We start from the raw sequence: 57671 nt of genomic DNA, 5'->3' as shown, positions 1-57671 counted from the left end.
ATAGATAGTCGCCCGCGATAAACCAGACCCATCCTGCCATAGCGATGAAGGGGCCAAACGGCATCGGCACTTCGCGCGCATGTTTTCTAAGCGCGATCATCGCACCGCCGATCAACGCGCCGATAAACGAAGACAGCAGGATGACCGGCAGCAACGCGACCGGCCCCATCCATGCGCCAAGTGCGGCGAGCAATTTGAAATCGCCGAAACCCATGCCTTCTTTACCCGTTAACAGCTTGAACAGCCAGTACACGCTCCACAGGCTGAGATAGCCGATCGCCGCGCCGAGAATCGCTGATTTGGGTTCGACGAAAAGATGGCCCAAGCTAAGCAGCAGGCCAGCCCATAGCAGTGGCAAGGTGATCTGGTCGGGCAGCAGCTGGGTGCGCAGATCGATACCCGATAGCGCAACTAGCGACCAGGTAAAGAACAGTCCTGCCAATGCTACCCACGTCGGGCCCAATTTCCAGACGACGATCGCGCTCAAAATCGCGGTCAGCAGTTCGACCAATGGATACTGAATCGATATGGGCGCCTGACAATACCGACAGCGGCCCTTGAGCCAGAGCCAGCTGAAGAGCGGGATATTGTCGTAGGCCGCCAGCGGATGCTTGCAATGCGGGCAGTGCGAAGACTCGCGCACGATGCCCGGTGGAAGCGTTTGCTGTGCGTGCTCCAGACCCAGCACATCGTGTGCTTCCTGGCGCCAGAGAGCGTCCAGGCGTTCGGGCAAGCGCAGGATCACGACGTTGAGAAAGCTGCCCACCAGCAAGCCGAGTACGCCGGCGATAACGATCCAAGCTGTCAACGGCAAATCGGGCATGCCCGGATCCTAGTTATGAAAACGCGCCACATTATCGTCGCAGGGCGACAAGAATGTGGCGCGCAGGTATTAGCGGGATTAGAACGTGCCGGCGAGCTTGAAGATAGGCAGATAGAGCGCAACCACGATACCGCCGACCAAGGTACCCAGGATCACCATCATCAAGGGTTCGAGCAATGACGCCAGCGAATCGACGGCGTTGCTGACTTCCTCTTCATAGAATTCAGCGCACTTGAACAGCATGTGGTCCAACGCGCCGGATTCTTCGCCGATCGCCACCATCTGGGTGACCATGTTCGGGAATAGGCCGGTCTGTCGCATGGCTAGCTGCAGTTGGTGCCCCACGGCGATGTCGTCGCGCATCTGGCGCACGGCATCGCCGTACACCACGCTACCGGTCGCGCCGGCGACGGCGTCCATCGCCTCAACCAGGGGTACGCCGGCGCGGAAGGTAACACCCAGTGTGCGTGCAAACCGCGCAATGGCCGACTGACGCATGATATTGCCCATCACGGGTAATTTGAGCGTTAGACGATCGAGGAAATGAGCGAATTTGACCGAGCGTTTCTTGGCCATGATGAGTGCCACGACACCGCCGACAATGCTGCCGAGAACGACCCACCAGTACTGCTGCATGAACCCCGACAAGCTTACAAGCAACTGAGTGGGGGCCGGCAGTTCAGCGCCAGCGTCTTTAAAGGTCTTGGCAAAAACGGGCACTACGAACAGCAACATGATCATGATGACGCCGATAGCAACCACCATCACCATGATGGGATAGAAAAGCGCCTTCTTGATCTTGCCCTTGATGCTTTCGGTTTTTTCTTTGTAGGTGGCAACCGTATCGAGAATCGTGTCCAGCACGCCCGCCGATTCGCCTGCACGCACCAGATTGCGGTACAGCTCATCAAACTGGACGGGGTACTGACCAAGGGCCTCATGCAGCGTGGAGCCACCCTCGATGCCCTGCTTCACATCGACCAGCATGTTCTTGAAGCGCGGGTTCTTCTGTCCATCGGCAATGATGTCGAAGGCCTGCACCATGGGCACGCCCGACGCCATCATCGTGGCGATCTGACGGCTGAAGATCGCCACGTCGCGCGGCTTGACCGTACTGCCAGATCCGCCAAACAGCGGCTTGCTGCGTTCGCGCACCGTCTGCGGATTCATGCCCTGGCGGCGTAATTCGGCTTTCACCAGCGATGCGTTCTTCGCCGGCATGACGCCCTTCATGCGCTTGCCACGCTTATCCAGTGCCACCCATTCATAGGTGGGCATCTGAGTGATCTGGGCGCGCTGGGCAGCCTGTTGTCGGGTGTTCTTGGTTGCGGCGGTAACCGTGGCCATACGTATCTTCCCCCCAATGATCCGATCCGGCGCCGTTGCGGGAGCTACGGGCAGGACAATCTGCAGCTTACGTTACTTTGAAGGGTCATTTTCGTGGTCCCGGACGCAAGTCCGGCAGGAAAACGACCCGAATGGGCCAGGCCCGATGGTCAGTCTTTGGTCACGCGGTCAATTTCCGCGAGGCTCGTCACACCTGCCTTGACCTTAAGCAAGGCCGACGCACGCAGGTCGTTGATACCCAAGCTGCGGGCTACCTCAGCGATCTGCAGCGCGTTACCGCCTTGCAGCACGATCTTCTGGATGGCCTCGACCATCGGCATCACTTGGTAGATGCCCACGCGCCCTTTGTACCCTTCATTGCACTCGGAGCAACCGCCGGCTTCGTAAATCGTCATTCCTTCATCGATATCTTTCTGCGTGAAACCTGCGTCCAGCAACGTCTTGGGCGGCAGGTTCATCTGCTTCTTGCAGCTATGCAGGCGGCGTGCCAAGCGCTGGGCGATGACCAGAGTCACCGACGACGTAATGTTATAAGGCGCAATGCCCATATTCATCAGGCGTGAAATGGTCTGTGGGGCATCGTTCGTATGCAGGGTAGAAAGCACCATATGACCGGTCTGGGCCGCCTTGATGGCGATTTCGGCCGTTTCCAGGTCGCGGATTTCGCCCACCATGATCACGTCCGGATCCTGGCGCAGGAAGGAGCGCAAGGCGGCAGCGAAGGTCATGCCGCGCTTTACGTTCTGCTGTACCTGGTTGATACCCTCGACGCGAATTTCCACCGGGTCTTCTACCGTGGAGATGTTGCGTTCGGCGGTATTGAGAATATTGAGCGCGGTATACAGGGATACGGTTTTACCGGAGCCGGTCGGTCCGGTGACCAACACCATGCCGTAGGGCTTGTGGATCGCATCCATGTAAAGCTGTTTCTGTGACTCTTCATAGCCTAGCTTGTCGATGCCTAGCTTGGCCGACGAGCTATCCAGGATACGAAGTACGATCTTTTCGCCGAACAGAGTGGGTAGCGAGCTAACGCGGAAGTCCATCGCGTGAGTCTTGGACAGGTTCAATTTGATGCGCCCGTCCTGGGGCACGCGTCGTTCGGCGATGTCCAGCCCAGCCATCACCTTCAGGCGCGAGGAAATGCGAGCCGACAGTTTCATGGGAGGGCTGGCGACGGCGCGCAGCATGCCATCCATGCGTAAACGCACCCGGTACTGGGTCTCGAAGGGCTCAAAGTGGATGTCCGATGCGCCGCGCCGGATGGCATCCACCAGGATCTTGTTGACGAACTTCACCACAGGGGCGTCGTCGCCGCCAGTAGCATCGATACCAGAACTTTCAGCCTCGTCGTCGCCAGATTCCAGCGCCAATTCGTCCAGATCGCCGCCGCCCAGATCGGGGGTGGCGTTGCTGAGCGTGTTCATCGCATTGTCGATGGCCCGACTCAGCTGAGCACGCTCAACCAGAATCGGCTCCACCATGCAGTTGGAGTGGAACTTGATCTCGTCCAGCGCTTGCAGCTGCATGGGGTCGGCGATACCGACGAACAGCCGTTTGCCGCGTTTTAGCAACGGCAGCACCTGATGCTTGGTGATCAGGTCCTGACTGATCAGGCTCATTGGCATGCTTGCGGGAGCTACGGCAGTGATGTCCATCATCGGCATGCCGAACTCGGCCGACGCAATCTGTGTAAGGCGGCTGTTATCGATCAAGCCTTGATCCAGCAGCCAGGCCGTCAGTGTTTTTTTCTGCTGAGCCGACTCAGTGACCGCCTTGCGGACATCCGCTTCGGGCAGCAGACCTTCGGAAACAAGACGGCGGGCCATGCCCGACAGGCCAAGCGCGGTGGGCTGCGGTTGCGATGACATGATAAAACCTGCCTAAGACCCCTGATTGATCTCGAATTTAGCGCACATTGAGTCGGTAGGCTATCGGTCAAATGTGACCGGATGAGCATGGGAGGATGGCCGCGGGCATCGGGGGGGGCGCTAGATCCCGCCAGCAGGGGACACGATCGTTCAGGCGCCCCGGGAGCGTTGCGCGGGTGACCTGGCCCGCAGTTCCGCTCCGACGGGCGTTGGCGGCGGCCTGGTGCCGTTCGTCACGCGGCTTCCACGCGTTATGATCGGCTTTCTCACGGGGAAGCCATCTGTTTGAACAGCCTCAGCATCATTCTGCCTGCCAAAAACGAAGCACCCGCGCTAGCCGGTTTGTTGCCGCGTTTGCGTGCCGCTCAGCCGACCGCCGAGATTATCGTCGTAGACGACGGTTCCACGGACGATACTCGAGCCGTTTGTGCTCAACACGGTATCCAATGCTTGAGTTCACCTTACTCGATGGGCAACGGTGCGGCGATCAAGCGGGGAGCCCGCGTCGCGACAGGGAGCATCCTGGTTTTCATGGACGGCGATGGCCAGCATGATCCCGCGGATATTGCGCGCATGCTGGAAAAGTTGGATCAGGGCTACGACATGATAGTCGGCGCGCGCGACTGGGGTAGCCAAGCTGGTGTTGGGCGGGGGGTGGCCAATACGTTCTACAACTGGCTTGCATCGCGCATGACTGGGCATTTTGTGGCTGATTTGACATCGGGATTTCGTGTTGCCCGAGCTGACAAATTCTGCGAATTCCTTCACCTGCTGCCTAACGGATTCTCGTACCCAACCACCAGTACGATGGCTTTTTTCCGCAGTGCTTACCCTGTGACCTATGTGCCCATCAAAGCTGCGGAGCGAATTGGCAAGAGTCATATCAAGCCCTTGCGTGACGGGCTGCGTTTCCTGCTGATTATCTTCAAGATTGCAACGCTGTATTCACCACTGAAGCTCTTTGTGCCGGCAAGTGCGGTATTTCTATTGCTAGGCTGTATCAACTATACGTGGACCTTCATTCACGAAGGTAGGCTCACCAATATGAGTACGTTGATGTGGAGTGCCGCGGTTATCGTGTTCTTGATTGGGTTGGTATCGGAACAGATTACGGCGCTGACATATATGAAAGGCCGTGAGTCTTGAACCGAGGTGGTTGTGCTACATCAAATAGGTTGCGTGTAGATCGACTGCGGATGTTCTGACTAGTCGCCTAAGGTTGGGCATATCCATCGGTCATGGTTGTCGAGCAGCGCTAGCTGCAGCCGGTTATGCATTACACGATCATGAGTTGATGAATATCCAGATATTTATCCCAACATTCAATCGCGCCGAAAAACTAAAAAAAGCGATTCTGAGTGTATTAGGTCAAACCTGGCATTCGCTGGGAGTGGTGGTGCTTGATAACCACTCGACTGACAACACCGAACAAGTTGTTGCGTCGTTGATGGCGATCGATAAGCGGATCTCCTACGTAAGGAGAGAAAGCAACATAGGCATGATCCCCAATTTTAATTCGATTGCCGAGCACGTTTCCGGTGATTACTTTGCCGTGCTGGCTGACGATGATGAATACGAGCCTTGCTTTGTTGAGACTGCAATGGACCTGTTTGCTGAGTACAAGGACATTGGATTTGTCGCATGCAACGCTTTGACAAAAGTTAATGGGGTTTTTGTGAAAAGTCAGCTTGATTATTGGCATGAGGGATACTACAGAGCCAATACTGCTGTCATAAAATGCCTGCTGGGGCACTATCCGCTGATCACGAATTGTTTGTTCAGGGCGGATCTGCGACATGACTTTTTCTTTCAGCCGGAGTTAGGTAATACCGGTGATGGCTTTCTACTCACATGTCTATTCGCAAAATTCAACGCCTATGTTACGAAACGGGTGACTGGCCACTGGAATAACGATGGTGAAAATGCGTCTTCATTGCAGAGATTTGATCCCATCCTGGTCGTGAATACAGCAATCAGCGAATATTCGCTCTATAGCGAGGCGGCTCGCCGAGGTGAATTCTCGCCATACTGGCTTCCCTTGGTAATGCTCAAAAGAAATTTGACGATCATGCTGGCGTCAGACAAGGTCGGCTTTGACTATGTATGTATTCACAGTCAAGTGAGAACGGCGCTTGGTCGTACTTCCTTGAGTTTCCTGCGTGTGCTGGATGCGATCAAAGTGGTGCGAATCTTCCTGTGGACTCTCAAGATAATTCGCCAACGCTACACTCGGTACATTTCATGGCGCGAGAAACGCCGCGCGAGAAGTCGCTGAATCTGTCCGACTTAACGGGATACCTTTATGAAAGCTGTGATTTTGGCAGGGGGTCTGGGAACTCGAATTTCTGAGGAGACGCACCTTAAACCAAAGCCAATGATAGAGGTCGGTGGTAAACCGATCCTATGGCACATCATGAAACTTTATTCAGCCTATGGAGTGAATGAATTCGTTATCTGCTGCGGGTACAAAGGCTATGTCATCAAAGAGTACTTCGCGAACTATTTTCTCCACATGTCGGACGTAACTTTCGATATGGCTAGCAACCAGATGCAGGTACATGAAAAGCATGCTGAGCCATGGCGGGTAACCCTTGTGGACACCGGCGAGGAGACAATGACGGGAGGGCGGTTGAAGCGTGTTGCATCCCACATCAGCGAAGAAGAGGCCTTTTGCTTCACTTATGGCGATGGTGTTGCTGACATTGATGTGGCTGCGCAAATTGAGTTCCATCGGAAGCATGGAAAATGGGCGACGATCACCGCGGTGCAGCCCCCTGGACGTTATGGTGCTTTGCAAATGAATGGGGCGAAAGTCTCAGGATTTACGGAAAAGCCTCGCGGAGATGGGGGATTAATAAACGGTGGTTTTTTCGTCTTGTCGCCCAAATGCCTGGATCTAATCAAGGATGATCAAACCAGTTGGGAGATAGGGCCGCTTACCCAGCTAGCCAGCGAAGGGCAGCTGATGGCATTTGAGCATCGCGGCTACTGGCAAGCCATGGACACTCTTCGCGAGAAGAATGTACTCGAAGATCTATGGGCGTCCGGCAAGGCGCCTTGGAAGGTATGGTAACTATGGCCGGATATTGGGCTGGACGGTCCGTTTTTATTACTGGGCACACTGGGTTCAAGGGTAGTTGGCTTTCTCTTTGGCTAAACAAAGTTGGAGCTAAGGTGCATGGCTACGCTTTGGACCCGAATACGGATCCCTCTTTGTTTCGCATTGCGCAGGTGGGTTCGTCACTTGCTTCAGATACACGCGCAGATCTGGCGGATTTCGAGCGGCTTGCCTTATCAATAGCACGCGCGCAGCCCGAAGTGATTTTTCATTTGGCGGCTCAACCTTTAGTGAGAGAAAGCTATCGGAATCCGCTGGAAACATTCGCTACTAATATCATGGGAACTGCCAATCTGCTTGAAGCTTCGCGCGGCGTCGAGTCCATCCGGGCGATTGTTGTCGTGACCACAGACAAGGTATACGGGAACGACAAATCTGAAAATCCTCATCGTGAAGGCGATGCGCTCGGCGGGAGAGATCCTTATAGCGCTAGCAAGGCTGCAGCAGAGTTAGTGGTCTCTAGCTATCGCGCTAGTTTCTTTGCAACGCATAATTCACCACGAATCGCGACTGCACGTGCCGGTAATGTTATCGGAGGTGGTGATTGGGCTGTTGATCGACTAGTGCCCGATTGCCTGCGAGCTTTTGCGGAAAGAAAGCCAGTGCGTTTGCGTTATCCAACCGCAATTAGGCCATGGCAGCACGTGCTTGAGCCGCTGTCCGGATACATGTGTCTCGCAGAGCATCTGGCCAATTCGGAGGGGAGCCGCTATGCAGATGCATGGAACTTTGGGCCGGACTTGGTCGACGATGCATCTGTGGGGGACGTAGCTCAGGCCATGGCTGATATGTGGGGAATGAATGCCTCCGTGGAGCTCTGTTCATCCGAAGTCAATCCGCATGAAACGGCAACACTCAGTTTAGATAGCAGTCGAGCTCAAAAACTGCTTGGTTGGAGGCCTCGTTGGCCGCTGACGCGAGCATTGAAAGAAACGGTTGCGTGGCAGCGTCATTGGATCGAAGGAAATGATATGCGATCGATCAGTGAGTCGCAGATTGAGAGCTACTTGACTGGGCAGCCAGATGAGTGAGCGCTTCGATATAGATGAAACGCCGCTTTCGGGGTTAATGCTGATCCGGCGCAAGCAACGCCGAGACGAACGTGGTTACCTTGAGCGCATCTACGACGCGCACGACTTTCGCGAGCAAATTGGGCAGCGCACGATCGTGCAAATAAATCGAACCCTGACGCAAGAGCGTGGCACGGTCAGAGGGATGCATTTCCAGTTATCCCCGTATGCAGAGCTTAAACTCGTATCTTGCCTGCGTGGGAGTGTTTTTGACGTTGCGGTCGACGTGCGCCAAGGTTCTCCAACATTCCTCCATTGGTATGCGGCGACACTCAGTGCGGAGAATGGTCTGGCCCTGCTTATCCCTGAAGGGTTCGCTCATGGATTTCAGACTTTGGTCGAAAATTGCGAGATGCTCTATGTCCATACAGAAACCTATGAGCCATCACATGAGCGCGGGTTGCATCCGGAAGACCCCAGGATTGGCATCAATTGGCCGCAACCCGTAACGGGACTTTCACCTCGCGACCTGGCACATCCAAAGTTAACTGATGCTTTTGATGGAGTTAAAGCGTGAATTGTCGACATTGCGGCGCGCATCTGGACCTATCGTTAGTGGACCTCGGCAGCACGCCCCCGTCCAATGCGTATTTGTCCCTTGACTCGCTAAAGAGACCTGAGAAGTGGTTTCCACTTTCCGTGCTTGTTTGCCGCGAGTGCTGGTTGGCACAGACCGAAGATTTTTCTGAGGCGAGCGAACTTTTTGACCGCGAGTATGCTTATTTCAGCGGTTTTTCTATCAGTTGGCTCAATCATTGCGAGCAATATGTCACAACGATGATCGCGAGATTTGACTTGGGGCCAGACAGCCACGTCGTCGAAGTCGCTGCGAATGATGGCTCGTTGTTGCAGTATTTCAAACAACACAAGATTCCCTGTCTGGGCATTGAACCAACGGCCAGTACAGCGCAAAGTGCTCGTGCCAAAGGATTGCCTGTAGTTGAGGACTTTTTTAGCGTTCGATTGGCCAAAGCGCTCCTGGAAGAGGGTAGGCAGGCTGATTTGATGGTGGCTAACAATGTGTTAGCGCATGTACCCGATATCAATGATTTTGTGGCGGGCTTCGCCGTACTACTAAAGCCGCATGGTGTTGTGACTTTCGAATTTCCACACCTGCTTGAGCTGATGGCGGAAAATCAGTTTGACACGGTATATCACGAGCACTTTTCATATCTTTCGATGACCGCCGTCAATAAGATCTTTGCCGACAATGGCTTGGTTGCGTATGAAGTGCAGCAGTTGCCGACGCATGGAGGTAGCTTGCGAGTGTTTTGTCAACGTAGCGATACGGGGAGGCGCACAATACGTGACAGCGTTGAACGTCTCCTACAGCAGGAGGCAAGCGCTGGTGTCCGGAATCCTGCCTTCTACGCGGATTTTCAAGCTAGAGCGGAGGTCGTCAAAAATGAGTTCCTTGGCTTCTTGCTTAAGGCTAGGCGAGAGGGTAAGGAGGTGGTGGCTTATGGTGCCGCCGCAAAGGGAAATACGCTGCTGAATTTTGCCGGCGTCCGGGGTGATTTGTTGGCTTTCGTAGTCGACAAAAACCCAGCAAAGCAGGGTAAATATTTACCAGGTAGCCGGATTCCGATCGTATCGGAAGAACATCTGTTGCAGCATAAGCCGAGTTATGTGGTTATTTTTCCTTGGAATCTAAAAAGTGAGATCATGCAGCAACTGGCTTATATCAGGAACTGGGGAGGTTCCTTCGTTACGGCTGTGCCGCAGCTGAGCGTTATACCCGCATGTTAATCATCGACCCATCCGCCAAGATTTCTCCGCTAGCAGATATCGAAGACTCGATTCGAGGCACGCGCATCAAAATATGTGAGCGTGTTGCGATTGATGCATTCGTCAAAATTAAGCCTGCTGGCGGTAGCGGTGATCTTGAGATCGGTGCCGGCACGGTCGTCAATTCAGGCTGCGTGTTCTACACCGGCAACGGCATCCGCATCGGCAAGGACGTGGCGATTGCAGCAAATTGCACATTTGCGCCGGTCAATCATGAATACCTGAAGCGCGATGTTCTAATTGTCGCTCAAGGCTTTCGGCCCAGTAAGGGGGGCATCGAAATCGGTGACGATGTATGGATCGGAGCTAATTGCGTAGCCCTCGATGGAGCGAGGGTCGGGAATGGATGTGTGATCGGAGCCGGCTCTGTAATAAGAGGCGTGCTCGAAAGCTATGGAGTGTATGGAGGCAATCCGCTGCGTATGCTGGGTACGAGGGTATGAGGTTTACAGTGATTGGGGCCACGGGCTTCATTGGCGGTGCTTTAGTCAAAAAAATGCGCGCTATGGGTTTCGAAGTTCTAACGACATCGCGTGACACCATCGAGCTACCTAGCAAGCCGGGGCACATCATTTACGCGGCGGGTGTGACGGCAGATTTTCGTGAACGTCCATTCGACACTCTGGACGCGAATACCACGGTTGCAGCACGCGTCCTTAAGGAAGCCGACTTCGACTCGTTTTTGTACCTTTCATCGACGCGACTATATCGACACGCCGGTCATGGGCAAGAGTCAGCTGCTATTTCATTGCGTTCGGACGAACCAGATCAACTCTATGATCTTACAAAACTCACAGGTGAAGCGATTTGTTATGCCAGCGGCCGTCAAGGAGTGCGCATAGCCCGGCTTGCCAATGTGCTCGGGAGTGACTTTCGCTCAAAGAATTTTGTGTTCGAGATTATCCGGGACGCATGCGAAAAAGGCATTATCGAACTGCGGACTTCGCTGGATTCTAGTAAAGACTACATATACCTTGATGACGTAGTCGATATCCTTCCAAAGATCGCTCTTAGCGGTAAATACAACTGCTATAACGTAGCATCAGGTAGAAGTATCTCGCACAGAGACCTATTGAAACCAATACAGTCTGCCTCAGGCGCAAGTCTAACCGTACGAGTGGGTGCGCCTGTCGATACTTCGCCGTCGATTAATATCGATCGGTTGAAAACCGAATTTTCGTTTGAGCCAACTTCGGTGCTGCCTATCTTGGCGGCCTTGGTAACCGAGTACAGGAAACAAATAAGATGCTGAAGATTGATTTGGAGCAAGGTGTTGTTCACATAGACTCATTAGAGGGGGTTAGAACCGTTGCCATCGGTTCTCCCGAGGCATTCCATTTGATTTCGCGCGCATGGCTTAGAAGTGGATGGGATGCCAAATACGTGTACGGGTTCAGTTGGATGGGGCGTCCGATCATTCAATTGCCCGAAGATATGCTTCGTATACAAGAGCTAATCTATGCTGTGAAGCCGGATGTCGTAATCGAGACAGGAATCGCCCATGGCGGTAGCCTTATCTTCTATGCGAGCTTGATGAAAGCTATGGGCCACGGTCGTGTTATCGGCGTTGACATTGAAATCCGTCCCCACAATCGGAAGGCTATCGAGTCGCACGAGATGTTCGAGCGAATCACGATGCTGGAAGGATCATCGATTGACGCAGGGATCATCGACAAGGTCCATGATCTAGTAAGACCTGAAGATCGATGCATGGTTATTCTCGATTCCAATCATTCGAGAGAGCACGTGCTAGCTGAACTACATGCTTACGCAGATATGGTGGCACCGGGTTCGTATATCGTCGCCTGCGACGGGATAATGCAAGAAATAGTAGGTGCGGAGCGTACCAAACCAGAATGGATATCAGACAATCCACAATCTGCAGTCAAGGACTTTCTTGAAGCACGTAGCGATTTCATTCTCGAAGAGCCTGTCTTCCTGTTCAATGAGGGAAACATTACCGAGCGTGTCACTTACTGGCCGAACGCATTTTTGCGTCGAATCAAGTGAGCGAAGGGGAGGCTCCATACAGGTCTGTATGATCTCTTCCAAGCCAAACTCGTATTTGCCGTGCCGGTATGGGTCTTCATGCGAGAGCGGGTGTTTGAAGTGGGCTTGAAGCAAAATATTGTTGCTAACTATCTGGGCACTGGTTGGACGGCGCTGATGAATTTGGCGTTTGTGCCGCTCTATATTCGATATCTCGGGATAGAGGCGTATGGCCTGATCGGCGTTTTTGCCATGCTTCAAGGATTGCTGTCGTTACTAGATCTAGGCATGGCGCCAACTATCAGCCGAGAGATGGCTCGTTTAAATAGTAGTGCGGATAGCACTTCCTCGGCTCGCACTCTGCTGCGCAGTGTTGAAGTTGTCTCGACTTGCATTGCGCTAGCGATGATGACGGGTCTCTGGTTAGCATCTTCATGGTTGGCAAATGATTGGTTTGTGACGAAAAATCTCTCTATAGATGCGGTTGCGCACGCACTAGTAATCATGGGTTGCCTGGTGGGTTTGCGCATTATTGAGAATGTATATCGCAGCGCCATGATCGGTTTGCAAAAGCAGGTTCTCATGAACTTGGTTATTGGTGTAATGGCGACGCTGCGTGGTCTCGGCGCAGTTGTAGTTCTCGCGTTGGTCGCAAACTCAATTCAGGCATTCTTTTTGTGGCAGCTTACTGTTTCTGCGATAGGCATCGGCGCACTTGCTGCGGCGACCTATTCGCTTTTGCCACATGAGGCGGTGCCGGCATCATTTTCATTCAATGCGCTGCAGGGTGTTCGACGTTTCGCGGCGGGCACGATGGCGATTACCTGCATTTCGCTACTACTCAGCAATATGGATAAAATTTTACTTTCTCGTTTGTTATCGCTGGAAACATTTGGCTACTACGCTTTTGCGGTTGTCGTGGCGCAGACACCGCTGGGCCTAGTTAACCCAATCGCACAGGCTTTCTATCCTCGCTTCACACAATTGCATAGCAATGGCCAGCAGCCTGCCTTGGCTAACGCCTATCACTCGGCAGCACAATTGATCACTGTGCTATTAGGAACCGCAACGGTCTTTATCGTCATGTTTGGCCATGAGCTTTTAGAGGTTTGGACAAAGAGTGCAGTGTTATCTGATCGAATATATGTAATTGCTGCAATTTTATCTTGTGGCAGCCTGTTTAACGGACTAATGACGATTCCCTACTATCTTCAGCTTTCATATGGCTGGACGGGTTTGACTGTTCGCATTAACGCAGTGGCATTAGTCGTAGTGGTGCCGGCATTATTGATGCTCGTTCCTAGGTATGGGGTAACGGCGGCTGCATGGGTATGGTTGGTTTTGAATATTTCTTACATCGTAGTAGTGATACCACTCATGCACCGTAGACTTCTGCCTCGCGAAAAATGGCATTGGTACGTAAGGGATGTGGGAGTGCCGCTTGCGGCAGCCGTCCTAGCAGGGTTGTTGCTACGCTTACTTTCCCCAGCGCATTTAGGGCAACGACTAGAAGTTGCGGCACTTCTTTCCTATGCCTTATTACTTTTGACGGTGGCTGCACTCGCGGCGCCAATAATTCGAGCACGCGCACTCAAAATGCTCAGCTGGATAGACTGAGAACTCAGCGGAGTTTGCGCTTGACGCGTCAACGAATCGTGGGAAAGCCGTGGCGCAACAAGAGCCGGAGCTTTTGAGGCGCTGAAGCAAAGGCGGATAAGTAGTCTGTTAGCGTTGCTTGTCTTTTCGATTGTACTTGACGCCGCCGTGCTTTTAGCGCGGGCATCGCAGCATGCACGTGCTTGAGGGTCGGCCAGTAGATTTCTAGCCATATGCGCCGATCGTGTTTAAGAAAAGTCAAAATGCCACCTTCCAGCAACAAGAGAAGTTGGTGCAGCAGCCACAGTGGCCACACGATGGCGGTGGGTGTGCAAATTAATAATGTAGAGCACTTGTTTCGTTCGCTTAGTTGACGTCTACGAAAGCTGGTTTGGAGCGTTCCTGAAGAGACGCGGTTTCCACCAAAGCTGATTCCTTGACGATGTCGATATCCGCTGCTGGAAGTAACTTGCACGGGTAATCCTTGTAGGCGCGCAAGGCAGCACAAATACATGTCCTCACCGATGGATTGGAACCAATCAGGGAATCCTTCTAGGTCAATCCAAAGTTTGCGCGATAGGAATAGACATGCGCCTATCGCCATCGCGACATCGTGCCGCTCAGGGTCGAGATTTGGCACGGGATTGTAAAAAGGGTCAAGCAGGCAGCCTCGATCAACTAGTGCGCCGGTGATCCAGTCATACTGCGGAAGTGTCAAAATGCCGGGGGCATGTTGCTTGCGTGCATTTTCCAGCAGTGTTGAAAGTGCGTCATTGTAGAGGGCCGCGTCATTGTTCAGCAGCAATATGTATTCACCGCGAGCATGGTTTGCCATGCGATTGTTGCTGACACAAAATCCGACATTCTCTGCACTTACGAGTAATTCAACCTGAGGATATTTTTCGCGCAGTAATCGAACTGAGCCGTCAGTCGAAGCATCATCATGCACAATGATCTCAATGCAGTCGCTCCCTTGTTGGGCTAGAACGGAGTCCAAGCAATCGACCAACAAAGCATCGCCATTGTAGTTGGCTATACAAACCGAGCATGTAGGGGTCTGCAGGCGTTTCAGCGCTGGGTAGTGGTGAACCAGTCCCATGTCTGTCTCAATCCCTCATGTAATGAAGTCAACGGCTCCCAGCCATAATATTCATGGGCCAAGGCGACATCCATAACCACTCGAAGTGCGTCAACTTTACGACCCGCATCATAAATACGTGGCAGTTGTCGTCCGGTAACATTCTCCAAGACCTTGAACAGGTCATTAAGACTGATCCCGATGCCGCTAGCCGCGTTGAGTACACGCATACCAGGTGGCATTGGTGAGGTGAGAATGGCCATGCAGAGCGATAGGAAGTCATCAATGTAAAGATAGTCGCGTATCGCTGTGCCGTCGCCCCAGACGGTAAGATGTTCTCCGCGAACAATCTTTCCGAAGCTGGTTGGGACGATGCCAAATCCGGCGCGCTCGGTTTGGCCGGGGCCGTAAATGTTGGATGGTCGCAATACAGTAGCAGCACCGCCGAACTGACTACACCAAGCAAATATGAAATGCTCGGCGGCGGCTTTGCCTGCGCCATGGTAGGAGCGCGGATGCGTGGTTGCAGATTCCGTCGTAAGCTCGGTTGGTGCCGTTGTGTACAGACTTCCACCTGAAGATAGGTAAAGTAGCTCTGTCTTGGGCTTATCCTGCAGAGCTTCTAGCAACGCGAATGTAGGTTGAAGGTTGTTTTGTAACTCTGCCATTACGCGACCCGCGGAGTTGCCGGGAGTGGACCGAGATGCGAGATGTACAACTACGCGGCTTCGGTCAATCAATGGCGCGAACTGCTCAGGTTTGTTCAGTTCGCCAATTACGGTCTCGACACCTGCTTCGCCAAAGGTTATTGGGTGGTGACTGATGGCGATCACCTTGTGCCCTTGTTCCACCAGTGCGCGCACCAAATGGCGGCCCACGAAACCGCCGGCACCAAAAACAAGAATATGTTCACTCACTGGTGTCATTCCGAAGCAGCGATCGGTATATTCGAATATAGCGTTGGGCACAATCATCCCATGTGCCCATCTCACGGCTTACCCAAGCGCGTGCGGCCGAGCCGAAACGGACGTTAGTAGTATTATCTTCCAGTGTCTTCAGAGCGAGTTGAAAGTCTTCGTATGACTCGCAAAGGATGCCCGTATTTCCATCGTCAACAATCGTCGCATGCGCCGGCATATGCGATGCAATGATGGGTAGCCCTGCTGCCATTGCCTCAAGCATCACTTGCGGTCTCCCCTCTGCATGGCGACTCAGCGTGATTAGGCCCTGTGCACTGGGAAACCACTTTGTCGCCAACTGTTCTGGTGACACGGCGCCGTGATAGTGCACCCATGGGGGAACAGCAATCATCTCTTGCATCGGGCCGAACAGGTGTAGCTCGCGGCCGCTTTCGCTGAACAGGTCGCGTGACCAATCGAACAAAGGCCCGAGCTTGTCAGCGGTCAAGCGTGTGACGGCAAGCCAGTGCTTGGGTTTCTCTAATGACAAGTGGCGCTGTATAGCGTACCAGCATGGGTCGATTCCAAATGATACGGGGATTACTTTAGCTACGTCTCCGAATGCGGCGTGAAGTGGTGCGTGCATCCACTCGGCATTTGGGCATATCGCTGCTTTGTGTTTCTTAGCCACTCGCCTGAGCAAGCTTTTCATGAATGGAAGGCGCAAAAGCTTAAGATCGTTTCCTAAGACAGTAATTAGCGCAGGCTTGTTGTTGCTTGGCAAAGGTAGAGCACATTGCAGCCAATTGATGTGATAAATGTCTGTATCAACATGGCGGCGATAAACCGCGCGAATCATTAGAATTAACTTAAGTGGGGCCGATATTGCGTGCTTGCCGCGACTACGCATCAAGTGTGAAACCCCTCCGGCCTCCATCAATTGGTGGAGCCAGGCATTCTCATGCGGCGTCATAATCGGTATCGCCGCGGCAGGTAGTTCGCCCGGTGGCGCCCAAACACTAAGCTTCAACTCACCTGCGCGGCCAAGTGCACCGACGAGATGTCGCATAAAGACCCCGCGCCAGTCTGAAGTGTCACGGGGATAGGACGTGCTCAGTAACAGAACGCGGATCGCTCCATTGTTTTCTTCGAGCGAACTTGTCGCGTCTGAAGTACCTGGCGATTGATCAATATTCATTGTCGGACTGTGTCCAATCGCGTTTGGCGATATATATCGCAGCCTGGCTTGATTCAGCCCCTGGGGATCTATTTGATAAGGTCATTGCAAGCCCTGCAGCGTATGAAGCTTGGCCAAATCACTATTGAGCCGGCCACCAATGTTGAGCGACTCTAGCTTTTGCAGGGCGTCGAGCGCATCGGCTTTGCGACCCTGAACGGCCAGCATGCGGATCAAAGTGATGCGATAAGCTGGCTCGCGTGGATCTGCTTTTACGGCTTCTTCGGCCATTCGTTCACCAAGTGGCCTGTCATCCAGTACGTTCCACGCGTAATCCGCATAATTGGCGAGTAGCCGCGCATCGGGATCTGGATGAGAGAGGGCGGCCATGAAAGCTGCCATCATGCGATCTTTGGGCAGGTTGCAGCTGTGCTCCCGAGCGCATTGAGTCAATGTGGCCAGCGAGCTTTCGTCCTGCACAGTGGTTTTATGCGCCTTGAGCTTTGCGATTAGGCTGTCCCACCAAGCGTCCTTGAGCGGCAAGTCCATGCGAGCGTTCATGAAGATAAGCGCTTGTTCGGCCAGAATCGATGCGCCTGGAAGCGCTGCTGCACGCTCCAATGGTGCATAGGCCAGCTTGGTGAATGGCGAAGCCGGATCGTAGTCTGAATAAATAATATAGGTGCGTCCCAGCTCATACTCTGCACGAGGTGAATCGGGAGCGCGGGCGGCCAGTTCTTCAGCAAGTCGCAATGGATTTCCCCAGGCGATCGAGGTAAGGGCGGTCTCGCTGCCCCACAGCAATAACAAGCCAACGAGTAGCACTCGGCGAGATAGCACAAATCGTGTTGATTTCTCCGAAGACATTGGAGCGATCGCCGATAGCATGGGTATCACGGCCAGCAACAATCCAAAGCTGGCAAAGTAGTTGCGATGCTCGTAGATCAGCTCAAGCGGAATAATGGTGCCTGTCAAAAGGTGGCAAGCCAGAAAAAGCCCAATACCAAGAGCTACAAGTGGGCGACGAGACCGCTGCGTTATCGCTATGGCGATTAAACCAATCAGCGCGAGCATGCTGGCGAGCGTTGTCCAAGGGGAAAGCAATCCAGTCGAAATACGGAAGTCGTCGTGGTAAAACGATAGATCTTGAGGTGTGGGTAGCAGGCTCCAAGCGATGTAGTTCGTTACGATACGCACTTCGCTGAGAAGCCGTGTGCTCAGCGTGAAATCACGCGCGGCCCAGGTTTGTGGGTTCAGTAGGCCTGGGACCAACCATGTAAGTCCGACAACCATGGGTAAAAAAAGAACGAGCAGAAAAAGCGCCGTAATACCTAAATCGTATTTCCCAGATAACGTTTTGAAGCGAAATAGTACCCATTCAATCAGAAGGGCATATAGCGGCAGCATCACCGCTGTTTCCTTCGCGAGAAGACCGATGGCGGTCGGGATAATGATGCTGACGGCACATCGCATGATGCTACTCATACGCATTTCATTTGCGCGGCCGAAAAGTGATTCGGAAAGCGTGGCATCGCTGCTGCAATTGAATTCCAACATTCGCTGTCGGCTAGCGACGTAACCCATTAACCCCAGCAGGACAAACAGATTGGCCATGCTCTCCATGCGCTGCACTATGTAAAGCACGGCCGTCAGGTTGATCGGCAACAGCATCCAGCCTGTGGCAATAAGTGCGGCATTCAGCTCTACTTGAGTCGTTCTATCTCTCGCATTTCGCGGCACATCAGAAGTGATCGTCCCCTTGGAATCACTCCGCCAGTTCAATGTCGTGGCAGCGAACAACAGCTGCCGTGAAAGCAGAAACACCAATAAACCGTTCAAAAGGTGGATGACCAGATTGGTCAGCTTCATCCAGTAAGGGGTGAGCCCGGTAAAGAGATAGTTTGCAGCAAAGCTCAGTGATGCGAGAGGGCGCTTGAATTCGCTGGAGGGAGAGGAGAGTGCCGCATTGATCAGCGATGGCACGCTTGCACTGGATGGTTGTACACCATGGTTATCGACGATGTTCGGATAGTCGTCGAAAAACCATGCTCCCGTCAGTCCGGGCCAATAGACGGCGACGGTCAGCGCAAGTGCGGCAAGCAACAGAGCCCATCCAGGCCGATTGAATTGCATCGCAGGCTTTATCGTATTGAGTAAATTCATTTGCCACCGAGCAGTGGGTTGCTAGCATCTTCACTCAGTGTAGTGCGCAAGTGTGCCATTTCTTTGGGCCAGTACTGTTGATGTTGCAGTATCCACGCGTGTACCTGCGGCATACCGATGTTCGGTGGAACGGTTCGATCCCGTACGGCTTCATAATGATCGAGATGCGCAAGCCCTTGGCGCTGATAACCCATAGAGCCCAGTAGTGCCGCCTGTTCAAGCGCTATTGGCGCACGTACATTCAGGTCTAACGCATAATTAAAGTCTGCGAGGGCGACGTTTGCATTGCTCTGCATCAACGCCAACCGACCTTGCAAGTAGTAGAGATCCTGCTGGCGTCCCGGAACATCTGCCAGATACCTATTGTCTTGAGCTGCATCCAGCAGGTCTGCAATGGTCTGAAAGGTCAACTGGGGGCAAGGCGGGTTAGTGGCTTGTTCCATGGTTCTCTCAAACCAATGCACCAGCAGACTGCCAGTATCGCGGGCCGTGCGTAACGCGGTTCGGGAGGCGGTTAGTGTGGCTTGATCGATGCTGCCGACTTGACACTCAGCATTGAACAGGTTCAAAGCCAGTTGCACTTGGTTAGGATCCTTGACGAGTAAATGCTGTAGGCGGACAACTGCATGCTCTGGGTGACCGGCGTTTCTTTCTGCCACCGCGGCATTGGCTTGCGCGCGTGGTGAGTCAGGGTTCAACTCGGCCCAGAGCAAAGCCTGATCGTGTGTATTGCCCCACAATTCGGCACTAGAATGTGTCATTAGGGCGAGGCCTAGCAACAGCACTACCGCAAGTGCCAGCTTCGCCCTGTGCCGTATCGAGGGGGCTATGCTGGCGAATACCGCTGCTGTATGAGCGGCAGTGAACCTCGACTGACGTACGCTGCACAACCACAACGCCAGCGGCCAAAACATAAGCATGGCCGGCAAGTAATTGCGGTGTTCGAAATAAAGCTCCAAAGGAATGGTGCTGGACTCGATGGATTGACCTACGAAATAGAACAATGTGGCTGCTGCCAGTACGGGTAACTGACGGCGAAATTTCAGGGCACATCCGATCAACCCTAGCACTACGAGTAACGCGGGTAGCGTCGTATAGGGAGACCAGAGCGAGGTGGAGACCTGGATATTGTCGTTGAACAGTCCCGGCGTGAACGGGCGCGGCAGCCAAAGTAAATCGAGATAATCCACCAATACGCGCGGTTCGGTTAGCAAGCGCTGCCCCAATGTCCACGGTCGTATCGATGGAATGCCATGGACAAGGCCATGCTCGCCTTGCTGCAGGAGATAACCCGCGACTATCGACGCGGGCAGCCATGCAAGCGCGAGCATCGCCCTGTGGTAAACGCCGGAATTCTTCCCTTTGCTAAGGGGGTCTTGGGGGACAGAGCGCAGTAAGGTGTATTCGATAACCAGTGCCAGGACGGGCAGCAGAATGCCATTGGCCTTGCTAAGCACCCCGAGCAAGGTGCAAACGCCCAATCCAACCGTAGTCCATGCTAAACCTGAGAGCGTGCGCCCATGTAAGAGCGCTGTACGTCCATGCAACCAAGATAAGAGACCAAGCAACGTAAACGTGGCTGGCAGTATGGCTTCGCGCTGCACGATGTAAAGCGTGGTCGAAACAAACAGCGGATGCACCAACCATAGCGAGGCTCCGAGCAACGCAGCCATGTCGATGCGACGACGGTCGGTATCCAGGAAGAGCATATGGCCCAGCCGCCGCAGTAGCCACGTCAGCAACGCACCATTTAGTAAATGCAAAATCAGGTTGGTGCGCTTGAAGGGGAGTGGATCCGCCGGCCAATTGTGCGCGTCGAGTAGGAAGCTCAGCAGTGTTAGTGGGCGTCCTATCGGGTCGGCTGTTCCCGCAGTGATATAGCGCCAGAATGCTGGCCAATTATCGATAGGGCCGGTATCGCCCAGTATCGGGAGGTTGGCGAAATCGTCGAACAGGAAGCCGCCATGTAGGCCAGGCCAATAGGCGGCAAAGACAAACGCAAGCAGCAAGAGCAGAAAAAGCGGCATCGCGGTGAAGCGGTTTTGCATCATGGCCTACCCGAAAGAAGAAGGGCCGCACGTGGCGGCCCTTCGCAGTACTGAGGAGTTTCTTGGTATCAGCCGCCGGTGCGGCAAGAGGTCGGCAGGTACTTGGCAGCGACAGTGGTATGCGCGTTGTTGCAGGACCAAGCAACGGTACCGCCGGAGGTGATCGCAGACAGGCCCAGCTGAGAACCATTGATAGCAGAGTTAGCCTGGTTGCCGAATACGGCGATGATTACGCCCGCGGTCGAGGTTCCATCAACGCTTGTCACGTACTTACCTTGAACGCTGGCAGGTGTGGCCAAGCCGGACGATGCGAGAACAGTGGGGAAGTGCCCCGTGTTCTGGTAGAACTCAGCAAGCGACGTCTCGGCGGCGCTACCAAGAACGGCGCCTTCAGAAACCTGTGCGCGGATCAGATAGTTCTGATAGGCCGGGATGGCAATGGCGGCCAGGATGGCGATGATCGCAACCACGATCATCAGTTCGATCAGGGTGAAGCCTTTCTGCATGCTCTTCATGGTGGTTCCTCTGTTTGGCTAGCTAACCGTAGTAGTACTTTCCCGAGCCCCAGTCCCGAATCCCCCTAGGCGGGACCGGTACCCCCTTATTTACCGTCAGGAACGACCAGGACGCTCGTGTCGAATCGAAGCAGCTTATGTGCCACTTCTGCCGTCGATGCATCGGCTGATGGATCGGGCAATGGCATTGTGGAGTGGGTCACGCATGTCGACAAGCCAAATACGTCAAGGATTTGAGTTCAGACGGGGCAAACCCAACGCGTAGGAATCGGGTCTGGTCAAGGATTGTCATCAAATGACACTTTTGGTCACTTCATGGCTTTACGGTTCAATGCCTGCAGAGGGTCGGCAGGTATTTGTCCGGAAGCGAGCTGTTGGTGCAGGACCAATTGATGCTCTCGGATGAAGTAATCGCCGAAAGCACCAATGTCTGGCCGTTAATGGCTGTGTTCGCTTGAGGGCCGTTAAAGGTCACTGTGATCTGTCCGTTGGGCGCAAGATCCACACTCGATACGTATTTGCCAGCGATGGAGGCGGGGCTCGACAGCCCGACCGACGCATTGTTCTTGGGTATGCGTCCGGTGTTGGAAACGAAATCCCACTCCGCCGTTTTAGCGGAATCGGCGAATATCACGCCCTCAGAAACTTGTGCCCGAATCAGGTAATTCTGATAGGCCGGAATGGCAATGGCGGCCAAGATGGCAATGATCGCCACCACAATCATCAGCTCAATCAAAGTAAAGCCGGTGGCCTTGCGCTGGCGCAACATGGTTGTATTCCCCCTTGGTTTCCCCAAAAAGTAGGCACGTTCCGTACCAAGCCTCAGGCCGCGGTGTGATGCTTTTCACTGTTTGTCGCCAAACTTGCTTCCTTCAAGACGCCCCCTTACCGTCACACCTTTGCACTTCACAAGGAGTTCACTATGAAGCCTCTGTTTGCCGCGCTATTGCTGGCGATGGCGGTGCCGGCCGTCGCGGATACGTTGGTGGGCGGCACGCCGGTCGAAAGCGGCATGCCGCACCCGTTCGGCGTGCGCGATCTGGTGATGATGGACCGGGTCAGTGACCCGCAGCTGTCGCCCGATGGGCGTTATGCAGCCTTCACTGTGCGCAGTACCGACTATGCCGCCAACAAGGGCGTCAATGCGCTCGAAGTGCTGGATCTGGCACGCGGCGGTAAACCCGTGAAGGTGGTGGAAAAGGGAGCTTCGTCGCCAAGGTGGTCGGCGGATGGCCGTAGCATCTACTACGTGGCACCAGTGGCCGGGGTGGCACAGCTATGGCGACTGGATTTCGGTACGGGCAAGCCTGATCTCGATCTGAGCGTGGCGTCGACTCCAGTGCAGATAAGTCACAGCCCGGTGGATATCGACAACTACAAGTTGTCGCCGGACGGCAAGAGTGTGCTGCTGTCCTACGCCGTGTTCACCGATTGCCATGGCTTGGCTTGCACCAAAGAGCGGCTCGACGGTCGCACCGCGAACAAAGCCACCGGCACGCTTTATGACAAACTCTTCGTGCGACATTGGGATACCTGGGCCGACGGTCGCCGCAACCAGCTCTATATCGCGCGCCTTGGCGCGGACGGACAGCTGCCGGCTGAGCCGACCCTGTTAACCGGCGGCATCGATGGCGATGTACCGAGCAAACCGTTCGGCGATGACAGTGAATTCGCGTTTTCACCAGATGGTAAGACGGTTTATTTCGACGTACGCATTGCTAGCACCAGTGAGCCTTGGTCGACCAACTTCGATGTCTACAAAGTACCGGCCGACGGTTCAGCGCCGCCGACCGATCTCACTTCCGGCAACGAAGCGTGGGACGCCTATCCCGTGCCATCGCCGGACGGTAAGACGCTGTACTACCTGGCGATGAAGACGCCTGCTTTCGAAGCCGACCGCTTTGCGATCATGGCGCTGGATCTCGCTACCGGAGCCAAGCACGAAGTCGATCCGGATTGGGACCGTTCGCCTGCAAATATGAGCATCTCTGCCAATGGCAAGACGCTCTATGTCACTGCGGACAACAACGGGCAACGTCCGCTGTTTGCGGTGGACGTCGCTAGCGGCAAGGTGAAGCAGGTGGTCGGCGACGGTTCCGTCAATGGCTACACGCTGGCGCGCCAGCGAATACTACTGGCACGCGACGATCTCAAGCGGCCGGCGGATTTGTATACCGTCGACGCCGATGGTCGTGACCTCAGTCAGGTCACTTATTTCAATGCCGAGCGTCTGAAAAACGTCAGGATGGGTGATTTTCAGTTCTTCACGTTCAAAGGCTGGAACAACGAAATCGTGCAGGGCTACGTTGTAAAGCCGGTGGGTTACAAAGCCGGTCATAAATATCCGGTCGCCTTCATCATTCACGGCGGTCCGCAGGGCGCGATGAATAACGATTGGAGTTATCGCTGGAATCCGCAAACGTACGCGGGCCAGGGCTTTGCAGTCGTCACCATCAACTTCCACGGTTCCACCGGCTATGGTCAGGCCTTTACCGATTCCATCTCCGGTGACTGGGGCGGCAAACCGCTGGAAGATCTCAAGCTAGGCTGGCAGGCAGCGCTGGATAAGTATTCGTTCCTTGACAGCGATCGAGCCTGCGCGCTCGGTGCCAGCTACGGTGGTTACATGACATATTGGATCGCCGGCGTGTGGAATAAACCGTGGAAGTGCCTGGTCGATCACGACGGTGTGTTCGATGCCCGCATGATGTATTACGCCACCGAAGAATTGTGGTTCGAAGAACATGAAAACGGTGGCCGGCAGTTCGATGTGCCGGAGAACTACGAGAAATTCAACCCGGTCAATCACGTCAAAGATTGGCGCGTGCCTATGCTGGTAGTGCATTCGGGCGACGATTTCCGCATACCGATTACACAGGGCTTGGGCGCATTCACGGCTTTGCAGCGTCAGGGTATTCCAAGTGAATTCCTTACCTTCCCCGATGAGAATCATTGGGTGCTGAAGCCGCAGAACAGTGTGCTATGGCATGAGACAGTGAACGCGTGGCTCAAGAAATGGACGGCTGAAGGTGCGCCGTCAAATACGCAATAACTCGAAGCTTTGTTGAAATTTCCGAGGCGATGATCGTGATAAACGCTCATCGCCTCTTTATTCACGTGGATCCGCGCGTGTAGTTCAAAACCATTTCGCCCGCTTGAGCATGACGTAGATGCCGGCTACCACGCATGCTACCAAGCCCATGATGGCCGGATACGCCCAGGGTTTTTCTAGCTCGGGCATGTGCGTGAAGTTCATGCCGTACCAGCTGGTAATCAAGGTGGGCGCCGCGAGCATGGCTGCCCAACCGGCAAGCTTTTTCATCACTTCGTTCTGGCCGAAGGTGACTAGCGACAGGTTCACGTTGATGGCGGCGGTGAGCATCTCGCGCATGGCGCCGATCGATTCGTTGACGCGGAATACATGGTCATATACATCGCGGAAGTATGCCCGCAGTTCCTTGGGTATCAACGTTGGATGCAGGCGCGCGAGCTGATTTATCACATCCTGCATCGGTGCTGTTGCAAGTCGAAGAGCCATGAGATCGTGTTGCATGTCGTAAAGACGGCGTATGGTGCCCCGATCGAACGTGTCAGCGAATATGTCTTTTTCCAGTTTATGAAGTTCTTCGCGGAAGTCGCGCACGATGGGCGACAGGTTGTCGACGATAAAGTCGAGTACACCATAAAGCCCATAGCTTGGGCCATACGCCAGCAACTCTGGTGACATTTCGCAGGAGCGTCGAGCTGGGGAGTACGACATCGATGCACCATGCCGCACGGTAATCAGGTAGCGCTTGCCCAGGAATATATGTGTTTCGCCAAAAGCGATATGCCCGCTCACCAATTGCGCGGTCTGCACCACAATGAACAGCGATTCGCCATAAGTTTCGATTTTTGTGCGCTGGTGTGCCTGTTGAGCGTCTTCAACAGCCAAGTCGTGCAGGTCGAATTCTTCCTGCAACTTCAGTAGCAGCGCTTGATCGGGTTCGTGCAAGCCGACCCAGACGAAAGTATCGGGTTCTTTCAGTGCGTCGCTGATCGCGTCAAGGTCGATGTCTCCAGCTCGACGGCCATCGTTATGGTAAGCCACACAACTTACGACCATCGTGGATGGCGTGGTTGCTGTCGCAATGGCCGAGGGCACGGGTATCGACATACGTCAAATAATGCCCTGTTTGCTTGATGTCGCGCAAATAGGGCCTCGACTAGTGTGACGGTTGATTGCCGATCCGGTCGGGCTATGGCTGAGATATCGAGTGTCTGAGAGTAATTGCCATTTTGTCGAACATGCGCGTGCTAACGGGTCGACCCTCGTCAGGCGGCGTTTAGGATGGTGCGTATTTTTTTTGGAGCTTTTTTGATTTCCATACTACTGATGCAAAAATATCCGTTCCCTCAATTCTCTGAATGATTGACTTGTTGAGATAACTTGATGTCTAAATCGATGGCTTTGTTAAGCGCCCTGCGTGCCGAGTCACGCATGTCTGGCGAAAGCAAAGCGATCCCGGATTCAGCCCTCGATCGCGCCTCACTTTCTTTGCCTTGCATCGCTAGTGCAGTGGCGAGCGAGAGTTGTGGTTGTGGATCCAGAGGATCCAGTTCTATTGCGGCACGAAAAATCTGGTCAGCGTCCTGTGGATGGCCCTGCAAAAGCAACATTTGGCCTGTGGTCAGGAGGTACATCCGGTACATTTGTTCGTCTGCAGCCACTTCCTTGGAGTTTCTCACTTCCTCCAGTGCAATCGCTGCGCGTGCGGGATCGTTTTTAGCGACCGCTAGAATGGCGATATTCAACATGCAATTGGCACATGAAGCATGTTCCGTCAGGAGCTGATCCGCCAGCGGTTGGGCATGGGCATAATCTTTAGTATCAATGTAAGCGCTGAGAAGGCTGTCTTTTGCGTCCAGGGAGTCTGGATTGCCGGCGAGAGCCCATTGCCAAAAGCTCACGTTGTTGGACCATAGTGGCAACGTCATCCTTATATCGACTACTGCAAGTACAAACCAAAGACAGCCGGCTATCACTGCGGATGACGGAATAAACTTCAACTGACGTTGCCTGATATAGATGGGGGCGCGGATGAGCGGGAGCATTGCGCATATGCCCGCAAGAGAAGTCATCACATATCGTTCGTGGTAAAGGCTGGCCGCGAAAGCTATTGAGCTGATGTGCAGTACGGGAATCAGCGCGACGGTCATCATCATGACGATGCAGCCCATCGGAGATGCGTGTTTAAGTGCTGAGTAAAGGCCGGCAGCAACGATGCAGATCGCTGTCGCGTCGATAAGGATGGACGATGCGGAAGTTGTCTGAAATCGCTGGGCGTCAATCTCATGGATGGGATTCATTCCATGCATGGGCCAGAACAGCGTCTGCCAGTAATGCAGGTAGATGAAGCAAACTTCCTGCAGCCGCGCAAATGCGGACGCTGAGCTGCCCCCGGTCGTGTTGAGGACTTGACCCAGGGCCCAGTGACGGAAAGCAAGGTAGATGATTCCGGCGAAAAACATGGCGGTATATGTTTGCCAATTTCGCCTGATGAATGTTCGGATAGGGTGGCGCCCATCCTCCGAATGCCTTGGAATAAGGGCCCAATCAAAAACTGCAATCATCAATGGAAACGAGACTGCCGATTCCTTGCAGCAGGCGGCAAGAAAAAAGAGGATTGCAACGACTGTTGCGCGCGTTAGGTGATTCTGGATAACAGTGTTTGCCAGCAACCCCAGCAACATAAGCATTGTTGCGGCGAGGTCGAACTGGCAGCCTATCCATGTCACCGGCTCGATCAATACTGGATGTAGTCCATAGAGCAACATTGAAATGGCGAGCAGACAAGTTCTTCGTTTGAGATCATCTCCTAACGCTGAGCTGCACTGCCATGACAAAAGGCCGACAAGGAGCGTGTCGATCAGGTGAATGGCGAGGGATACGCCATGCATGGCACCGGGGCTGCTATCGAACAGGCGGACCTCTAGCGTAAAGAGCCCAACGACCAGCGGTCTGAAGTAATTTGGCCAGTTGTTGAAGTCTTTGAAGATATAGTGCTTCCACTCATCTCCGTGCCTGAGCCACCCCATCTGGACGAAGTCGAGCACATCGTCCCAGACAAATCCGGCATGTATGACAGGCCAATAGACGACGCCAATTACGATAAGCACTATGACTGCAACGCCACAGGTCAACCGATTACGCATCCCGTATCCAGTAATTTCTGATTTTGGAGCGGATGCTGGCATAAGTGCGTTCCTAATTGATCTCGAAATTTGATGAGTCCCTAGCAAGTCTGATCTGCGCTTTGTCGCCTGACGGGATCATGTGATCACGCCTATTTGTTCGGACTAGTGTCGTGAACGCTGACGCATGCCCCAAGCAAGCGCTAGCCATATAGGTAGAGCGAACAGAATCCACGGTTGGTTCTGCTGCACGGTGCCGGGCAGCATGTGCATCAACATGGCCGCGATCAGCGCCAGCAGTTGCAGCAACAGGGTGCCGTCGGTGAAGTGCGAAGGAGTGATACCGCGGAGCTTCCGCCATACTGCGGGTAGTAGCAATAAAGCCAACGGGTTGAACAGCAGCAGGTTCGCGTTGGCCCAGGCCGAGTGATGTGCTGTGAGCGTCCAGAGAATCAGTAGTAGTAGGCCGACCAGCCCTGCGGCTAATAGATAGAGCGAGCCAAACAATGCGAAGCCGGGAAGCCACCAGCGTGCGGCAAGCGCGATCAATCCAGCGATTAGCAGGCCAGCTAAACCCATTGGTACACGCAGGTCCGGCGGCTGCGGCGGCGGCATACTGAGGTGGTTCGGCGAGAGCAGCTCTTCGCTCTGCACTAGCGCGGCAGGTGCACCATGCTCGTCCATCGCAGTGACGCTGCTCAGGTTGGCTTGTAACTTTTCGGGCAGAAAGCTCTCCTGCCACGCATTGAGTGGTTGATCTGCGTAGGGGCCCAGACCAAGGTCGAGTATCAGCATCAGCCACGGTTGCGCACTCATCAGGCGCACGGTTTGCTGGCGGTAGGTCATGCCGCCTGGCAGTTTAGTCAGGCGGGCTTTGATGGCACCGCCGAGTGCGCGGTCGAGTGCATCGCGTACTCGCGTAGTGCAGTTGTCGATGTAGTAGTCGTAATTGTAGCCGGCGTTTTCAGGACGCAAGTTCCAGAACAGAAAGTCGCGCAAGGCGGCAGCTTGTTGCGGTGTCAGTGCGAGTTGCTGCTTGGTGATGGAGCGTCCAGCTTGCTTATAGAAGTTTTCTTCATCGGTGGTGACCTCGGCGTCGATCAGGTAGTGCATGCGGCCGCGGGCGAAATTGAGGAAGAAATTTTTCTCGTCGAAGTTGAAGACGCCGTAGTTGAAGTCCACTTCCTCGCCGCTGACGGTGTCGCGTAGTTCGATCGCATCGTGGCCGAAACGCTCCCAATAGATGTCGCCTGGGCCGTAGGTGATCAGTGAGACTTCGAGGTTTGCCCCTGGCGCATTTTCCACTTCGGCCTGCGCAGGTAGGCACGCGCTGCAGAGGATCAATGCAAGGGTCAGCAGCAAGCGGCCGGCGAGCTTCATGGGCGGAACCGTTGAAAGGAAAGGGCGTAGCTTATCGGGAAGCGTGCACCTGCCGAAGGCGGACATGGCAGGCGCACGGTGGTTCGGTCAGCGCCGGATCACGCGGAACTGCTGCACGCGGCGATCGTCGGCCTGGGTGACTTGGAATTCGAAGTTGCCGATGGCGATTTGTTCGCCCACTTCGGGCAAGTGACCGAATTCAGAGGTGGCCATGCCGCCGATGGTGTCGTACTCCTCGTCGGAGAAGGCTGCGCCGATTTCCTCGTTGAAGTCGGCGATGGGCGTGAGCGCATCGACGATCCACTCGCCTTCGGCCTGGGCGTGCATCAGGTTGGGTTCTTCCTCGTCGTCGTGCTCGTCGTCGATCTCGCCGACGATTTCTTCCAGCACGTCTTCGATGGTGACCAAGCCAGCGACACCGCCGTATTCGTCCACCACCAGCGCCATGTGGTTGCGGCTACGGCGGAATTCGGCCAGCAGCACGTTCAGGCGCATCGATTCGGGGATCAGCACGGCCGGACGCAGAATTGTGCGCAGATCGAAATCCGTACCGTTGCCGAAGTACTTGAGCAGATCCTTGGCGAGCAGGATGCCGAGGATGTCGTCTTTGTCCTCGCCATGCACCGGGAAGCGGGAGTGCCCGGATTCGACCACGGCGGCGAGAATATCGGGAAGGGGTGCATCGACATCGATCATCACGATCTGCATGCGGGGCACCATCACGTCGTCGACGTTGAGTTCGGTGACTCGCAGCGCGCCTTCCAGCATGGGAAGGGTGTCGGCGCTAAGCAGGCCATTGGCCTGGGCGGTTCGCAACTCGTCGATCAGTTCCTCGCGGTTGCGTGGCTCGCCGGAAAACAGATGGCCCAGTCGATCCCACCATTTTCGGTGGACCGGGCCGCTGGTACTGCCAGGGTCCTCGTTCATTACTTTTGGGTAGACGGCCACTCGGGCGGAATAATCAGTCTAGCGGAAAAAGCGTGACAATTCAGTGCTTAAAGGAAAGTGGACTGCTGCGGGGCTGAGGTTCGCGGCCCTTGCTGCCAACCTGCGTTCGCCGGCATTTTCCTTTGCGGCTGGGCAGTTGCGATGGCTTACGCGTAGGGATCGGCAATCCCAAGACCAGCGAGAACGCGCGTTTCCAGTGCTTCCATCCGCACCGCATCTGCTTCGGCGATATGGTCATAACCGATGAGATGCAACACCCCGTGCACCGTGAGATGCGCCCAGTGATAGGCAACCGGCTTGCCCTGTTCGGCAGCTTCGCGTGCGACGACCGGAGCGCAGATAGCAATGTCGCCCAACAAGGGAAGGCTGACGCCAGGCGGCAGCTCGACCGGGAACGAGAGCACGTTAGTGGCGTAGTCCTTGCCGCGATAGTCGCGATTGAGGGTGCGGCCTTCCCGCGTGCCGACGATGCGAATCGCCAGTTCGGCGGCCTTGCGACGCCGTGCGCCGGCGAGGGCTGCATCCACCCAGCGACGGAAGCTAAGGGCAGAGGGCAAGCCGACACGCGCTACGCCGTAATTGACGTGGACGATGTGCGAAACGGGTGACGGATTACTTTGCGCCATCGCCGGGTTTCCCATCGTTGGCGTCTTCAAAGGCTTCATAGGCGCGCACGATCTTCGCCACTAGCGGATGACGCACCACATCGCGCGAGGTGAAAAAAGTGAAGCTGATACCGTCTACGCCGCGCAGTACTTCAACGGCATGGCGTAAACCGGAGCGCACATGGCGGGGCAGGTCGATCTGGCTGACGTCGCCGGTGATCACCGCGACCGAGCCGAAGCCGATACGGGTGAGGAACATCTTCATCTGTTCGACCGTGGTGTTCTGCGCTTCGTCGAGAATCACATAAGAATCGTTGAGCGTGCGACCGCGCATATAGGCCAGCGGTGCGATCTCGATCACGTTGCGTTCGATCAGCTTGGCGACTTTTTCGAAGCCGAGCATTTCGTAGAGTGCGTCGTACAGCGGGCGAAGATAGGGATCGACCTTTTGCGAAAGATCGCCAGGCAGGAAGCCGAGCTTCTCGCCTGCTTCGACAGCAGGGCGTACCAGCAACAAGCGCTGTACCCGGTTCGCTTCTAGTGCTTCGACCGCGGCGGCGACGGCAAGATAGGTCTTGCCGGTGCCGGCCGGGCCGACACCGAAACTGATGTCGTGCGTGGTGATGGCGTGTAAGTAGCGCGCCTGATTCGGGCCTCGGCCCTTGATCACACCGCGCTTTACTTTGATCGCGACGTCCTGCGCGGCTTCAGCCGCATCCGCGGTGATCGCATCGATGCCCGATTCGGCCAGATGCAGATTGATCTTCGCCCCAGTGAGCGATTCGTTTCCCGTAACGGCGTAAAGCGCCTTGAGCACCTTTTCGCCTGCGCGCGTGGCGCCCTCCTCGCCGATCACCTGGAACAGGTTGCCGCGATGGTCGATTTCCACGCCCAGGCGAAGTTCCACCTGACGTAGATGTTCGTCAAACGGGCCGCAGAGGTTGGCGAGCCGGGCGTTATCTTCCGGATCGAGGGCAAAGTCGCGTTGGTTGAGGCCGTTGGTCATGGATAGGTGTTGATTACTTCGGTTAACGGATTGGATCGGCGACCGGGTCGAGTCGATAGAAGCGAGTATCGACCGGCATGAACAGGAAACTCGCGGGCAGGGAGGCTTTGTCGATCAGGGTGAAACCGTGCTTTTCGTAGAAGCGATGCGCAGCGCGGAATTTTTCCGTCGTACCGAGAAAAATGCACTTTACCGCGTGTTGTTCTGCCCACCGTACTGCGGTCTTCAGGAGATTTGCGGCGATGTTCCATCCAGCACCACGGTAATCGGCCGCCACAAACATCTTGCGCAATGCCACGTTGTGTTCGCCGATATCTTTTAGCGCGATGGTGCCGACGACGGTGTCGCCATCCAATGCCACCCAGAAATTACCCGCACCGTGTTGATAAAACTCAGGGATGGCTGAGAGATCCGGTTGCCTTTCCAGATCGATGTCGAAACCGAATTCGTCGCGTTGAATCGAAACGATCAGCGTCGTCGTCGCCTCGAAATGCCGAGGTTGATACGGCATCAACCGGATACTGGTTTCTGAGCTTGCCGCATCCGGGCTCATGCGCAGGTCACGCAGCTTGGCTGTCCGTGCCGGCGATGCGGCCGCGCAGCGAATTGCTCATCGCTTCGGTAATCACCACATCCACGAACTGGCCGATCAGGCGGGCAGCGCCGGGGAAGTTCACGTAGCGCATGTTTTCGGTGCGGCCGGTGAGTTCGTTCGGATTCTTCTTGCTGGGTTTTTCCACCAGAACGCGCTGCACGGAACCGATCATCGCTTCGTTGATCTTCTTCGCGTTGGCGTTGAGTACAGCCTGCAAGCGCGTAAGGCGCTCGTGCTTCACCGCAGCCGGTGTGTCGTCGGCGAGATTCGCTGCCGGCGTGCCGGGACGCGAGGAGAAGATGAAGGAAAAGCTCTGGTCGAAGCCGACATCGTCGATCAGCTTCATGGTCTTTTCGAAATCCTCGTCGGTTTCACCGGGGAAACCCACGATGAAGTCGGAGGAAATACAGATGTCCGGACGTACCGCGCGCAGCTTGCGGATCTTCTGCTTGAACTCCAGCGCCGTGTAGCCGCGCTTCATCGCGGTGAGGATGCGATCGGAACCGGCCTGCACCGGCAGGTGCAGGAAGTTCGCGAGCTGCGGCACGTTGGCATACGCCTCGATCAGCGAGTCGGAGAACTCCAGCGGATGCGAGGTGGTGAAGCGGATGCGGCCGATGCCGTCGATCTGCGCGATGGCGTGGATCAGCACGGCGAGATCCGCCATGCCGCCGTCATGCGTGGGGCCGCGATAGGCGTTGACGTTCTGGCCGAGCAGGATCACTTCGCGCACGCCTTGTTCGGCGAGTTGCGCCACTTCCACGATCACGTCGTCGAACGGGCGGCTGATTTCCTCGCCGCGGGTGTAGGGCACCACGCAGTAGGAGCAGTACTTGGAGCAGCCTTCCATGATCGAGACGAAAGCGGTGGGGCCTTCGGCGCGCGGCTCCGGCAGGCGGTCGAATTTCTCGATCTCGGGGAAGCTGATGTCGACCTGAGGTTTGCCGGTGGCGCGCTTAGCCTCGATCAGCTCGGGCAGGCGGTGCAGGGTCTGCGGGCCGAATACCAGATCCACGTAGGGCGCGCGCTTGATGATCGCCTCGCCTTCCTGCGAGGCCACGCAGCCACCCACGCCGATCAGTACCGGCTTGTCGCCCTGTTTGTGTTCCTTCCAGCGGCCGAGCTGACTGAAGACCTTTTCCTGGGCCTTCTCGCGGATCGAGCAGGTGTTGATCAGGATGACGTCCGCCTCCGACTCGTCCTGGGTCAATTCCAGGCCGTGCGACGCCTTCAGCACGTCGGCCATCTTGGCCGAGTCGTACTCGTTCATTTGGCAGCCGTGGGTCTTGATGAAAAGCTTGCCGCTCATGGCGTTCGGTACCGTGGATTCGGAAGGTGCGCAGGCGGGTGCGCCGAACCGTGCAGTTTACTAGCCCTCCGGCCCACCCGCCACTGACAGCAATTGGCGGATCAAGCACTTGCGGGCATGTTCTGGTGCACGAAATCGGTATATCGGGCTTGGCGCGGGCTCGGTGTGGAGGCACACTGCCGCCATGCCCGTCGCCGTACGCCAAAGGGGAGGCGCCGGCTCCCAGGCAATCAGCCTCCCTGAGCTTTTAATGACCCTTGTGCAGGTCATGGCTGGCTGTGTCCTGTTGTTGGCCTTGCTCGTGGCGCCAGCGCGTGCAGGCACGCTTTATCGCTGTGCCGGTTCGCAGGGCGAGACCGTATTCACCAGCAGCACGGCAGGCTACAAAGATTGCAAACAGTTGGCCTCGTTCGCCAATGCCAAGCCGCGTTCGGAGCCGCGACGGGCGATGTCGAAGGAAGTCACCTCTCTGGCGTGGGTCACCGGTTGGGCGGACACCACCGCCCAGCCGATCGCGCCGCAGGTGGTGTCGCTAAGCCAGGTCGAAGGGGGTGTGGAGACCACGGCGCGCGCCGTGCCGACTCCACCCGCTTCAAATGGTAAGCCGGGGCAGTGGACCTATAGCGAATCGCACGATGCGCTCCCGGCGGCGCTAGCAACGAATGACGCGTCGGATTCTCCGGATAACCGGATATTGCGCGGCGCGGTCTATCGCGTGATACATCGCGACGGCAGCGTGGAGTACACCAATATTCCGCCAGGTGGCGCATCGGCGCGTAATGTCACGCGGCTCTTCACCTACATCGCGACCTGCATGGCGTGCAATCTGCACTCGCCGATCAACTGGGGCACCGTGCGGCTGGATCTGACCGACTACGCCGAGGTGATCCGCAATGCGAGCCTGGAATCGGGTGTCGACGAAGCCTTTATCCGCGCCATCATCCAGGCCGAAAGCGCCTTCAATCCTCGCGCCATGTCACTTAAAGGGGCGCAGGGGCTGATGCAGTTGATGCCGGGCACGGCCAACGACATGGGTGTGCTCGATGCCTTCGATCCCGCACAGAACATTCGCGGCGGTGCGCGTTACCTCGGTTTGCTGTCGAAAAATTTCAAGGGCGACGTGCGGCTTGTTGCCGCAGCCTACAACGCAGGCCCGGCGGCGGTGCAGCACTACAACGGCGTGCCGCCCTTCGCAGAGACGCAGGTGTATGTGCAACGGGTGGCTGAGTTGTTGCAGCGCTACAACAAGGCGTTGCACCCACCCTTGGCCGCAACGCTTTAGCCGACGCTGCTTGGTGCGGAAGGTGCCGTGGGTGTCTGTGGCGGACGTCGCGTCACGGTCAGCATCAGGTGAAACGGTACGCCGTTGCGCAGACCCGATACCTCGACGCGGCTGCCGGGCTTGAGCTCCGCTTCGCGCCGGCTCAGGTCGGCCGGATCGCGAATGTCGTCATCGCCAAGGCGCAGCACGATGTCGTGCAGCTGGATGCCGGCCGTTGCTGCGGGGCCACCGGGAATGACATCGGTGACTTGCGCGCCACGTGCTGCCGCGGGCAATCCGCTATCTGCCTCCACCGGCACGAAGCCATAATTCGCGCCGAGCCAGCCGCGGATCACACGACCGGTTGCGATTAATTGTCGCAGGACGCTGGTCGCGGTATCGACCGGAATGGCGAAACCGATGCCTTCGGCGTTGGCGGCTTTGCCGATCAGCAAGGTGTTGATGCCGACCAGATCACCGTTGCTATTGACCAGCGCGCCGCCGGAGTTGCCCAAGTTGATGGCCGCGTCAGTCTGGATGAAATCCTCCGGACTGCTGTTGCTTAGCTGCCGCCCGATCGCGCTGATGATGCCCATGGTAACGGTCTGGTTGAGGCCGAGCGGATTACCGATGGCTAGCACCACGTCGCCCACGCGCAGTTTTTTCGGGTCGGCCATCTGGATCACCGGCAGGCTGCCAGCGTCGATCTTCATCTTCAGCACCGCGAGGTCGGTTTCCTCATCGGAACCGACCAGCGTGGCCTTGGCGACGCGCCCGTCGTACAGCAGCACCTGGATGTCGTCGGCGTTGGCGATCACGTGATTGTTGGTCAGCACATAGCCTTCCGCACTGACGACCACACCGGAACCCAGGCTTTGCTCGCGCCGTTTGACCGTTCCCGCGGGCGTGCCGCCTAACAGTTGCTGCATGAGCGGATCAGTGAACATCCTCACCGCCTGCTCGGTGACGATCTTATTTGCGTAGATATTGACCACCGAAGGCGCCGCCTTGGCGACCGCATCGGCATAAGAAAAGGGCGCGCTGGGTGTGGACTGCGTCGAGAGCGAAGCAGCAGCGCTGCTGGCTTCTGCAGGGGCGTGTTGCAGCCCGAAGCGCGCGCGCAGACGATCGCCGACCCCGGGCCACATCAGGCTGATCACGAACGCAAGCGCCAGCCCCAGTATCACGAATCGGGCAATAAAAGCGACGATGCCGGCGGCATGCTTCATGTCGTAGTGCGATCCGTGGAACCGTTGCGAGGAGTGTGGCGGAGCGACGTGACCGCCTGTGCGGTTTTATTGTAGGGTGCAAGACCTGAGGCTACACTAACGCGATTTTTGCAGGGGCACGATCCTGGGGCGGTCGGCGAAGCGCAATCTTTTTCGTCCGCAATGGCAGAATCTGGTTTCTGCATTCTTTTTGGCATGCAATACCGGAGAGCCTGATGGCGAACGAAGTCGTCGATCCAGGCCGCCGCCGCTTTCTCACCGCGACTACGGCCGTGGTTGGGGGAGTGGGTGTAGTGGCGGCAGTTGTGCCTTTCATCAAGTCGTGGGAACCCAGTGCAAGAGCTAAGGCTGCCGGTGCTCCAGTTACCCAGTCGCTGAAAAAGATCGAGCCCGGCCAGCAGTTGATCGTGGCCTGGCGCAGTCTTCCGGTATTTATCGTCAATCGGTCGCCGTCGCAGCTTGCGGCGTTGCCGAAGCAGGATCCCCGTCTGGTCGATCCGGGCTCGAACGGTACGTCTTCCGACCAGCAGCCGAAGTACGCACAGAACGCGACCCGTTCCATCAAGCCCGAGTGGCTGGTGATGGTCGGCATCTGCACGCACCTGGGCTGCGTGCCCGACTATGTGGGCGAGATGAAGGCCGAGCCGTTCGATCCGAACTGGCAGGGCGGTTACTACTGTCCGTGCCATCACTCGCGTTACGACATGGCCGGGCGTGTCTATCAGGGGGTGCCGGCACCGAAGAACATGGTGATTCCGCCCTATCACTTTATCGATGACACGACGGTGCAGATCGGCGTGGATCCTCAGGGGGCTGCGTAATGGCGAACGTCTTCTCGAGCATTGGCGAGTGGGTCAGCGATCGTGCGCCGAATCTGGCACCCACGTATCGCAAGCACATGACCGAGTACTACGCGCCGAAGAATTTCAATCTTTGGTATTACTTTGGGTCGCTTGCCCTGTTGGTGCTGGTCAACCAGATCGTCACCGGCATCTTCCTCACCATGAACTACGATCCGAGCGCGGCAGGTGCCTTCGACTCGGTGCAGTACATCATGCGCGACGTGGAGTGGGGTTGGCTGATCCGCTACATGCACACCACGGGCGCGTCGCTGTTCTTCGTGGTGATTTACCTGCATATGTTCCGCGGCATCATGTACGGCTCGTACAAGAAACCGCGCGAGCTGGTGTGGCTGCTCGGCATGCTGATCTTCCTCGTGCTGATGGCCGAGGCCTTCATGGGCTACGTGTTGCCGTGGGGCAATATGTCGTTCTGGGGTGCCAAGGTGATCGTCTCGTTGTTTGGCACGATCCCGGTTATTGGCGGCACCTTGGTCGAGTGGATCATGGGCGACTTCCTGCCGGCCGACGCCACGCTCAACCGCTTCTTCGCATTGCACGTGATCGCACTGCCATTGGTGCTGTTGTTGCTGGTGGTGCTGCATCTGGCCGCGTTGCATGAAGTGGGTTCGAACAATCCCGACGGCGTGGAGATCAAGAAGGGTCCCAAGGGCAACCGCTGGGATGCGCTCAAGCCCGCCGATGGCATTCCGTTCCACCCGTATTACACGGTGAAAGATCTGGTGGGCGTCGGCCTTTTCCTGGCCATTGCCGCGTTCATCATCTTCTTCCAGCCGACGTTGGGTGGCTGGTTCCTTGAGCACGACAACTCGATCGCTGCGAACAACCTGGTGACGCCGACGCAGATCAAACCGGTGTGGTACTTCACCGCGTTCTACGCCATCGTGCGCATGATTCCTTCGGCTCTCGGTACAGCGGTGTGGGGCGTGCTGGGCATGTTCGGCTCGATCGCGCTGCTGTTCCTGCTGCCGTGGATCGACGCGGGCAAGGTCAAGTCGGTGCGTTACCGCGGCACGGGTTACAAGGTGGCGCTGACGATGTTTGTGCTGGCCTTCCTTGGGCTGGTCATGATCGGCACGGACTACACCGACGTACTTTTCCCGAAACTGTTCGGCAGCGATATCGACATCACCGCCTGGGACAACGCATTCGGTCGTGTGATGACGCTGATCTACTTCGGGTTCTTCGTGTTCCTGTGGCTGTATACGCATCTTGGCTGGGAAAAGACCAAGCCGGTTCCGGAGCGGGTGACGACGCATGATTAAGCGCTACATTTCCACCATTGCGCTGGCACTTGGCCTGTTGCTTGGCACGACTGCGGTGATGGCCGATGAAGGCCCGGAGCTACCGTCTGCCGGCACCAACTTGCGCGACCAGGCTTCACTGCAACGCGGCGCCCACCTGTTCTTCAACTACTGCGTGGGTTGCCACTCGCTGAAGTACGTGCGCTATGAGCGCATCGCGGACGATCTCGGCCTGTCCGAGCAGGACGTGATGCAGAACCTCAATTTCACCGACGCCAAGTTCGGCGACACGGTGATTTCGCACATGCCGCCCGACGACGCGCAGAAGTTCTTTGGCAAGGCGCCGCCGGATCTGTCCCTGGAAGTCAGTGCCAAGGGCCCGGATTGGGTGTTCGCTTACCTCAACGGCTTCTATCTGGATCCGAAGAGCCCGATCGGCTGGAACAACACCATCCTGCCCAACGCCGCCATGCCGTTCCCGTTGTGGGAGCTACAGGGCCAGCAGATTGCGGTGATGAAGCCGGCCAAATCGGGCGAAGACCCGCAGATCGACAAGCTGACGCTTTTGCACCCGGGCCGCCTCACGCCGGAGCAGTACCAGCAGGCCACCCGCGACCTGACCAACTTCCTCGAATACGTCTCCGAGCCGGCCGCCCTGCAACGGCGGCACTACGGCATTTGGGTCGTTCTGTTCCTGCTGGCTTTCACCTTCCTCGCATATTTGCTAAAGAAGGAATATTGGAAGGACGTCCACTGACCGGACTTGTGACCGCCAGAGGGTAGATGCCCCTGGCGGTCATCTCGATGGGGAGATCGTGCATGGTCCAGAACGCTCGTTCCCGGACGGTACTCGCCATGTATTCCGCTGCCGATGACATCCAATGTCATCGGGTACGGCTGGTGCTGGCGGCGAAGGGTGTGACCTACGATTTGATCCAGGTGGACCCGGCCAAGCCGCCGGAGGACCTGATCGATCTGAACCCCTACGGGACGCTACCCACCCTGGTCGATCGCGACCTTACGCTGTACGACACCTCGGTGGTCTGCGAGTACCTCGACGAACGTTACCCGCATCCGCCGCTGATGCCGATCGACCCGCTTTCCCGCGCGCGGCTGCGACTGGCGGCGGTGCGCATCGAGCGCGACTGGTTACCGGAGGTGGCAACCATCCACGCCGGCGGGCGTCCGGCAGATACGGCACGTAAGCGGCTGCGCGAACAGCTGCTATCTGCGCTGCCCTTGTTTAAAGCGTCGAAGTTTTTCCTGAATCCGGAAATGAGCCTGGCCGATTGCCTGGTGACACCGGTGGTCTGGCGGCTCCCCTCGCTGGGGGTCGATTTGGGGCGCGAAGGCAAGCCGATCATGGATTACGGTGAGCGGTTGTTCCACAGTCAGGGTTATGCTCGCAGTTTGACGGCAGAAGAAAAGGCTTTACGGTGACATCGCAAGAACCTCATGGCATGACCTCCAATCGCCCGTATCTGCTGCGGGCGATCTACGACTGGATCAGCGACAACAACCTCACGCCCTACATGCTGGTCGATGCCTCGCGCAGCGGTGTGCGCGTGCCGACGCATGTGATCAAGAACGGGCAGGTCGTGCTCAATCTGGCCATGCGCGCCGTGGCCAACCTCGATCTCGGCAACGAGTGGATCAGCTTCCAGGCTCGTTTCTCCGGCGTCAGCCACAGCATCCAGATTCCTATTCCTGCCGTGCTGGCTTTGTACGCGCAAGAAAACGGCCAGGGCATGATGTTCCCGGCCGATGAAGAAGAGGGTGGCGATCCGCCGACGGATACCCCGCCGTCACCGCCAACACCCGAACCCCCCAGCGATGGCGGCGACAAGCCAAAGCGCGGCGGCTCACACCTGCGCGTCGTCAAGTAGTTTCCACCGTGGGTTGGCGCGCATCGTCCTAGTGACGAATATCCCGGTCTCGGAACCGACGGCGAAACGGCAACACATTGCCATCTTCCGGGACCGGTGTTCGCTCCAGCGGGTTATCGGTTTGTTCGGGCGTATACAGTTCGATCGTAGGCAGGATCAGGGCCGTCAGCGCGTTACCGATCATCCATAGATGGCCTGCTTCGCGGTCATTGCCGTCGATGCTTACTTCGAAACTGTAGCGCCGCTCCAGCACACGGCGGCCGCTGAGACGACGCAGGCGCAGTCCGCTCAGTCCGACGGTTTCGTCCAGAAGTTGCAGGCCATATTGCTGGCAGCGCGAGCGCGCTTCCTGGATGGCTTTGTCGCGGGCACGGCTCAACGTCAGCCATGTACCGGAGATAGCGAACAGGATGAGAAGCAGCAGTAGCGTAGCCAAGTCGCCCATTCCCACAGTGTGTGGGCGACTCCCCAGACCTGCAAGTCAGTCGATCTTCAAGCGCAGCGAAAGATCGATCGCCCGCACGTGCTTGGTCAGCGCACCGACCGAGATGTAGTCCACGCCGGTACGGGCATATTCGCCGATCGTCTGCAAATCGACGTTGCCGGAAATCTCCAGCGGCACGCGCCCTGCGGTGTGAGACACCGCTTCGCGCATCAGCGGCGGAGTGAAGTTATCCAACATGATGCGATCCACACCGGCATCCAGTGCCTGCTGCAGTTCGTCGAGGGTTTCCACCTCAACCTCAAGCAACAGCGCCGGATGAAGCTTGCGTGCGGCCGATACGGCGGCGGCAATGCTGCCGGCCGCAATGATGTGGTTTTCTTTCACCAGAATCGCGTCATACAGGCCGATGCGGTGATTGTGGCCGCCTCCACAGCGCACGGCGTATTTCTGCGCCAGTCGCAGGCCCGGCACGGTCTTGCGGGTATCGAGCACGCGCACCTTCGTGCCGGCCACGGCAGCCACGTAGTCGGCTGTGATCGTCGCGGTACTGGAAAGTAGCTGCAGGAAGTTCAGGGCGGAGCGTTCGGCACTGACTAGGGCGCGTGCGTTGCCACGCATGTCGCAGATCACCGAGCCAGGCGCGGCTCGGTCGCCGTCGCTCACGTGCCAATCGATGCGCGCGTTCGGATCCAGCTTGTGCACGCACGCGTCGAACCACGGGATGCCCGCGATGACGGCATCCTCGCGGCAGGTGAGCTGGGCGGTGGCCTGTGCAGCGGCCGGCAAAAGGTCGGCTGTGGCGTCGCCTCTGCCGAGGTCTTCGGCAAAGGCGCGTTCCACGTCGGATGCAATTAAGGCGGAATCGGGTGGGTTGAAGCGAAATGCTGATGTCATTCGGTATCGCTGGTTCGGCCATCCTCATGGCTGAGTCGATCCACGATGGCGTCCATCGCGCGGTCGAACAGTGCATTGGAGGCGAGGATTCGCGCACGGCCGTCCGCCATCACGGTGGCCAGCTCGTAAGGTGAGTAGTCCGCCACTTTCAGGCCGCGGCGGTTGACGAACAGGTAGCGGCCGCTCATCGGGCTGATCCAGGACAGCTTGGCGCGCTCGAAATGCTCGTTCTCGCTGCTGAATTCCAGCCACGTGCCGGGTTTGAGCGCGTTGACGCGCTCCAGTTCACCGCGCACTTCCGGTGCGATCGCCGCAGCCTCGGGTTCGGCGTTGATCGACTCGTCTTCGAGATCGGCCATGCTCTCGGCGATGGGCTGAATGCTTTCCGGAATGGGCAGCGGGGCAGGCGTACCTTCAACCGTTTGCGGCAGTTCGGCGGCTGGCACGGCTTCGCCCAATTGCTGGCGATAGTAGGTATGCAGCTGAGCGAGCAATCGCTCGATATCGGCTTCCTGGAACGCCACCTGCGCCAGACCCTTGCGCAGTGCGCGCTCGATACCGGGCAGCAGCTGACGCAGATCGCGCTTGGCTTCAGGCGTGCGCACCGGCTTGGTGCTGGCGATGAAGGCATCGACGAAGCGCAAAGCTTCGCGGAATTCGGTGGATTCCTCACCCTTACGCAGGATGGTGAGCACCATGTAGTTCGCCCAGGCGCGCGAGAGCACCCCGTGCACCAGCGGCGGCAGCGCATGGTCGCCGATGCGATTGAGGATTTCGCGTGCAGCGCGGCGGCGCGCCTGCTCCAGCTTTTCGCGACCGCGGGTGGATTCGGCAACGCGCTGCTCCGCCAGTTCGGCGCGGCGGCGGCTGGCGTCCTGGAACTGCTGCAACTCGGCGGACAGACGATCGAAGATCGTCATGTCGTCGTCGAATTCCTGCAGCAGGCGATCGACAATGGCCTTGATGGTGTCGTGCAGGCGCCCGTCGCGATCGGATTCCTCCGACCAGCTCTTGGCCGCATCGGCCAGGCCATCGAGCAAGCGGCGCGCCGGATGCTGGCGGTGCGCGAACAGCTTGCGATCGATGATCGCGGCCTTGAGGTACGGAATCTGCAGGCGTGCCAGCAGCACCTGCATCTGTGCCGGCAGGTTGCGGTCTTCGAGGATGAACTCGAACAGCATGCCGACCAGATCGATGGTGTCTTCGTCGATCGTGGCGATCTGACCCGGGCGCTGACCACGCAAAGAACCGAGCTGCGACAGCAGCTGTTCTTTGAGGTGCAGCACTTGCTCGGTGATGTCCAGCACGCTGCCAGCGCCAGCCTGTATCACCGGTTGTACGGTGGCAGCCTGACTCTGCAGCACGCTCAAGGCGCCGATCAGTTCGTTGGCGGTAGGTAGCGGCCCATGCGTCATGGCCGAAAGCGGAACCGTGGGATGTGCGCGGCGCGCTCCAAACAAAGTGCGCAGCGTCTGCAGCAGCTCGGCCGACGCCTCGCTGTCGTCCGTGGGCAGCGGCGCAGCCGCGTCACCCTGGGCGGACACCGCTCCACCTGCGGCGGCGCCAGTGCCGCCAGCGGCGTTGCGTACCACTTCGTGACGCAATTGCGGCAGCACGCCAGCCCGCATCAGCTCGGCGTTGATTTCCTGATACAGCTCGTCCAGCGACGTCATGACGTAGCGGTCGAACAGCTTGTAGATGATCAGCTTCACGCGCATGTCGGCGCTGAGTTCGCGCATCGACTGACGGAACGCTTGCGCCAGCAGGGCGGGGCCGACCGGATTGGTGGCATCGTCGATACGCGTGCCACCGCAGATGACCGACAAGCGCTGATTGACCGCGAACAGGTCGCGCGTCAGTCGCGTCTCGTTCTTGCCGATCAGGCTGGTGATCGCCAGCGATTCCTCCAGCTCGTTATCGGCCACCAGCGACAATTCCGGGGAGCCGGCGAGCGGCGACGCGACACTAGTGTGAGTTGTCGTGGGGTGATTGCCGGTGACGAAATCATTCAATTCGCGCGAGACCTGAGCGAGAAAACTGCGCTCGATCACCGGACGACGTTTGCGTACTTCACGCATGCCGTCGAAGTAATGCATCTGTGCGGCGTTGTTCTCGGCCTTCTCGGCGAGATCGAACAGCGCGTCGTCGACGTGTTCGAACATGTTGCCGATGTATTGCTGCAGGCGACGGGAAGCGATGCTGCGGACAGCATTCAACAGATCGCCGCCGCGACCACTGGACGGATCCAGTCGCTGACTGATGTTGACGATCTTAGACGGCTCGTTGGCTTCTTTCATCGCCACACCCCTGTGTGCGGTCTGCTTGCCGATTTACTCAACATAAGCGAAAACGGGTTTCGCCGCTATGCCGGGCGTCATGATTTCGAGTATTACCGTTCGGCGGGGCCCAAACGGCAGGTTCTTACGCCGCCGAGGGGAAGTCCGTCAGCTGGGTGGTGCCGATACCTTCCTCGGGCAGCATCACGGGGATGCCGTCCTCGACCCGGTAGACCACCTTGCGGTCCACCGTGATCAGCCCCTCCGCCAGTTGCCCCTGGACCGGGGTGCCGGCGACGCTGAGCAAATGACCGCCATCGATCGCTCGGTTCAGCGCACTGAGTTCGCTGGCGTTGAGCGGGCGCACCGGCGTCTTGCTAACCGGGCAACAGAGGATGTCTAGCAGGCGCTTGTCCATGGAGTCGGCAGGTATCGTTGCAATGCAGGGAAGCTCGTACAATATCCCCTTTTGGACGACCGGACCATGACGGGAACAGCTGCAGCACCGCGAGTGGGTGTGGTGATGGGATCGCGTTCGGATTGGGAAACCATGACGCATGCGGCCGAGGTGCTACAAGAGCTGGGCGTGCCCCACGAGGTAAGGGTCGTCTCGGCGCACCGTACCCCTGATCTGCTGTTCCGCTATGCCGAAGAGGCGGTGGGCCGGGGCATTCAGGTCATCATCGCCGGTGCCGGCGGCGCTGCCCACTTGCCTGGCATGCTGGCAGCCAAGACACGGTTGCCGGTGCTTGGGGTGCCGGTGCAATCCAAAGCCCTCAATGGCATGGATTCGTTGCTCTCCATTGCCCAGATGCCTGCCGGCATACCGGTCGGCACCCTGGCGATCGGCAAAGCGGGTGCGGTCAACGCCGGCTTGTTTGCTGCCTCCGTGCTCGCCCTGCACGACCCCGTGCTCGCGAAGGCGGTCGAAGCCTATCGCGCCAGGCAAACCCAAACTGTTCTGGATAACCCGGATCCCCGCTCGTGACTGCACGTCATCAGCCCGTTTTGGGCATTTTGGGCGGCGGTCAGCTGGCCAGAATGCTTGCTCTTGCCGCTGCTCCGCTTGGTGTCAACACGCTGGTGGTCGACAGCGCCGCCGACGCCTGCGCAGGCCAGGTTGCGCCGCTTAGGCTGGCCGACTGGACCGACTACGCTGCGCTGGAAAAATTTGCGGCCGAGGTCGATGTAGTGACCTTCGACTTCGAGAACGTGCCAGCGGAAACCGCCCACTGGCTGGCCGAGCGGGTTGCGGTGTTTCCTGACCCGCGTGCCTTGGCGGTGGCGCAGGATCGTCTGGCCGAGAAAACCCTGTTCCGCGAGTGCGGTTTGCAGACGCCTGCGTTCGAGGCCATCGACACCCGCGCCGATCTGGAGCGGGCACTAGCTACCATCGGCGCGCCAGCGATTCTGAAGACCCGCCGCCTCGGTTACGACGGTAAAGGGCAGTTCCGCATCAAGCAGTTGTCCGACGCGGATGCCGCCTGGGCCGCACTGGGTACACAGGCCAGTGCGCATGGCTTGATCCTCGAGGCCTTCGTGCCGTTCGAGCGTGAGCTGTCGGTGCTGGCCGCGCGCGCGCGCGATGGCGATTTCCGCATCTGGCCGCTTACCCAGAACTGGCATACCGACGGTGTGCTCAGTCTCAGCCTGGCACCAGCGCCGGCGGTGGGCGGGCTACAAGCCCGCGCTGAAGAACTGGCACGCATCCTCGCCGAGCGCCTGGGCTATGTAGGCGTATTTGCGCTGGAGCTGTTCGTAAAGGATGGGCAGCTTCTGGGCAACGAGATGGCACCGCGCGTGCACAACTCCGGTCACTGGACCATCGAAGGCGCGATCACCAGTCAATTCGAAAATCACGTGCGCGCGGTGCTGGGCCTGCCGCTCGGCGATACATCGGCGCGCGGCTTTTCGGCCATGTTCAACTGGATCGGTGAACTGCCCGACGCCGCGCCGGTGCTAAGCACGGTCGATGCGCATTGGCATGACTACGGCAAGCAGCCGCGGCTGGGACGCAAGGTCGGTCATGCGACGGTGTGTGCGGCAAAACCTGAGGTGTTAGCTGCGCGAATCGGTGAAGTTGCCCGCACGTTGGGGCGCGAAGAGCAGGCCGCTTCTGCATTGCATCTGCTGGCGAAATAGCAGCTCCCTCTCCCCGAAGGGGAGAGGGCTGGGGTGAGGGGCCAATCTTGCGGAGAAGTTGATTCGAAGCGTGCTTCGATGAAGATCGGAGCAAGCCCCAGCCCCTCACCTCAATCCTCTCCCCGAAGGGGAGAGGAGGCGAACGCAAAGAGCCATTCTTAGGCGAGATTCTTCGCCGCGAAATCCCAGTTCACCAGATTCCAGAACGACTCCAGATACTTCGGACGCGCGTTGCGGTAATCGATGTAATAAGCGTGCTCCCACACGTCGACCGTGAACAGCGGCTTGTCGCTGCCGGTGATCGGTGTGGCGGCATTGGACGTGTTGACGATGCCCAGCGAACCATCCGGGCGCTGCACCAGCCAGGTCCAGCCCGAGCCGAAGTTGCCGGTGGCCGACTTGGCGAACTCTTCCTTAAACTTGTCGAACGAGCCGAAGGCCTTGGTGATCGCATCGGCCAGCTTGCCGCTGGGAGCGTTGCCGTCGCGCGGCGAGCGCATCGAGTGCCAATAGAAGGTGTGGTTCCAGATCTGCGCCGCGTTGTTGAACACGCCGCCGGACGACTTCTTGATGATGTCTTCCAGCGAGGCGCTCTCGAACTCGGTGCCCTTGATCAGGTTGTTGAGGTTGGTCACATAGGCCTGGTGGTGCTTGCCGTAATGGAACTCCAGCGTTTCGGCCGAAATGTGCGGCTCAAGCGCGTTCTTTTCATAGGGCAGCGGGGGAAGTTCGATCGCCATGGGTAACTCCTGGGGCGTTGGCTGAGGAAGACGGTTCCGGCGGCCGTATGGGTCGCCATAACGGCTGGTACACTACCGATCTTGCTGCATTGTAGTGATGAATCTGAAGTTATGGACGTCAACGAGCGAATCAAGGCGGTGCTCGCCGAGCATCCCATCGTGCTCTTCATGAAGGGCACGCCGCAGTTCCCGATGTGCGGGTTCTCCAGCCGTGCAGTGCAGGCGCTGGACGAGTCGCAGGCCACGTTTCACGCGGTGAACGTACTGGCCGATGCCGAAGTGCGCGCCGCGTTGCCGCACTACGCCAATTGGCCGACCTTCCCGCAGCTATTCATTCAGGGCGAACTGATCGGCGGCTGCGACATCGTGGAGGATCTCAAAGCCTCCGGCGAACTGGCGCGCATGGCGCACGACGTTATGGGCGAGCATCACGCATGAATCTGCCATTACACCGTCTGCCCGCGGCATGGACGCCTGCCGGCACTGTGCTGCACGGTCGGGTCGTGCTGGTCACCGGCGCATACGGCGGATTGGGCAGCGCGGTAGCACGCGCCGCTGCACGCGCCGGCGCGACCGTCGTGATGACAGGCAAGCGCAAGCGCCAGCTCGAACAACTTTATGACGCGATGATTGCCGAAGGTCTGCCTGAGCCGGTGATCCATCCGCTTGATATGGAATCGGCCACGCCACGTGAGTACGAAGCCTTGGCCGATGGCCTGCAACGCGATCTGGGTCGACTGGATGGCATCGTGCACGCTGCAGCGAGCTTCGCCGGGTTGACGCCGATCGCGATGCACAAGCCGGATGCTTGGTTGCGCGCCCTGCATGTAAATGTCTCTGCACCGTTTGCGCTTACCCAGGCCTGTCTGCCGCTGCTAACAGCGGCACCCGATAGCGCGGCGGTGTTCGTACTCGACAATCCAGAGCTTGTGCGACGCGCGCATTGGGGCGCTTACGGTGTATCGAAGGCGGCGTTGGAACGTTTCGTAGCGATCCTTCACGAAGAACACGATAGCGATACGTTCCGCGTGCACGCCTTGCTGCCCGGCCCGATGCGCACCACGTTGCGCCGCACGGCTTATTTCGGCGAGGACACGCTGCAGCAGCCGCTGCCGAATGCCACCGCCGATGCTGCGGTCTATCTCTTGAGTGCCGAAGCTGCCGTTGCGCGTGGCGCCGTGCTCGACCTGCGCGTGGCATGATGCCGTCCGGCGGCGGCAGCCGCGGATATCTGCATAAGGGGATCCGATGGAAACGCAGATGACGACATTGTCGGCGGCGATCCTGCTGTTCCTGATCATGGATCCGCTCGGCAATATCCCGATCTTCCTGAGCTTGCTGAAGGGTGTGGCACCCAAGCGTCGCCGTGCCGTGATGGTGCGCGAGTTGTTGATTGCGCTGGCCGTGCTGCTGATGTTCCTGATGGGCGGTCAGTTGATTCTCAGGTTGCTGCAGCTGCGCGAAGAATCAATCAGCATTGCCGGCGGCATCGTGCTTTTCCTGATCGGCATCCGCATGGTGTTTCCGCCCGCCGACGGCGGTGGCATTTTCGGCAAGTCTGGCGACGGCGAACCTTTTATTGTCCCGATGGCCATTCCTGGCGTGGCGGGGCCGTCGGCGATGGCAGCGTTGCTGTTGTTGACCAACTCCGAGCCTGGCCGCACCGTCGATTGGGCGATCGCCTTGTTGTGCGCGTGGCTGGCGACGGCGGTCATTCTTTTGAGTTCCACCTATCTGTACCGCTGGCTGGGCGAAAGTGTGCTCACTGCGCTGGAACGCGTCATGGGCATGTTGCTCATTGCCCTGTCTGTACAGATGTTCCTCGGGGGCATTGCGGCGTACCTGCATCTAACCGTCTGAGGCGTCCATTTCCTGGCCGACGGCCAAGTAGTCGTGATGCATTGAGTTTTCGTGGCGCCTTGTCTTAAACAAGCGCTTAAGGAATCGCCCATTGCCCATCGTGTATTCTTGCGAATGAGACGAGTTTGGCTGCATAAATTCGCGCAGTTGTCACACTTGATCGGCAACATGGACTAAACCCAAGGGAGGCGGTCATGCTTCGCGTTGAACAGGCCCTTACCGAACGTCTACCGTGGCTCGCACAGCATCCGATGATCCGCCGTCCGGTGGCCGGCATGCTTGGCCGGCTTGCCGACGAGTCGGGTTTCAATCGCGTACTTGAACGGCTTGCCGATACGATAGGGTTCGACTTCGTCGACAAGGTGCTGGATCTTCTCGGCTGCAGTTATCACGTCGTCCAGCGCGAGCGGGAGAATATCCCCGTCGAGGGTGGCGTGCTTATCGTCGCCAATCATCCTCTTGGCATGCTCGATGCGATGGCGTTGCTGCAACTGGTCGGATCGGTGCGTCAAGACGTGCGCATTCTCGGCAACGACTGGCTGGCGGCGGTTCCGCAACTCGGTCCTTTGCTGTTACCGGTGGACGTATTCGGAAGCGGCGCGGCGTCGCGCTTGCGCAATGTTTATCGCGCGCTCGATCGTGGCGAGGCGCTGATCATTTTCCCTGCCGGCGAAGTGTCGCGCATGGGACCTGCCGGCGTGCGCGATGGACGCTGGTCCGACGGTTTTGCGCGGCTTGCCATGCGCAGCAAAACGCCGGTGTTGCCGATCCATGTGGCGGCACGTAATTCCGCGATGTTCTATGGTCTGTCGATGCTCGCCAAACCGCTAAGCACCGCGATGTTGCCGCGCGAAGCGGTCGCCACCGCGGTTAGCCGGATCGGTTTCAGCGTCGGTGCGTTGATCAGTGCCGAGGAAGTGGAACAACGCAGCGATGGTTCGAGTCAGCGTGCGGCGAATCTAATGCGCCGCCATGTTTATCGACTCGGTCGTCGGCGCGGACTGGTTTTTGGCGGCCAAGTACCGCTGGCGCATCCGGAGCCGGTCGATCGCGTCGCAATGGAGTTGGCCCAGTGCGAGAAACTCGCCGATCTGGCCGACGGCAAACAATTGATGGTGCTGCGTGGATCGATCGACGGCGCGGCCCTGCGCGAGATCGGCCGCCTGCGTGAACTGACCTTCCGCAAGGTAGGCGAGGGAACCAATACCCGGCGCGATCTGGATGCTTACGACGCGCACTACGAACATCTCGTGCTGTGGGATCCCAAGGCGCTGCGCATCGTCGGTTCGTACCGTCTCGGTCATGGTGGCCGCCTGATTACTGAGCGTGGCATGGCGGGGCTCTATACCGCCAGCCTGTTCCGATATTCGCCGGCCCTCGAATCGCGGCTCGCCCAGGGGATGGAACTGGGGCGCAGCTTTATCGCACCGGCCTATTGGCGATCCCGCGCACTCGATCAGCTCTGGCAAGGCATCGGGTTGTATCTGCAGCGCCACCCGGATCTTCGTTACCTGTTCGGCCCAGTAAGCATGTCAGTCAATCTGCCGCGCCAGGCTCGCGAGTGGATTGCGGCAGCACATCAGCATTATTTCGGCGCACCTGGCCTGGCCGAGGCACGCCAGCCGTTCAAGGTTTCCCCAGATGTACTCGAAGGCGTGCGCCGCGAGCTGGAGGGGCTGGACCCGGTGAGTGGCCTGGGTCGGCTGCGAAACCACCTGGACGCCTTGGGTGTAAGTCTTCCGGTGCTGTATCGCCAGTACGTGGATCTGGTCGAGCCCGATGGTGTTCAGTTCCTCGACTTTGGCGAAGATCCCGGTTTCTCCGGCTGCGTCGACGGCCTGGTCATGCTCGACCTGGCACGGCTCAAGCCGGCCAAGCGCGCGCGCTATCTAGGCAAGGGCGCTTAGTCCCCAAGCAGACTTCTGCAATCGCCATCCCTGGCCTAGATAGGCCGGGGAAGCTCCGTTGCAACTGAGATATTTTTGTAAAGTTGATGTAAAGCTTTCGTGTGATCTTGCTAAGGTATCGCTAAGGATACGTGACCGCTTTCCCCTATCTGACGCTCGAAATGGCTCAGATAAAGCGTACGAATCGGACGTCTCACACGGATTTGCCACCCAGGGTTATCTACTTTGATTGACACTTTCTTGCGTCGTCACGCAAGAAATCACAAAACCTAGGGTTCCAGAGCAGTTATGCGTGGCTCATTTGTCATGAGCCCGGGGCTCGTTGTGTCGATGGATCGCTATCTAGCGAATGACCCGCACGGGTCGGCTGATGTCGTGTTTGACGTAAGAGATGTTCGAGCGGTCACAAAAAGCGGTGCCAAAGAAATCTCGCTATCAACAACAGGACTACGGGGCTCTCAATGAAACGAACGCATCTTTCCGCAGCGATTGCTATTGCCTGCTACATGTCGATGGGCGTCGCGATGGCGCAGACCGCCAGCAGCGACGTAACCCAAACCAACCAGGGCAATACCAACCAGCGCGTTAACGCGTCCAGCACCTCCAACACCACCACATCGAACAGCACCCAGCGCGATGTGAAGCAGATGGCGGCCGTGCAGGTGCAGGCACAATCGCTGTCACTGGGCGGCGGACTGATGTCGGTGCAGACGGCTCCCAAAGCCGTGTCGACCATTACGCGCGAAGCCATCGAAAAGGCCAGTCCCGGCAGCAACTTTACGCAGCTGATCGGCAGCATTCCGGGCGTGAACTCCGCCACGGACGATGTCACCGGTCTCGCCAACGGCCACTACAGCATGCGCGGTTACGATTCGTCGGATATCGGCATGACGGTGAACGGCGCGCCGATCACCGACACGGGCAGCTACTCCGTGTACGCCACGGAATATGGCGACTCTGAAAACCTGGGCGACATCACCGTGCTGCAGGGCATACCCGATATCGATATGCCCGATTCGGGCGCCAGCGGCGGCCATATCGGCTGGGCCACCATCGATCCGTCGCATCAGGGTGGCGTGGATTTCACCCAGAGCCTTGGCAACAACGACTATCGCCGCACCTTCGTGCGCCTGAATACCGGCGACCTCGGCCCGGTGCGTTCGTGGCTCTCCTTGTCCGACAACACGGCCAATATGTGGCGTGGCGCGGGCGATCTGCGCGTCGCCAAGGTGGACGGCAAGTCGGTGTGGACCATCAACGACAACAACTCCGTCAGTGCGTCGTTGCAGTACAGCCGTCAGAGCAATCTTGAATACGATGCGCTCTCCAAGGCTCAGGTGGCGCAGAACGGTTATTTCTACAACTACAACAGCACCTGGATTCCGCTGAACAATCTCAGCGGTTCGGCGCTCAAGACCGCGGCGACCAACGACGAAAACTACTACGCGCTGCATACCAATCCCTACAGCAGCTACATGTTCAGCATGGACGGCGAGTTCAAGCTCGCCGACAACCTGCATCTGTCGGTGATTCCGTATTACTGGTACGGCAACGGCGGCGGCAGTGGCGGTGGCTTGGCCCAGGAAAGCACGTCGCCGGTGGATCAGTATCTGTATGCCAATGCCGATCTCAACGGCGACGGCTCGGTGACCAACAGCACGAAAAAGAATTTTTCGGGCGGCACGGTCTATTCGTTCTCGTCCGCGAAGACATATCGCCCAGGCGTGATCGCCAAGTTCAACCAAGATCTCGGGATGGACAACAGCCTCGAGTACGGTTTCTGGTACGAGCGTTCGCGCAAGACCCAGGCCGATACGTACGGTCTGGTCGATCCGTTGACCGGTACGGTCGCCGACATCTGGGGTAATTCCTCGTACCTGGTGTATCCCACCAGTGGACTGCCGCAGAAGTTCTATCAGGAATACACCAACACCGAACTGGAGAAGGGCTTCCTAACGGACAACTGGACGCCGAACGACTACTGGACGTTCACCGCTGGCGTGAGTTATCTGCATGCCAACCGCAATGGGTTCACGTACGACTATCCGGGTTCCACCACCGGCTTCGATGCGCAGACCTCCACGACCTTCAACAACAACTGGAACAAATTCCTACCCACCGCAGGTATCAAGTTCCAGCTGGACGAGCGCAACCAGTTCTTTATCGGCACCGGCAAAACCTTCCGCGTGCCGTCCAACACCGTTGCGATGCTGGATGCTTTGGTCGGCGTACAGAACTCCAACCCGGAAATGTCCTGGAACACCGATCTGGGCTGGCGCTACTACGGTGATGCGATTTCGGCCAGCGCCGATGTCTATCACAGCAATTACTTCAACAAGCAGGAAGCGGCCTTTACGGAGCAGGGGAACGAGTACTACACGACCATCCCGCATATGGATATGCAGGGTTTCAACGGCGAGGCCAGCTACAAGTTTGCACCGAGCTGGACCGTCTACACGTCGTACACCTACACGCAGGCCAAGATCAAAGGCGGCCTCGATGGCGGTCCGGGCGATGCCAACTTTGCCGGCGGTACGGGTATCTATCCCACCAACGGTCGCACCATGCCGGACACACCGCGCAATATCGGCAACGTGAGCTTGAGCTACGACGACTCGCGCTTGTGGGCAACGTTGAACGGTCGTGTGACCAGCTCGCTGTACGGTGACTACATGAACACCGAGAGCGTCGGCGGCTTCACCACCTTCAGCTTTAGTGCCGGTTATCGCTTCGGCGATTGGGACTGGTTGAAGAAGCCGTACATCAAGCTCAACGTCGACAACCTGACCGATCGCCATGCATTGTCCTATGTGAACTCGGCTCAGCTGCTCGCTAAATCGGGTGGCGCCCTGTATCCAGGGTTGTATTCCGGCTCGGCGCCGTCTTACGGCTTGCTGCAACCACGCGCGTACGTGATTACGATTGGCGCATCGTTCCAGTAAGTGGCTGCGTGGTCCGAGCCGTTACTGCGGCTCGGACCCGTACACCATGCGACGTGAAGCCATACCCGAACTCCTCGCAGCGTGCTGCGGGGAGTTCTTTCTTATGGTCGGCTCGGTGCTGGTTCTGGAATACATTGACCGCATCGCCCCCGAAGCGAGATGCTAGATGGCCGCGCGCATGGTGCAGAGGAAGCTGCATCATCGCGAAGAGGTCAGGAGAATGATCAGAATGAATGACACGCAGATCGACAAGTCCGGCAAGCCTGCTACGGTAAACGCACGCATTTCGCCTGCCGGTGGTTTGGACATCCTTTCTCGCAACGAAGTGGCGCGATTGCGCGACATCAGCGGCTCGGGCCTGCACGGATTGCTTCGCCGCTGCGCGCTCGCTGTGCTCACCTCCGGTGACATCAGCGACGATCCGCGCACGATGTTCGAGCAGTATCCGACTTTCGATATCCAGGTGCTGCAGCAGGATCGTGGTATCAAGATCGAGCTGACGCACGCGCCGGCGCGCGCCTTTGTAGATGGCCAAATCATCCGCGGCATCAACGAACTGCTGGTGGCAGTGGTGCGCGATATCGTCTACGTATCGACACAGCTGCAACAGGGTAACTTCGATCTGGACGATACGGTAGGCATCACGCACGCCGTGTTCGACATCCTGCGCAACGCGCGCATCCTCAAGCCACAGATCGATCCCAATCTCGCCGTCTGCTGGGGCGGTCATTCGATCTCGCGCGACGAATACGAATACACCAAACTGGTCGGCTATCAGCTCGGCCTGCGTGGCCTGGATATCTGCACCGGCTGCGGTCCGGGTGCGATGAAGGGCCCGATGAAAGGCGCCACCATCGCGCACGCCAAGCAGCGCAGACGCAACAATCGTTATATCGGCATCACCGAACCGGGCATCATCGCGGCAGAGTCGCCCAATCCGATCGTGAATCAGCTGGTGATCATGCCGGATATCGAGAAGCGCCTTGAAGCTTTCGTGCGGATGGGACACGGCATCATCGTGTTCCCCGGCGGCGTCGGCACGGCCGAAGAAATCCTCTACATGCTCGGTATCCTGCTGCACCCGGACAACGCGGGCATTCCGTTCCCGCTGATCTTTACGGGGCCGAAGCAGTCGGCGGCGTACTTCGAACAGATCGATAAATTTCTCAAACTTGCGCTGGGTGACGACGTGGCGCAGTACTACAAGATCATCGTGGACGATCCGATCGCCGTGTCGCACGCGATGGTGCGCGGCATCGACAAAGTGCGCAATCATCGTTTGGACAACAAGGACGCATTCTTTTTCAACTGGTCGCTGAATGTTCCGCTGGCGTTCCAGCAACCTTTCTTACCTACGCATGAAGCCATGCGTTCCCTGGCGATCCAACGCAATCGTCCGCGCCATGAACTGGCCGCAGATCTACGCCGTGCCTTTTCCGGCATCGTTGCCGGCAATGTGAAAGAAGAAGGTGTACTTGCCATCGAGAAGTCCGGCCCGTTCGAGATCGATGGCGAAGCGGAGATCATGCACGCGCTGGATCGTCTGCTGCAGGCCTTCGTACAGCAACATCGCATGAAGCTCCCGGGCGGCAGCGCCTATGTGCCGTGTTATCGGGTACTGACGTCCTGAATGACCGGCCCGGAATCCGGTATCCGGCTTGACAGCCTCAGGCCGGATTCCTCAAACTATGCAGCTCCCCGCCCGAATAGCTCAGCCGGTTAGAGCACTTGACTGTTAATCAGGGGGTCGTTGGTTCGAGTCCAACTTCGGGCGCCATATTCAGGTTTCATGGGCATCTTTGATACCTTTCGAAATCGCAAAAACCCGCTTTGGCGGGTTTTTTTGTCTCCGAGCTCGGTGGTAGATATGGGTGCCGATAGTTGCCGGCCCGATTTGTGCATATCTATCCGACTGTCTGATCGGCGCTGAAGAGATAACGACCCGTGCTTTGCCCGTCCACGCTTCCCGCCATTTATGTGACGCCAGAGTTGCCGCCGTTGCGGGCCACTCCGGCCCATGCCTGGCGAGTGTCATGACACGGCCAGAGGTGACGCAACGGGTCTTGCTGTGCGCGCCGGCTGCCTTCCATGGGCGCCGTACGGGTAGCTTGCCTTCACGGGGCAGCAAAAAAATCTTGATGGTCGACCCACAAGGTTGGGCGACGCGACGACGGATTACCGAAAGAAATGGTGGCGCGACTTCGGGCATACGGGCGCAGCATCAGCTGACCCTCGATGCTTCGGCCATGTTGCTTGCGATAAAGCAACATGCGGTTGCCCATCGTGGTCCCTTGATCGGGGGCATGGGACTAGCGGCGGGAGTGGTCGCTGCCATGATTGCCGCCCACGCTTGGCGCTCGGCGCCATCTGAAGAATCGGTTTCGGTGGTCGCCTTGTCGACATCCAGATCTGCGCCACCCGCGTTGTCACCAACTCCCGCGCAGGCGCCCAATGCAATCGTGCATGTCGCAGCACCGGTCATCGCTGCACGCACTATCAGTTCAAAGGCGGCACTCAACCCGTATGACGACAAAACTATCGTCGTCGTCGCGCCACCCCACGCCAGCAACGTGGAAGGATTCAATCTCGACATCACGTCATCCAGCAGCCTTTGGGTGAAGGCCGGTGCACGGTATCGCATCGATCCTGTGCTTATTTATGCGGTGGCGCTGGTGGAAACGCGCGGTGTGCAGCCGGATGGTTCGGTAGCGCCTAGCCCGTGGATCGTGCGCATCAACGGACATCTGCACAACGGCACACGCGCCGAATCGGAGCACGCCATCGAACTGGCCCATCTGCTGGCTGTGCCGGTGCAGGACGTAGGCATCATGCAGGTGTATTACCCGATGCATCGGGATATCGAGCCCGATCCCATCGCGCTGCTCAATCCGGCGCGCAACATCGACATCGGTACGAGCTTGCTGCGCAAAGCGATGAAGGAAAGCGACGATCCGGTGCTGCGCATCGGCTATTACCATAGCCACGACGCCGAACTTGCGCGCGGTTACGGGCAAACGGTGTTGAACGTCTATCACGAGTTGAAAACGGTGATGGGCAAGTCGCCCGCCAGTGCCGTGGCGTTGGAGCACGCGCCGTCGGATGCATTTGCGATGCATGGCGGCGGTTGACACGTTCTGGCCTGTGACGACGTCGCCGGAGTGTGCCTAAGCGACGTATTTTGAGGCAGTGGCCCTGACGCGCCTTTGGCGAGCCCGCTAAACTGTTGCTTTGGGATTCCTCGGCCACCCCATGTCGCAACCCTTTGTCGTGCAATTCAACCCGGTCGCCCTCCATCTGGGGCCGATTCAGATCCACTGGTACGGGTTGATGTACCTGCTTGCATTTCTCAGCGCCTGGTCACTGGCGGAATACCGCCGCAAGCGGGGCCGTTTGCCGGTGAGCCGCGATGCGCTGGGCGATTTGGCGTTCTACGGAATGATGGGTGTGATTCTGGGTGGTCGACTCTGGTACATGCTGTTCTATTACGCAGGCGGCATCCGCTGGATCTGGACCGAGCCGCTAGCGCTGTTCCGCGTATGGGACGGCGGCATGAGTTTCCACGGCGGCCTGCTGGGTGTGCTTGTGGCGGGACTATGGTGGTCGCGCCGGCACGCGCTCAATTTCTTCGACACCATGGATTTTGTCGCGCCGATCGTACCGGTTGGCTTGGGGTTGGGGCGGCTGGGCAACTTCATCAACGGTGAATTGTGGGGCAAGCCCGGGCTGGTGCCGTGGGCGATGATTTTTCCCAATGCGCACGACGAGGACATGGCACTAGCGGCCAATCACCCCGATCTGACCCAGCTGATGCAGCAATACGATGGCCTGCCGCGGCATCCGTCGCAGCTGTATGAGCTGGCGTTGGAGGGTTTGGCGATGTTCCTTGTGCTTTGGCTGGTATCGATGAAGCCGCGCCCGCGTTATCTGATATCGGGTCTGTTTGCGCTGCTGTACGGCTGCTTCCGTTTTGCGGTGGAGTTTGTACGCGTGCCGGATGCGCAGCTCGGTTACCTGGCATGGGGCTGGCTGACCATGGGCCAGATCCAGTCGCTGCCCTTGATCGTCATCGGATTGTGGCTACTGTGGCTGTCGCGTCGCGCACCGACGCTGCCACTCGCAAAGGCAGTCGAAGCTCAGACGGCGTAAACTCAAGGATGCTCTGATCAATTCTGCGTAGGTGGCATGATGTCCAGAAGGCTCGCAGGGTGTGTTGCGCGGCGCCGGGAAGACTGGCCGTCTTGCCAAGCCGTGCGGCGCAGCCTGCGAGCCTTCTGGACATCACCCCATCATTTCCATTCAATGCGTTGGGGCCGGCCCTGTCTGTCCGCATGCCTTCGGTCCATCGTCTCGACAGACGGCCAGTCTGCCTTCGCCGATGGCCCTGTGGCCTGCGAACAGACAGGGCCGGTGACACCTACGCAGAATTGATCAGAGCATCCTTCGTATGCGCGCTTATCTCGACCTGCTTCGCTATGTGCTGGAACAC

The 57671-nt window shown here is 57.5% G+C and carries 52 protein-coding genes and 1 tRNA gene (2 of these 53 only partly in view); 29 read left to right on the top strand and 24 right to left on the bottom strand.

Translation table 11 applies throughout. The features are described 5' to 3' along the window. The 3 genes from QQL64_RS10985 to pilB form a co-directional block, all read right to left on the bottom strand. Positions 1-823: the 5' portion of a prepilin peptidase gene (locus tag QQL64_RS10985; RefSeq protein ID WP_284399247.1), read on the bottom strand. 35 nt of this gene lie to the left of the window's left edge; 823 of the gene's 858 nt are visible here — the first part of the coding sequence; it begins with the start codon at positions 821-823; its stop codon lies off the left edge, out of view. A 78-nt stretch (positions 824-901) separates the two neighbouring features. Then, positions 902-2170 (bottom strand): type II secretion system F family protein, encoded by a 1269-nt coding sequence (locus tag QQL64_RS10980; protein ID WP_284399245.1) that lies wholly within the window; start codon positions 2168-2170, stop codon positions 902-904. A gap of 149 nt (positions 2171-2319) precedes the next feature. After that, a complete protein-coding gene (gene pilB, locus QQL64_RS10975; protein WP_284399244.1) occupies positions 2320-4041 on the bottom strand; it encodes a type IV-A pilus assembly ATPase PilB in 1722 nt (573 codons plus the stop codon). Positions 4042-4326: 285 nt separating this feature from the next. Between pilB and QQL64_RS10970 the strand changes: the two genes are divergently transcribed. From QQL64_RS10970 to QQL64_RS10925, 10 genes are all read left to right on the top strand, one after another. Continuing rightward, a complete protein-coding gene (locus tag QQL64_RS10970; protein ID WP_284399242.1) occupies positions 4327-5187 on the top strand; it encodes a glycosyltransferase family 2 protein in 861 nt (286 codons plus the stop codon). A 148-nt stretch (positions 5188-5335) separates the two neighbouring features. Further along, a complete protein-coding gene (locus tag QQL64_RS10965) occupies positions 5336-6316 on the top strand; it encodes a glycosyltransferase family 2 protein (protein WP_284399240.1) in 981 nt (326 codons plus the stop codon). A gap of 27 nt (positions 6317-6343) precedes the next feature. Continuing rightward, on the top strand, positions 6344-7114 hold the full coding sequence (gene rfbF, locus QQL64_RS10960) for a glucose-1-phosphate cytidylyltransferase (protein ID WP_284399237.1): 771 nt from the start codon (positions 6344-6346) through the stop codon (positions 7112-7114). Further along, entirely contained in the window at positions 7078-8190 is a 1113-nt protein-coding gene (gene rfbG, locus QQL64_RS10955; protein WP_345782638.1) for a CDP-glucose 4,6-dehydratase, read from the top strand. The genes rfbF and rfbG overlap by 37 nt, the downstream gene beginning before the upstream one ends. Beyond that, positions 8183-8746, top strand: a complete 564-nt coding sequence (gene rfbC, locus QQL64_RS10950; RefSeq protein WP_284399232.1) for a dTDP-4-dehydrorhamnose 3,5-epimerase — start codon at positions 8183-8185, stop codon at positions 8744-8746. Before rfbG ends, rfbC begins: the two co-directional genes overlap by 8 nt. Then, positions 8743-9978 (top strand): class I SAM-dependent methyltransferase, encoded by a 1236-nt coding sequence (locus QQL64_RS10945; protein ID WP_284399229.1) that lies wholly within the window; start codon positions 8743-8745, stop codon positions 9976-9978. Before rfbC ends, QQL64_RS10945 begins: the two co-directional genes overlap by 4 nt. Continuing rightward, positions 9972-10460: an acyltransferase gene (locus QQL64_RS10940; RefSeq protein WP_284399225.1), complete on the top strand. Its 489-nt coding sequence runs from the start codon at positions 9972-9974 to the stop codon at positions 10458-10460. Before QQL64_RS10945 ends, QQL64_RS10940 begins: the two co-directional genes overlap by 7 nt. Beyond that, the gene (locus QQL64_RS10935) at positions 10457-11269 is read left to right on the top strand and encodes an NAD-dependent epimerase/dehydratase family protein (RefSeq protein ID WP_284399223.1); all 813 of its coding nucleotides are present in this window, start codon (positions 10457-10459) and stop codon (positions 11267-11269) included. The genes QQL64_RS10940 and QQL64_RS10935 overlap by 4 nt, the downstream gene beginning before the upstream one ends. Continuing rightward, complete coding sequence (locus QQL64_RS10930) at positions 11263-12027, top strand: cephalosporin hydroxylase family protein (RefSeq protein WP_284399222.1); 765 nt, start codon at positions 11263-11265, stop codon at positions 12025-12027. The genes QQL64_RS10935 and QQL64_RS10930 overlap by 7 nt, the downstream gene beginning before the upstream one ends. A gap of 105 nt (positions 12028-12132) precedes the next feature. Continuing rightward, positions 12133-13623 (top strand): lipopolysaccharide biosynthesis protein, encoded by a 1491-nt coding sequence (locus QQL64_RS10925; protein ID WP_284399221.1) that lies wholly within the window; start codon positions 12133-12135, stop codon positions 13621-13623. 28 nt (positions 13624-13651) lie between these two features. Here QQL64_RS10925 and QQL64_RS10920 read toward each other — a convergent pair whose 3' ends face one another. The 7 genes from QQL64_RS10920 to QQL64_RS10890 all read right to left on the bottom strand — a co-directional run bounded on the left by QQL64_RS10920 (position 13652) and on the right by QQL64_RS10890 (position 22251). Next, positions 13652-14701, bottom strand: a complete 1050-nt coding sequence (locus QQL64_RS10920) for a glycosyltransferase family 2 protein (RefSeq protein ID WP_284399218.1) — start codon at positions 14699-14701, stop codon at positions 13652-13654. Beyond that, positions 14671-15597: an NAD-dependent epimerase/dehydratase family protein gene (locus tag QQL64_RS10915; RefSeq protein ID WP_284399215.1), complete on the bottom strand. Its 927-nt coding sequence runs from the start codon at positions 15595-15597 to the stop codon at positions 14671-14673. The genes QQL64_RS10920 and QQL64_RS10915 overlap by 31 nt, the downstream gene beginning before the upstream one ends. Next, positions 15590-16777 (bottom strand): glycosyltransferase family 4 protein, encoded by a 1188-nt coding sequence (locus tag QQL64_RS10910; protein ID WP_284399213.1) that lies wholly within the window; start codon positions 16775-16777, stop codon positions 15590-15592. Before QQL64_RS10910 ends, QQL64_RS10915 begins: the two co-directional genes overlap by 8 nt. Positions 16778-16858: 81 nt before the next feature. After that, positions 16859-18919, bottom strand: a complete 2061-nt coding sequence (locus tag QQL64_RS10905) for a tetratricopeptide repeat protein (protein WP_284399210.1) — start codon at positions 18917-18919, stop codon at positions 16859-16861. Then, positions 18916-20970, bottom strand: coding sequence for a tetratricopeptide repeat protein (locus QQL64_RS10900; RefSeq protein ID WP_284399207.1), 2055 nt, complete (start codon positions 20968-20970; stop codon positions 18916-18918). The genes QQL64_RS10905 and QQL64_RS10900 overlap by 4 nt, the downstream gene beginning before the upstream one ends. Before the next feature lie 65 nt (positions 20971-21035). Beyond that, on the bottom strand, positions 21036-21482 hold the full coding sequence (locus QQL64_RS10895; protein WP_284399205.1) for a pilin: 447 nt from the start codon (positions 21480-21482) through the stop codon (positions 21036-21038). A gap of 328 nt (positions 21483-21810) precedes the next feature. Then, a complete protein-coding gene (locus tag QQL64_RS10890) occupies positions 21811-22251 on the bottom strand; it encodes a pilin (RefSeq protein WP_284399202.1) in 441 nt (146 codons plus the stop codon). A 153-nt stretch (positions 22252-22404) separates the two neighbouring features. On the opposite strand from QQL64_RS10890, the gene QQL64_RS10885 reads away from it, so the two are divergent. Next, positions 22405-24534: a S9 family peptidase gene (locus QQL64_RS10885; protein ID WP_284399200.1), complete on the top strand. Its 2130-nt coding sequence runs from the start codon at positions 22405-22407 to the stop codon at positions 24532-24534. A gap of 84 nt (positions 24535-24618) precedes the next feature. On the opposite strand, the gene QQL64_RS10880 is transcribed toward QQL64_RS10885, so the two are convergent. The 8 genes from QQL64_RS10880 to miaB form a co-directional block, all read right to left on the bottom strand. After that, complete coding sequence (locus tag QQL64_RS10880) at positions 24619-25638, bottom strand: magnesium and cobalt transport protein CorA (RefSeq protein ID WP_284399199.1); 1020 nt, start codon at positions 25636-25638, stop codon at positions 24619-24621. Positions 25639-25877: 239 nt separating this feature from the next. Beyond that, entirely contained in the window at positions 25878-27719 is a 1842-nt protein-coding gene (locus tag QQL64_RS10875) for a tetratricopeptide repeat protein (RefSeq protein WP_284399198.1), read from the bottom strand. 102 nt (positions 27720-27821) lie between these two features. Beyond that, positions 27822-29036 carry a lipoprotein N-acyltransferase Lnb domain-containing protein gene (locus QQL64_RS10870; protein WP_284399197.1) on the bottom strand — a complete coding sequence of 405 codons (1215 nt, stop codon included), beginning with the start codon at positions 29034-29036 and terminating at the stop codon, positions 27822-27824. A gap of 87 nt (positions 29037-29123) precedes the next feature. Continuing rightward, the gene (locus QQL64_RS10865) at positions 29124-29963 is read right to left on the bottom strand and encodes a CorC family transporter (protein ID WP_284399196.1); all 840 of its coding nucleotides are present in this window, start codon (positions 29961-29963) and stop codon (positions 29124-29126) included. A gap of 167 nt (positions 29964-30130) precedes the next feature. Beyond that, the gene (gene ybeY, locus QQL64_RS10860; protein WP_284399194.1) at positions 30131-30610 is read right to left on the bottom strand and encodes an rRNA maturation RNase YbeY; all 480 of its coding nucleotides are present in this window, start codon (positions 30608-30610) and stop codon (positions 30131-30133) included. Further along, positions 30597-31595, bottom strand: coding sequence for a PhoH family protein (locus tag QQL64_RS10855; protein WP_284399193.1), 999 nt, complete (start codon positions 31593-31595; stop codon positions 30597-30599). The genes ybeY and QQL64_RS10855 overlap by 14 nt, the downstream gene beginning before the upstream one ends. A 22-nt stretch (positions 31596-31617) precedes the next feature. Further along, positions 31618-32106 carry a GNAT family N-acetyltransferase gene (locus QQL64_RS10850; protein ID WP_284399191.1) on the bottom strand — a complete coding sequence of 163 codons (489 nt, stop codon included), beginning with the start codon at positions 32104-32106 and terminating at the stop codon, positions 31618-31620. 49 nt (positions 32107-32155) lie between these two features. Next, complete coding sequence (miaB, locus tag QQL64_RS10845) at positions 32156-33499, bottom strand: tRNA (N6-isopentenyl adenosine(37)-C2)-methylthiotransferase MiaB (protein ID WP_284399188.1); 1344 nt, start codon at positions 33497-33499, stop codon at positions 32156-32158. Positions 33500-33749: 250 nt separating this feature from the next. Between miaB and QQL64_RS10840 the strand changes: the two genes are divergently transcribed. Further along, on the top strand, positions 33750-34781 hold the full coding sequence (locus tag QQL64_RS10840; RefSeq protein WP_284399185.1) for a lytic transglycosylase domain-containing protein: 1032 nt from the start codon (positions 33750-33752) through the stop codon (positions 34779-34781). On the opposite strand, the gene QQL64_RS10835 is transcribed toward QQL64_RS10840, so the two are convergent. Next, complete coding sequence (locus QQL64_RS10835; protein ID WP_284399183.1) at positions 34778-35989, bottom strand: S1C family serine protease; 1212 nt, start codon at positions 35987-35989, stop codon at positions 34778-34780. The two genes, QQL64_RS10840 and QQL64_RS10835, sit on opposite strands and share 4 nt — an antisense overlap. Positions 35990-36204: 215 nt before the next feature. On the opposite strand from QQL64_RS10835, the gene petA reads away from it, so the two are divergent. The 5 genes from petA to QQL64_RS10810 all read left to right on the top strand — a co-directional run bounded on the left by petA (position 36205) and on the right by QQL64_RS10810 (position 39979). Beyond that, the gene (gene petA / locus QQL64_RS10830; RefSeq protein ID WP_284399180.1) at positions 36205-36810 is read left to right on the top strand and encodes a ubiquinol-cytochrome c reductase iron-sulfur subunit; all 606 of its coding nucleotides are present in this window, start codon (positions 36205-36207) and stop codon (positions 36808-36810) included. Further along, positions 36810-38114 (top strand): cytochrome b, encoded by a 1305-nt coding sequence (locus QQL64_RS10825; protein ID WP_284399178.1) that lies wholly within the window; start codon positions 36810-36812, stop codon positions 38112-38114. Before petA ends, QQL64_RS10825 begins: the two co-directional genes overlap by 1 nt. Further along, entirely contained in the window at positions 38107-38850 is a 744-nt protein-coding gene (locus QQL64_RS10820; RefSeq protein WP_284399176.1) for a cytochrome c1, read from the top strand. Before QQL64_RS10825 ends, QQL64_RS10820 begins: the two co-directional genes overlap by 8 nt. Positions 38851-38912: 62 nt before the next feature. Next, a complete protein-coding gene (locus QQL64_RS10815) occupies positions 38913-39533 on the top strand; it encodes a glutathione S-transferase N-terminal domain-containing protein (protein WP_284399175.1) in 621 nt (206 codons plus the stop codon). Positions 39534-39553: 20 nt separating this feature from the next. Next, positions 39554-39979, top strand: coding sequence for a ClpXP protease specificity-enhancing factor (locus QQL64_RS10810; protein WP_284399172.1), 426 nt, complete (start codon positions 39554-39556; stop codon positions 39977-39979). A 28-nt stretch (positions 39980-40007) separates the two neighbouring features. Here the strand turns inward: QQL64_RS10810 and QQL64_RS10805 are convergent, their stop codons facing one another. The 4 genes from QQL64_RS10805 to QQL64_RS10790 all read right to left on the bottom strand — a co-directional run bounded on the left by QQL64_RS10805 (position 40008) and on the right by QQL64_RS10790 (position 44012). Beyond that, positions 40008-40424 carry a DUF3301 domain-containing protein gene (locus QQL64_RS10805; protein WP_284399756.1) on the bottom strand — a complete coding sequence of 139 codons (417 nt, stop codon included), beginning with the start codon at positions 40422-40424 and terminating at the stop codon, positions 40008-40010. A 36-nt stretch (positions 40425-40460) separates the two neighbouring features. Beyond that, positions 40461-41318, bottom strand: a complete 858-nt coding sequence (gene nadC, locus QQL64_RS10800) for a carboxylating nicotinate-nucleotide diphosphorylase (RefSeq protein ID WP_284399169.1) — start codon at positions 41316-41318, stop codon at positions 40461-40463. Continuing rightward, positions 41315-43615, bottom strand: a complete 2301-nt coding sequence (locus QQL64_RS10795; protein WP_284399166.1) for a DUF1631 domain-containing protein — start codon at positions 43613-43615, stop codon at positions 41315-41317. Before QQL64_RS10795 ends, nadC begins: the two co-directional genes overlap by 4 nt. A gap of 124 nt (positions 43616-43739) precedes the next feature. Beyond that, positions 43740-44012 carry a Trm112 family protein gene (locus QQL64_RS10790; RefSeq protein WP_284399164.1) on the bottom strand — a complete coding sequence of 91 codons (273 nt, stop codon included), beginning with the start codon at positions 44010-44012 and terminating at the stop codon, positions 43740-43742. Between the two features lie 66 nt (positions 44013-44078). On the opposite strand from QQL64_RS10790, the gene purE reads away from it, so the two are divergent. Together purE and QQL64_RS10780 are read left to right on the top strand one after the other, a co-directional pair. Then, the gene (gene purE, locus QQL64_RS10785) at positions 44079-44582 is read left to right on the top strand and encodes a 5-(carboxyamino)imidazole ribonucleotide mutase (protein ID WP_284399162.1); all 504 of its coding nucleotides are present in this window, start codon (positions 44079-44081) and stop codon (positions 44580-44582) included. Beyond that, complete coding sequence (locus QQL64_RS10780; protein ID WP_284399159.1) at positions 44579-45736, top strand: 5-(carboxyamino)imidazole ribonucleotide synthase; 1158 nt, start codon at positions 44579-44581, stop codon at positions 45734-45736. The genes purE and QQL64_RS10780 overlap by 4 nt, the downstream gene beginning before the upstream one ends. A gap of 158 nt (positions 45737-45894) precedes the next feature. Here QQL64_RS10780 and QQL64_RS10775 read toward each other — a convergent pair whose 3' ends face one another. Next, the gene (locus QQL64_RS10775) at positions 45895-46476 is read right to left on the bottom strand and encodes a superoxide dismutase (protein WP_284399157.1); all 582 of its coding nucleotides are present in this window, start codon (positions 46474-46476) and stop codon (positions 45895-45897) included. Positions 46477-46587: 111 nt separating this feature from the next. Here QQL64_RS10775 and grxD point away from each other — a divergent pair, with 111 nt between their 5' ends. The 10 genes from grxD to QQL64_RS10725 form a co-directional block, all read left to right on the top strand. After that, positions 46588-46914: a Grx4 family monothiol glutaredoxin gene (gene grxD, locus QQL64_RS10770; RefSeq protein WP_284399154.1), complete on the top strand. Its 327-nt coding sequence runs from the start codon at positions 46588-46590 to the stop codon at positions 46912-46914. Next, complete coding sequence (locus QQL64_RS10765) at positions 46911-47678, top strand: SDR family NAD(P)-dependent oxidoreductase (protein ID WP_284399153.1); 768 nt, start codon at positions 46911-46913, stop codon at positions 47676-47678. The genes grxD and QQL64_RS10765 overlap by 4 nt, the downstream gene beginning before the upstream one ends. Positions 47679-47736: 58 nt before the next feature. Then, positions 47737-48336, top strand: a complete 600-nt coding sequence (locus QQL64_RS10760; protein ID WP_284399754.1) for a YhgN family NAAT transporter — start codon at positions 47737-47739, stop codon at positions 48334-48336. A gap of 194 nt (positions 48337-48530) precedes the next feature. Next, positions 48531-50243, top strand: a complete 1713-nt coding sequence (olsF, locus tag QQL64_RS10755) for a bifunctional ornithine lipid synthase OlsF (RefSeq protein WP_284399148.1) — start codon at positions 48531-48533, stop codon at positions 50241-50243. A 461-nt stretch (positions 50244-50704) separates the two neighbouring features. After that, positions 50705-53185 (top strand): TonB-dependent receptor, encoded by a 2481-nt coding sequence (locus QQL64_RS10750; protein ID WP_284399146.1) that lies wholly within the window; start codon positions 50705-50707, stop codon positions 53183-53185. A gap of 229 nt (positions 53186-53414) precedes the next feature. Beyond that, positions 53415-54815 carry a nucleotide 5'-monophosphate nucleosidase PpnN gene (gene ppnN / locus QQL64_RS10745; protein ID WP_284399144.1) on the top strand — a complete coding sequence of 467 codons (1401 nt, stop codon included), beginning with the start codon at positions 53415-53417 and terminating at the stop codon, positions 54813-54815. 70 nt (positions 54816-54885) lie between these two features. Then, a tRNA-Asn gene (locus QQL64_RS10740) sits at positions 54886-54962 on the top strand. 556 nt (positions 54963-55518) lie between these two features. Beyond that, positions 55519-56313 carry a transglycosylase SLT domain-containing protein gene (locus QQL64_RS10735; protein WP_284399142.1) on the top strand — a complete coding sequence of 265 codons (795 nt, stop codon included), beginning with the start codon at positions 55519-55521 and terminating at the stop codon, positions 56311-56313. 121 nt (positions 56314-56434) lie between these two features. Further along, on the top strand, positions 56435-57331 hold the full coding sequence (gene lgt / locus QQL64_RS10730) for a prolipoprotein diacylglyceryl transferase (protein ID WP_284399139.1): 897 nt from the start codon (positions 56435-56437) through the stop codon (positions 57329-57331). 298 nt (positions 57332-57629) lie between these two features. Next, positions 57630-57671, top strand: partial view of a thymidylate synthase gene (locus QQL64_RS10725; protein WP_284399136.1) — the start only. Its footprint extends 753 nt past the window's final position; only the first 42 of its 795 coding nucleotides appear in the window; its start codon is at positions 57630-57632; the stop codon falls past the right edge of the window.

The sequence above is a fragment of the Dyella lipolytica genome (assembly GCF_030160075.1).
GTDB lineage: Bacteria > Pseudomonadota > Gammaproteobacteria > Xanthomonadales > Rhodanobacteraceae > Dyella_B > Dyella_B lipolytica.
Note: the sequence above shows the minus strand (reverse complement) of the source record. Positions and strands in the feature narration are given on the sequence as shown.

Coding starts and splice junctions, on each gene's coding strand:
- QQL64_RS10965 (WP_284399240.1), top strand. CDS start 5,336: ATGAATATCCAGATATTTATCCCAACATTCAATCGCGCCGAAAAACTA.
- purE (WP_284399162.1), top strand. CDS start 44,079: ATGACGGGAACAGCTGCAGCACCGCGAGTGGGTGTGGTGATGGGATCG.
- QQL64_RS10890 (WP_284399202.1), bottom strand. CDS start 22,251: ATGTTGCGCCAGCGCAAGGCCACCGGCTTTACTTTGATTGAGCTGATG.
- nadC (WP_284399169.1), bottom strand. CDS start 41,318: ATGACATCAGCATTTCGCTTCAACCCACCCGATTCCGCCTTAATTGCA.
- QQL64_RS10760 (WP_284399754.1), top strand. CDS start 47,737: ATGACGACATTGTCGGCGGCGATCCTGCTGTTCCTGATCATGGATCCG.
- QQL64_RS10805 (WP_284399756.1), bottom strand. CDS start 40,424: ATGGGCGACTTGGCTACGCTACTGCTGCTTCTCATCCTGTTCGCTATC.
- pilB (WP_284399244.1), bottom strand. CDS start 4,041: ATGTCATCGCAACCGCAGCCCACCGCGCTTGGCCTGTCGGGCATGGCC.
- QQL64_RS10790 (WP_284399164.1), bottom strand. CDS start 44,012: ATGGACAAGCGCCTGCTAGACATCCTCTGTTGCCCGGTTAGCAAGACG.
- QQL64_RS10865 (WP_284399196.1), bottom strand. CDS start 29,963: ATGAACGAGGACCCTGGCAGTACCAGCGGCCCGGTCCACCGAAAATGG.
- QQL64_RS10885 (WP_284399200.1), top strand. CDS start 22,405: ATGAAGCCTCTGTTTGCCGCGCTATTGCTGGCGATGGCGGTGCCGGCC.
- QQL64_RS10775 (WP_284399157.1), bottom strand. CDS start 46,476: ATGGCGATCGAACTTCCCCCGCTGCCCTATGAAAAGAACGCGCTTGAG.
- QQL64_RS10895 (WP_284399205.1), bottom strand. CDS start 21,482: ATGAAGAGCATGCAGAAAGGCTTCACCCTGATCGAACTGATGATCGTG.
- ybeY (WP_284399194.1), bottom strand. CDS start 30,610: ATGGCGCAAAGTAATCCGTCACCCGTTTCGCACATCGTCCACGTCAAT.
- grxD (WP_284399154.1), top strand. CDS start 46,588: ATGGACGTCAACGAGCGAATCAAGGCGGTGCTCGCCGAGCATCCCATC.
- QQL64_RS10825 (WP_284399178.1), top strand. CDS start 36,810: ATGGCGAACGTCTTCTCGAGCATTGGCGAGTGGGTCAGCGATCGTGCG.
- QQL64_RS10880 (WP_284399199.1), bottom strand. CDS start 25,638: ATGTCGATACCCGTGCCCTCGGCCATTGCGACAGCAACCACGCCATCC.
- QQL64_RS10815 (WP_284399175.1), top strand. CDS start 38,913: ATGGTCCAGAACGCTCGTTCCCGGACGGTACTCGCCATGTATTCCGCT.
- QQL64_RS10820 (WP_284399176.1), top strand. CDS start 38,107: ATGATTAAGCGCTACATTTCCACCATTGCGCTGGCACTTGGCCTGTTG.
- QQL64_RS10875 (WP_284399198.1), bottom strand. CDS start 27,719: ATGCCAGCATCCGCTCCAAAATCAGAAATTACTGGATACGGGATGCGT.
- QQL64_RS10840 (WP_284399185.1), top strand. CDS start 33,750: ATGACCCTTGTGCAGGTCATGGCTGGCTGTGTCCTGTTGTTGGCCTTG.
- QQL64_RS10980 (WP_284399245.1), bottom strand. CDS start 2,170: ATGGCCACGGTTACCGCCGCAACCAAGAACACCCGACAACAGGCTGCC.
- olsF (WP_284399148.1), top strand. CDS start 48,531: ATGCTTCGCGTTGAACAGGCCCTTACCGAACGTCTACCGTGGCTCGCA.
- QQL64_RS10765 (WP_284399153.1), top strand. CDS start 46,911: ATGAATCTGCCATTACACCGTCTGCCCGCGGCATGGACGCCTGCCGGC.
- QQL64_RS10900 (WP_284399207.1), bottom strand. CDS start 20,970: ATGATGCAAAACCGCTTCACCGCGATGCCGCTTTTTCTGCTCTTGCTG.
- QQL64_RS10735 (WP_284399142.1), top strand. CDS start 55,519: ATGATTGCCGCCCACGCTTGGCGCTCGGCGCCATCTGAAGAATCGGTT.
- rfbF (WP_284399237.1), top strand. CDS start 6,344: ATGAAAGCTGTGATTTTGGCAGGGGGTCTGGGAACTCGAATTTCTGAG.
- QQL64_RS10935 (WP_284399223.1), top strand. CDS start 10,457: ATGAGGTTTACAGTGATTGGGGCCACGGGCTTCATTGGCGGTGCTTTA.
- QQL64_RS10795 (WP_284399166.1), bottom strand. CDS start 43,615: ATGAAAGAAGCCAACGAGCCGTCTAAGATCGTCAACATCAGTCAGCGA.
- QQL64_RS10750 (WP_284399146.1), top strand. CDS start 50,705: ATGAAACGAACGCATCTTTCCGCAGCGATTGCTATTGCCTGCTACATG.
- QQL64_RS10810 (WP_284399172.1), top strand. CDS start 39,554: ATGACCTCCAATCGCCCGTATCTGCTGCGGGCGATCTACGACTGGATC.
- QQL64_RS10910 (WP_284399213.1), bottom strand. CDS start 16,777: ATGAATATTGATCAATCGCCAGGTACTTCAGACGCGACAAGTTCGCTC.
- QQL64_RS10920 (WP_284399218.1), bottom strand. CDS start 14,701: ATGGGACTGGTTCACCACTACCCAGCGCTGAAACGCCTGCAGACCCCT.
- rfbG (WP_345782638.1), top strand. CDS start 7,078: ATGGGCGTCCGGCAAGGCGCCTTGGAAGGTATGGTAACTATGGCCGGA.
- QQL64_RS10855 (WP_284399193.1), bottom strand. CDS start 31,595: ATGACCAACGGCCTCAACCAACGCGACTTTGCCCTCGATCCGGAAGAT.
- QQL64_RS10850 (WP_284399191.1), bottom strand. CDS start 32,106: ATGCCGTATCAACCTCGGCATTTCGAGGCGACGACGACGCTGATCGTT.
- ppnN (WP_284399144.1), top strand. CDS start 53,415: ATGAATGACACGCAGATCGACAAGTCCGGCAAGCCTGCTACGGTAAAC.
- miaB (WP_284399188.1), bottom strand. CDS start 33,499: ATGAGCGGCAAGCTTTTCATCAAGACCCACGGCTGCCAAATGAACGAG.
- QQL64_RS10930 (WP_284399222.1), top strand. CDS start 11,263: ATGCTGAAGATTGATTTGGAGCAAGGTGTTGTTCACATAGACTCATTA.
- petA (WP_284399180.1), top strand. CDS start 36,205: ATGGCGAACGAAGTCGTCGATCCAGGCCGCCGCCGCTTTCTCACCGCG.
- QQL64_RS10870 (WP_284399197.1), bottom strand. CDS start 29,036: ATGAAGCTCGCCGGCCGCTTGCTGCTGACCCTTGCATTGATCCTCTGC.
- QQL64_RS10835 (WP_284399183.1), bottom strand. CDS start 35,989: ATGAAGCATGCCGCCGGCATCGTCGCTTTTATTGCCCGATTCGTGATA.
- rfbC (WP_284399232.1), top strand. CDS start 8,183: ATGAGTGAGCGCTTCGATATAGATGAAACGCCGCTTTCGGGGTTAATG.
- QQL64_RS10940 (WP_284399225.1), top strand. CDS start 9,972: ATGTTAATCATCGACCCATCCGCCAAGATTTCTCCGCTAGCAGATATC.
- QQL64_RS10905 (WP_284399210.1), bottom strand. CDS start 18,919: ATGAATTTACTCAATACGATAAAGCCTGCGATGCAATTCAATCGGCCT.
- lgt (WP_284399139.1), top strand. CDS start 56,435: ATGTCGCAACCCTTTGTCGTGCAATTCAACCCGGTCGCCCTCCATCTG.